Origin of the sequence: Streptomyces sp. NK08204, from assembly GCF_020400585.1 — a bacterium.
Classification (GTDB): domain Bacteria; phylum Actinomycetota; class Actinomycetes; order Streptomycetales; family Streptomycetaceae; genus Streptomyces.
This window is the reverse complement of record NZ_JAINVF010000035.1, coordinates 1-56767: the sequence shown is the minus strand read 5'-3', so window position 1 is coordinate 56767 and position 56767 is coordinate 1. Positions and strand designations below refer to the sequence as shown.

The window sequence follows — 56767 nt, the reverse complement described above, 5'->3', positions numbered from 1 at the left end:
CAGCGCCCGGCGCGAACGCCGTACCAACGCGCAGGGCACTGGGAAGGAGGTGCTCGGGGACGGGCGGAGGACGGTACGGCCGCGCCGAAGCACGGCTCGGTACCCGAGTTGCCTGTCTGCCTGGCCCGTTGCAGTCAGGGCAGGTCGTCCCGCGCCCTGCCCCGGCTCGCACCGCGGGGCAGGGTGGGCAGACTGCCGACGTCGGGCCGGCCGGCCCGGACCGCTGCTAGTAGACGCCTTCCGGCGACGAGCGCACTGTCTGCAGCGGGCGCGCGTTGGCCACGCCGTCGCAGGGCCACTCGCTGCCGGTGTCGAAGCGCATCGCGAGGTCGCGCTCCAGGATGTTCGGCAGGAACAGGTCGTCGTGCATGACGGTCAGCTTGACCTGCCCGTACTCGCCGAACCCGACGACGCTCGTCCAGTCGTTCCGGTCCACCACGGCCATCGTCACCTGCGGGTAGTTCGGCACGCACGGCAGCACGTCGTCGTCCGTCACCGGGAGCGCGACGGAATTGCCGAAGGTGTTGTTGTAGGTGACGACGAGCAGGCCGCCGTTCAGCGCTTCCAGGAAGGAGCGGCGCATGGCGGGCGTGGCGTGGGTGCCGCTGAGGCGGGCGCCCTTGAGCTTGGCGACCAGCTCGGGCCGGCTCTTGATCAGGGCCTGGAGCAGCGCGGGCGTGGTGACCAGGTAGTCGATGGGCTGGGTCTCCAGCAGGTCGGTCATCTGGCCGACCAGGTGTCCGGTGTACTCCTGCGCCTCGGCGAGCCGGCCGCCGCGCAGCATCCGCTTGACCCAGCGCGGGTCGAAGTCGATGGCGTAGACCCGTGCGTCGTACAGGTCCACCAGGTCCCAGGCGCCGTGGCCCATCAGGTGCGGGCCGGTGGGGCTGGCCTGGAGCCAGTTGCGGCCGGGCTCGAAGCCTTCCTTCTCCATCACCCAGCGCCGCCAGGCCGCGCGCTGTTCGAGCATCGGCTCGGTGTAGAAGACCCGGCAGGGGTTGCCGGTCGTGCCGCCGGACTCCCAGACCCGGCCGACCAGCGGCCGGGGGACGGCGAGCGGCACGAGCTCGGCGGGATCCATCGTGCGCAGCTCGCCCAACGGCATGGGACCGAACGCGGACAGCTCCTCGTAGCGGGTGATGTCCCGCGGGTCGAAGGAGAGTTCGGTGGCGCGCTTGAGCCAGTACGGGCTGCCGTGCTCGGCATCGAAGTGGCGCCGCACCACACGGCGTGTCCACTCGTCGATGTCCTGGGCGAGCCACTCTTCGATCAGCGGAGTCACGTTCTTCATCGTCTTACCGATCCACCGATTCAGTTCGAAGAGAGCTCGATGCCGAGCTCGTAGATGGCGGTCATGGCTTCGAACACATGGTCCGGCGACTCCACATGGACCACCGAGAAGGAGGAGCGGAGGAAGGTGCCGAACGAGCAGGGGCCGAGGACGAGACCGAGTTCCACACCGCCGCGTTCCAGGCCGCTCATCATGTACGGCACGCTCACCGGGTCGGTCGGGTTGCGGCGGAACAGGTCGCGGATCTCCTCGCCGGTGGTGAGGGCCTTCGGCTCCAGGCAGGAGTAGACGGGCACCCGCGGGTCGCGGAAGTCCATCTCCTTGAGCATGGGCTCCAGGAATTCCGCGATGTCCTGCTGGAGCGGCGAGTGGAAGGCGATGCCGTGCTCCGGCGACACCTGCAGGGAGCCGGGCGGCAGTTGGGTGCCGAACTCCTCGAGGTCGGACCGGTAGCCCGCCAGCAGCACCATGCGCTCGTCCCCGGAGCCGACCCGCCCGAGGTCCGCCGACAGGTAGACCGCGTGGCCGTCGAGCCGCTCCTCGAGGTCGAGGTCGTAGGGCACCCGGATCGCGGCGACACCCTGGCGGCGGGCGCCGTCCGCGCCTGCCGGGACGGGCAGTTCACGCATGCGCATGAGCAGCTCGAACAGTTCGCGGCGCTCGACGGCCCCGGCCAGGCTCGCGCCGACCAGGGCGCCGAAACTCAGCCCGGAGACCGCCCTCGGGGCGATGCCGTACTCCTCGGCGAGGACGTCGGCGATGCCCAGGACCGCGGCGGCCTGCCGGATCGGACCGATGCCCTGCCGGTGTTCCTTGCCGGCTTCGCGCCCCTCGGTGAGAATGCGCTGGGCGTCGAGCCCCGTCCACTCCTCGATCTGCTCGTAGCAGCGCCGGACGACGGGGAACAGTTCGTAGAGTTCCGAGCCGGCACCCGGCTCGTCATTCATCCCGCCATCCAGCACATAGGCAAGCGTCACAGCCAAAACCCCCGTTTTGTACTTGGTTGCGCTTCGAGGCAGTCAGGAGGCACGCGTCATGAACTCTGAGCGGGTCTCCCCTGCCCGCTGAATGGAGGCGCGTCAATGACTCGAAACCAACTACCCTCTGAGCGTCATCAAACCTTCCGGCAGTCCACGATGTCAACTCTGCCAAAATAATGGGGATGTGACTGCCCGTCACTGTTTGCTTTCACCATTTCAGCAGGTCAGCGCAAGTGTGACAGGTGCTCGACAACATTGTTGAGTACCTGTCACAGCTCGCCGTCGTGCACGCCTCAGTGCGACTGCGCCGGAGTCGTGGCGAAGTGCTCGCGCAGGGCCTCTATAACCTCCGTCGCCCGGCTGGTCAAGAAGAAATGGCCGCCTTCGAACACCCGCAGCTCGAATCCGGCCGTGGTGTGCGCCGCCCAGGCGCGGGCATCCTCGATCGACGTGCGCGGATCGGCGTCGCCCGTGAGCGCGGTCACCGGGCAGGAGAGCACGGCACCGGGCTCGCAGCGGTAGCGCTCGACGGCCTTGTAGTCGGCGCGGATCGAGGGCAGCACCATGCGCACCAGTTCCTCGTCCGCCAGCAGCCGCGCGTCGGTGCCGCCGAGCGAGACCATCTCGGCGAGGATCTCGTCATCGCCGCGCTGGTGGACGTTCTCGTCCCGGTGTACGGACGGTGCCCGGCGCCCCGAGGCGAACAGGTGCACCGGGGCGTCCATGCCCTCCCGGGCGAAGCGGCGGGCCACCTCAAAGGCCATGATGGCGCCCATGCTGTGACCGAAGAACGTCAGTGGCCGGTCCGCCCACGCCACCAGGGCCCGGAACGCCTCGTCCGCCAGCGTGCCGATGTCCTCGATGCACGGCTCGGCGCGCCGGTCCTGCCGCCCCGGGTACTGCACCGCAAGCACGTCCACAGCCGGGGAGAGCGCGGCAGACACCGGGAGGAAGTAGCTGGCCGACCCGCCCGCGTGCGGGAAGCAGACCAGCCGGGCGGGCGCGTCGTCCGCCGGATGGAACCGCCGGCACCACAGGCTGTCGGTCGTCGAGGAATCCGTCATGCGTCACCCCATCTGTGTCAACGGCGCTCGGGCCCACCGCGCTCACGCGGAATCGGCCGACACGGTGAACCGCCCCTCGCCCCCCGGCGCCACGGCGACCGTCCGCCGCCGTCGTTCATGATCCGGATTCTGCCCACCCGCCCCGGCCAGTCGCAACCCGCCCCGCCCCTCGAAGGGCGACCCTGCAGGAGACTCTGAATGTCATCGCCACAGCTCAAGTGGCGTACCGGTACGGGATGGTGTCCGGACCACAGCGCATGCCGGCCCAGCACAGCCGACGCGCCCAGCCGCCGGGCACAGGCGGCCGTGTGCGAGAGGGACTTCCCCTGCCCGCCCGGGGACGGCGCGCGAAGGGGCACCCTCGACGGGTGCCCCTTCACCGCTCTGAACTGCAAAAACCCCGCTAGGGAAGGTTCCTTGCCATCACGATCCGCTGGACCTGGTTCGTGCCCTCGTAAATCTGCGTGATCTTGGCGTCGCGCATCATGCGCTCCACCGGGTAGTCGCGGGTGTAGCCGTAGCCGCCGAGGAGCTGGACGGCGTCCGTGGTGACCTCCATCGCCACGTCCGAGGCGAAGCACTTGGCGGCGGCGCCCTGGAAGGTGAGGTCGCTGTCGCCGCGCTCGGATGCGGCGGCGGCCTGGTAGGTCAGGGCGCGGGCTGCGGCGATCTTCATGGCCATGTCGGCGAGCATGAACTGGATGCCCTGGAAATCGCCGATCGGCTTGCCGAACTGCTTGCGCTCCTGGACGTAGCCCTTGGCGTAGTCGAGGGCGCCCTGCGCGACACCGAGGGCCTGGGCCGCGATGGTGATGCGGGTGTGGTCCAGGGTCTTCATGGCGGTCGCGAAGCCCGTGCCCTCCTCGCCGATCATGCGGTCGGCGGGAATGCGCACGTTGTCGAAGTAGACCTCGCGGGTCGGGGAGCCCTTGATGCCGAGCTTCTTCTCCGGGGCGCCGAAGGAGACGCCCGGGTCCGACTTCTCGACGACGAAGGCGGAGATGCCCTTGGAACGCTTCTCCGGGTCGGTCACGGCCATGACCGTGTAGTACTCGGAGACACCGGCGTTGGTGATCCAGCGCTTGACGCCGTTGAGGATCCAGTGGTCCCCGTCGCGGACCGCCTTGGTCTTCATGCCGGCCGCGTCCGAGCCCGCCTCCGGCTCGGAGAGGCAGTACGAGAACATCGCGTCGCCCTTGGCCAGCGGGGCCAGGTACTTCTTCTTCAGCTCCTCGGAGCCGGAGAGGATCACCGGGAGCGAGCCCAGCTTGTTCACCGCGGGGATGAGGGAGGAGGACACGCAGGCGCGGGCCACCTCCTCGATCACTATGACCGTGGCGAGCGCGTCGGCGCCGGCGCCGCCGTACTCCTCGGGGACGTGGACGGCGTGCAGGTCATTGGCCACCAGGGCGTCGAGCGCCTCCTGGGGGAAACGTGCTTCCTCGTCCACCGCGGCGGCGAAGGGGGCGATCTTCGCCTCGACCAGCGAGCGGACGGCGTCGCGGAGCATGTCGTGCTCTTCGGACGGGCGGTACAGGTCGAAGTCAGCCGATCCGGCCAAGTCTCTCACGCTCCAGACGCGATGTACTGACGCTAATTACCGTTAAGTAACACAAATTTTAGGGGGTTGACCGCGGGACGCATACGTGAGCTAGACGACAGCGGGGAAATTGCCCGGCACACGGCCCGACTATGCTCGGGCTCCGCATGCCCGAGTACCCGAGCTGGAGCACCCGTATGAGCCTGAAGATCACCGTGATCGGAACCGGCTACCTCGGCGCCACGCACGCCGCGGCCATGGCCGAGCTGGGCTTCGAGGTGCTGGGCCTGGACGTCGTACCCGAGAAGATCGCGATGCTGGAGCGCGGCGAGACCCCGATGTACGAGCCGGGGCTCGAGGAGCTGCTGCGCCGGCATGTCGCGGGTATCGACGGATCGACGGGGCGGCTGCGGTTCACCACCGACTGGGCCGAGGTCGGGGCCTTCGGTGACGTGCACTTCGTCTGCGTGAACACCCCGCAGAGGCACGGCGACTACGCCTGCGACATGTCGTACGTCGACTCCGCGATCGCCTCCCTCGCCCCGCACCTGCGCGGTCCGGCCCTGGTCGTCGGCAAGTCGACCGTGCCCGTCGGCTCGGCCGACCGGCTCGCCGCCTACCTCGCCGAGCACGCGCCGGCCGGTGCCGACGCCGAGCTGGCCTGGAACCCGGAGTTCCTGCGCGAGGGCTTCGCCGTGCAGGACACCCTGCACCCGGACCGGATCGTGGCCGGTGTGCGCGGCGAGCGGGCCGAGAAGCTGCTGCGCGAGGTGTACGCCACGCCGATCGGCGAGGGCACGCCGTTCGTGGTGACGGACTTCCCGACCGCCGAGCTGGTGAAGACCGCGGCGAACTCCTTCCTCGCGACCAAGATCTCCTTCATCAACGCGATGGCGGAGGTGTGCGAGGCCGGCGGCGGTGACGTGGCGAAGCTGGCGGAGGCCATCGGGTACGACGACCGGATCGGCCGCAAGTTCCTGCGCGCCGGGATCGGCTTCGGCGGCGGCTGCCTGCCCAAGGACATCCGGGCGTTCATGGCCCGGGCCGGTGAGCTGGGCGCGGACCAGGCGCTGACCTTCCTGCGGGAGATCGACTCCGTCAACATGCGCCGGCGCGGCCAGATGGTCGAGATGACCCGTGAGGCGCTCGGTGGCGGCTCGTTCCTCGGCAGGCGCGTCGCGGTGCTCGGCGCCACCTTCAAGCCCGACTCGGACGACGTCCGCGACTCGCCCGCGCTGAACGTGGCCGGGCAGATCCACCTCCAGGGCGGCCAGGTGACCGTCTACGACCCCAAGGGCATGGACAACGCCCGACGGGTCTTCCCGACGCTCGGCTACGCGGACTCGGCGTCGGCGGCGGTGCGCGGCGCCGACGTCGTCCTGCACCTGACCGAGTGGCGGGAGTTCCGCGAGCTGGACCCGGCCGCGCTGGGCGAGATCGCGGCGGCCCGGGTGATCCTGGACGGCCGCAACGCGCTCGACCCGGAGCTGTGGCGGCGGGCCGGGTGGACGTACCGGGCGATGGGCCGCCCGACCGCGTAAGAGCCCGCCGGCCAACCGCGTAAGGGCCCGCCGGCCATGGACTCCGCCGCATGAGGACTCCGCCGCGTGAGGACTCCGCCGCGTGAGGACTCCGCCGCGTGAGGACTCCGCGGCGTAAGGGCCCGTTGCGCAAGGGCCCGGCCGGCGCACAAGGCCGTGCGTGGCGACGCCGGTTCGGCCGAGGCTCAGTCGGCCGGACCGGCGTCTTCGCGCATGTCGCACCACGCGCCGTCGGTCATGGACCCTTCGCCCGGTACCGGCGCATCTTCGCGCGCGCCCCGCACACCTGCATCGAGCACCAGCGTCCGCGTCCGGCGGGGCTGCGGTCGTAGTACGCCCAGTGGCACGTCGTGGACTCGCAGGCCTTCAGCCGCGTCCAGGTGCCCGCGACCAGCGCCTCGGCGACGGCGGCGGCGACCCGGGAGAGCAGGGGGCCGGTGTCGGCGGGGGCGAGCCGCGCGGAGCCGTCCCGGTCGTCGACGGCCACGTGCAGGGAGGCGCGGGCCAGCAGCTCGCCCAGCGGGGTGACCGTCCGGTGCGGTGGGTGCCCGGCGTGCGCGAGCAGCACGGCGCGCAACGACTCCCGCAGCTCCCGTGCCGCTTCCGCCTCCCCCTCGGCGAGTCCGAACCGGCCGCGGCCCTCCACGGTGTCCAGCGAGTCGGCGCCCGTCTCGATGTTCAGCGTGTTCACCAGCGACTCGACCAGGGCCAGGCCCCCGGGAGCGGCCGATCTCTCATTCATGCTTGCGACGTTACCGCTTGTGCGGGAGCATGCAGTAACCGTTACCGGTTACTGCTATCTATAGGTAACTCACCGAGGAGGAAGTCATGGCTCTCGCCAAGCTGGGTGTGGTCGTCCTGGACTGTCCCGATCCCCGCGCACTGGCCGGGTTCTACGCCGGCGTACTGGGCGGCACGGTGGAGGGCGACGGGGAGTGGGTGGACCTCAAGATGCCCGGCGGACAGGCACTCGCCTTCCAGCGGGCGGACGGGTACACCGCGCCGAAGTGGCCCGCGCCCGACGACTCGCAGCAGTTCCACCTCGACCTGGTGGTGGAGGACCTGGACGCGGCCGAGGAGGGCGTGCTGAAGCTCGGCGCACGTCCGCTGGACACGGCCGACCGCTCACGCACCTGGCGGGTGTACGCCGACCCGGCCGGGCACCCGTTCTGCCTCTGCGCCTGCTGACCAGGCGCTGACCGAGGAGGACTCCACGGCGTCCGTCACCCGTTTCCGTTCCGTCGCGCTGCCCCGACCCGCGGGGACGGGCAGTCACCGGGCAGTGGGGCGTTCGGGGGCCGCGCCTCAGCCCCGGCCCGCCGCCTCGATCACCTCGTTCAGCGTCTCCCGGGAGCGCACCAGGTCGGTGATCATGCTGTTGATGCGGTCCCGTTCGGCGGTGAGGTCGGCGACCAGCTTCGGGGTGGCGATCGCGGAGGGCCCGCCGTCCTGGTCACGCATGCAGGGCAGCAGCTGCCGGATCTTCTCGCTGTGCAGCCCGGCCGCGTACAGTTCCTGGATCCGGATGACCCGGTCGACGGCCGCCTGCGGATAGTCACGGTGTCCGCCGGGCGTGCGCTCGCTGGCGAGCAGCCCCTGGGTCTCGTAATAGCGCAGCGACCGCGCGCTCACACCGGTGCGCCGGGCCAGTTCACCGATCCGCATACCTGCCCCCTGACGGACTTGAACCTGACATCAGTGTCACGTTCTACCGTGCCGGCATGACGCAGACAACGGACTTCCTGGCCCCGGCCCGGCTCGGCCGGCTCGAACTCCCCCACCACCTCGTGATGGCCCCGCTCACGCGCAACCGCGCGGAAGCCGACGGCACCCCGGCCGATCTGATGGTCACCCACTACGCCCAGCGCTCCTCCGCAGGACTGATCATCGCCGAGGGCTCGACGCCGAACGCGGTCGGGCAGACGTACCCGAACATCACCGCGCTCCACACCGACCGGCACCAGGAGGGGTGGCGGCAGGTCACCGAGGCGGTGCGGGCGGGCGGCGGACGGATGTTCCTGCAGCTCCAGCACGGCGGCCGCGTCAGCCATCCGGCGACCACCGGTCTGACGCCCGTCGCGCCCTCCGCTCTCCCGCTGCCGGAGACGATCTTCACCCCGGGCGGGCACCGGCCGGCCGCGGTCCCCCGGGAGATGACCCTCGACGACATCCGTGCCACCGCCGCCGACTTCGCCGCCGCCGCGCGCCGGGCCGTCGACGCGGGCTTCGAGGGGGTGGAGGTGCACTCGGCCAACGGGATGCTGCTGCACCAGTTCCTCGCGGACAACACCAACCGCAGGACGGACGGGTACGGCGGCTCCGTCGAGCGCCGGGTGCGCTTCGCGGCGGAGGTCACCGAGGCGGTGGCCGACGCGATCGGCGCCGACCGGGTCGGCATACGCGTCTCCCCGGCAAACACCGTCAACGGCATCCGGGAGGACGGCACCGAGGACCTCTACGCCGCGCTCGTCGCCCGGCTGAAGGACCTGGGCCTGGCCTATCTGCACCTGGTGCGGGCCGACCCCGAAGCCGCGTGGTACCGCAGGATCCGCGCCGACTGGCCCGGCACCCTGATCGGCAACCCTGTGCTGACCGACCTCACCACCGAGGCCGTCACCCTGGCCTCCCGGGCCATGCTGGCCGCGGGCGCCGACCTGGTCGCGCTCGGCCGCCCGTTCCTCGCCAACCCCGACCTGGTCGAGCGGCTGCGCCGGGGCGCCCCGCTCAACCCGGTGCGGGACCGGTACTTCATGTACGTGGGCGGGGCCGACGGCTACAACGACTACCCCGCCCTCGGCGCCGTCCAGGGTCAGCCGTCGAGTGCCTCGATGGTCGCCACGGACGCCGCCCTGGTCGCCTGAAGGTCCCGGGCCACGTCCTCGGCCGCGCCCAGCACCCGTATGGCGTTCTGCCAGGTCAGCTTGGCCAGGTCGGCCTTGGACCAGCCGCGCTCCAGCAGTTCGGCGAGCAGGTTCGGGTAGCCGGAGACGTCGTTCAGGCCGTCCGGGGTGAACGCGGTGCCGTCGTAGTCGCCGCCGATGCCGAGGTGGTCGATGCCCGCGGCCTCGCGCATGTGGTCGAGGTGGTCGGCGACCGTCGAGACGGTGGCGACCGGGCGCGGGTTGCGTTCCTCGAAGGCGCGGTGCAGCTTCATCGCCTCCGGCGAGGTGTCCAGGTGGTGCAGGCCGTGCGCGCGCAGGTTGTCGTCGGCCGCAGCCGTCCAGTCCACGGCCGCCTGGAGGACGAACTTCGGCACGAACGTCACCATCGCCATGCCGCCGTTGGCGGGCAGCCGCTCCAGGACGTCGTCCGGGATGTTGCGCGGGTGGTCACAGACGGCGCGGGCGGAGGAGTGGGAGAAGATCACCGGCGCGGCGGAGGTGTCCAGCGCGTCCCGCATCGTCGTCGCCGCCACGTGGGAGAGATCGACGAGCATGCCGAGCCGGTTCATCTCCCGCACGACCTCGCGGCCGAAGGCGGACAGACCGCCGACGCCCGGCTCGTCGGTCGCCGAGTCCGCCCAGTCCACGTTGTCGTTGTGGGTGAGGGTCATGTAGCGCACGCCGAGCGCGTACAGGCCGCGGAGCGTACCCAGGGAGTTGGCGATCGAGTGACCGCCCTCGGCGCCCATGAGGGAGGCGATACGGCCTTCCCCGCGCGCGGTCTCCATGTCGGCGGCGGTCAGCGCCGGGGCCAGCTCGCCCGGGTAGCGGGCTGTCAGCCGCCGGACGCAGTCGATCTGTTCCAGCGTCGCCGACACCGGGTCCGGCTGGTCGCAGGGGACGTACACCGACCAGTACTGGGCGCCGACACCGCCCTCACGCAGCCGCGGCAGGTCGGTGTGCAGGCGCTCGCCCTGGTGGGCGGCGACGTCGAGCGTGTCGAGGTCGTAGCCGGCCTGCTCGCGCAGCGCCCAGGGCAGGTCGTTGTGGCCGTCGACGACGGGGAACTCACGCAGCAGCTCGCGGGCTTCGTCCAGCGAGGTCGGTGAGGTCACGGGCGTCACTTCCCGAAGCCGAAGGCGCCGGCACCCTCGACCTTCGAGCGCAGGCGCTTGCCCTTCTCGGTGGCCTGGTCGTTGAGGTCCTGCTGGAAGTCGCGCATCTTGTGCAGCAGGTCCTCGTCGAACGCGGCGAGCATGCGGGCCGCGAGCAGACCGGCGTTGCGGGCACCGGCGACGGAGACGGTGGCGACCGGGACCCCGGCCGGCATCTGCACGATGGACAGCAGGGAGTCCATGCCGTCGAGGTACTTCAGCGGGACCGGCACGCCGATCACCGGCAGCGGGGTGACCGAGGCGAGCATGCCCGGCAGGTGGGCGGCGCCCCCGGCGCCGGCGATGATCACCTTCAGGCCGCGGTCGGCGGCCTGCTCGCCGTACGTGATCATCTCGCGGGGCATCCGGTGCGCGGAGACGACGTCGACCTCGTACGCGATCTCGAACTCGTCCAGCGCCTTGGCGGCGGCCTCCATGACGGGCCAGTCGGAGTCCGACCCCATGACGATGCCAACAACGGGGCTCATTCGCTGATCGTGCCTCTCAGGTAGCCGGCTGCGTGACGGGCGCGCTCCAGCACGTCGTCCAGATCGTCGCCGTAGGTGTTGACGTGTCCGACCTTGCGGCCGGGCTTCACGTCCTTGCCGTACATGTGGATCTTGATCTTGGGGTCGCGGGCCATGCAGTGCAAGTACGCGGAGTACATGTCCGGGTAGTCGCCGCCGAGGACGTTGACCATCACCGTCCACCTGGCACGCGGGCGGGGGTCGCCGAGGGGCAGGTCGAGGACCGCGCGGACGTGGTTGGCGAACTGGGACGTTATCGCGCCGTCCTGGGTCCAGTGGCCCGAGTTGTGCGGGCGCATCGCCAGTTCGTTGACGAGGATGCGGCCGTCGCGGGTCTGGAAGAGTTCGACGGCGAGGTGACCGACGACGCCCAGTTCCTTGGCGATCGTCAGGGCCATCTCCTCGGCCTCGAGCGCGAGGGTCTCGTCCAGGTCGGGGGCGGGCGCGATCACGGTGTCGCAGACGCCGTCGACCTGACGGGACTCGACCACCGGGTAGGCGACGGCCTGGCCGTGCGGGGAGCGTACGACGTTGGCGGCCAGCTCGCGGACGTAGTCGACCTTCTCCTCGGCGAGGACGGGAACGCCGGCGCGGAACGGGTCGGCCGCCTCCTCGGCGGACTCCACGACCCACACGCCCTTGCCGTCGTAGCCGCCGCGCACGGTCTTCAGGACGACCGGGAAGCCGTCCCCCTCAGCGGCGAAGCGGACGACGTCCGCGGGATCGCTCACGATCCGGTGCCGCGGGCAGGGCACGCCGATCGCGTCGAGCTTCGCCCGCATCACGCCCTTGTCCTGGGCGTGCACCAGCGCGTCGAGCCCGGGGCGGACGACGACACCGTCCGCCTCCAGGGCTCTGAGGTGCTCTGCGGGCACATGCTCGTGATCGAAGGTGATCACGTCGCAGCCGCGCGCGAACTCACGCAGCGTGTCGAGGTCGCGATAGTCGCCGATGACGACATCGCTGACGACCTGCGCCGCGGAATCCTGAGGTGTGTCACTGAGGAGCTTGAACCTGATGCCCAACGGGATGCCCGCCTCGTGTGTCATACGCGCGAGCTGGCCACCGCCGACCATACCGACTACCGGGAACGTCACACCCCTAGGGTATCGGCCAGGCCGACCTGGCCGGATCGCATCCCTCCCGCCTTCTGTCATCCGCGCTCTTACTCGGCACTTTCCGGGCTCTTTCCGACCTGTTTCCGAGCTGTGGCCCCGTCCCCGGGCAGCCGGCAGGCGCGCTGGTTAGCATGGCGGGGTTGACGAAGCCTACGGACGGGAGCTGCACAGCCATGGAACAACGTTCCTCGGGGCTGCAACGGCTCGCGGGCGAGGTCGCCAAGTTCGGCGCCGTCGGCGGCGCCGGGGTCCTCGTCAACCTCGGTGTGTTCAACCTGGTCCGGCACGTCTCGGACCTGCCGGTGGTGCGCGCCGGCATCATCGCGACCGTCGTCGCGATCGTCTTCAACTACGTGGGCTTCCGTTACTGGACGTACCGGGACCGCGACAAGGGCGGTCGCACCCGGGAACTCACGCTGTTCCTGCTGTTCAGCGCGATCGGCCTGGTGATCGAGAACGGCGTCCTGTTCGTGGCGACGTACGGCTTCGGCTGGGACAGCCAGCTGCAGAGCAACGTCTTCAAGTTCGTGGGCATCGGCGTCGCGACGCTGTTCCGGTTCTGGTCGTACCGCACGTGGGTGTTCCGCGCCCTGCCGGCCCGGGAGGCCGTCGCGAGCGCGGAGTCGGTCCTGGCGGCCGGGTCCGGCAAGCCGCGCCCCGCCCAGCGCGTGCGCTGAGGCCCCGCGGGCGGACGGCGCGGCCGAGGGGGGCGCCTAGCGGACCGTCGGGTGGCTGTCGTCCGGTTTGCGGACCGGGGGTGTGCGGGACAGGAACAGGCCGAACACCGGCGGCTGGGACTGCAGCAGTTCCAGCCGGCCGCCGTCGGCCTCCGCGAGGTCGCGGGCCACGGCCAGCCCGATCCCCGTCGAGTTCCGGCCGCTGATCGTGCGCTCGAAGATCCGCGCGCCCAGGTCCGGCGGGACGCCGGGCCCCTCGTCGGTGACCTCCACCACCGCCTGGTTGCCGGTGACCCGGGTGCGCAGGGCGACGGTCCCGCCACCGTGCATCAGCGAGTTCTCGATCAGCGCGGCCAGCACCTGCGCGACGGCGCCCGGGGTGCCGACGGCCTGCAGATGCCGCTTGCCGGAGCTGACGACGGCCCGGCCCGCGCTGCGGTAGGCGGGCCGCCACTCGGCGAGCTGCTGCTGGATGACCTCGTCCAGGTCGAAGGGGACGGCGGAGCCGGTGCGCGGGTCGCGGGAGTTCGTCAGCAGCCGCTCCACCACGTCGGTCAGCCGTTCGACCTGGGTGAGCGCGACGTTCGCCTCCTCCTTCACCGTCTCCGGGTCGTCGGTGAGGGTGATCTCCTCCAGCCGCATGGACAGCGCGGTCAGGGGCGTACGCAGCTGGTGGGAGGCGTCGGCGGCAAGACGTCGCTCGGCTGTCAGCATGCGCCCGATGCGCTCGGCGGACGAGTCCAGGACATCGGCGACCCGGTCCAGCTCGGGGACGCCGTAGCGCTTGTGCCGGGGGCGCGGGTCGCCCGAACCGAGGCGCTCGGCGGTCTCGGCGAGGTCGGTGAGCGGGGAGGCGAGGCGGTTGGCCTGGCGCACGGCGAGCAGCACGGCGGCGACCACCGCGAGCAGCGCCACCAGCCCGATGATCAGCAGGGTGCGGCCGACCTCGCGGGTCACCGCGGAGCGCGGTTCCTGCACGGTGACCGTCTCGCCCTCCTCGCCCCGCTGCGTGGCGTGGATGACGTCGCCCTTCGGCCTGGTGCCGATCTCGATCGGCGCCCGGCCCGGCATCCGGATCAGCACGAACTGGTCCCTGCTGACCGGGTTGCGCAGCGCGTCCGCGTTGACGTTCTCCGCGGCGAGGATCCGGCTGTCCACGATGCTGGCCAGCCGGACCGCCTCGGAGTCCACCCGTTCCTGGGCGCTGTTGGTGATGGTCCGGGTCTCCACGATCACCAGGGAGACGCCGAAGACGGCGATCACCACGAGGACGACGGCGAGCGTGGACTGGATGAGACGGCGGCGCATGGTCCGTTACCTACAGAGGTGCCCCGCTGAACCCGGGCGCGGGTTCAGCTCTTCTCGAAGCGGAAACCGACTCCCCGTACCGTCGCGATGTAGCGAGGGTTCGCGGCGTCGTCGCCGAGCTTCTTGCGGAGCCAGGAGATGTGCATGTCCAGGGTCTTGGTCGACGACCACCACGTGGTGTCCCAGACCTCGCGCATCAGCTGGTCCCGGGTCACCACGCGGCCGGCGTCGCGGACCAGCACCCGCAGCAGGTCGAACTCCTTCGCGGTGAGCTGCAGTTCCTCGTCGCCCATCCATGCGCGGTGCGACTCGACGTCGATCCGCACACCGTGGGTGGCCGGCGGCTGCTGTGGCTCGGCCGCGCCGCGCCGCAGCAGCGCCCGGACCCGGGCGAGCAGTTCGGCGAGCCGGAAGGGCTTGGTGACGTAGTCGTCGGCGCCCGCGTCCAGACCGACGACGGTGTCCACCTCGTCGGCCCGCGCGGTCAGGATGAGGATCGGCACGGTGTGGCCGTCGGCGCGCAACCGGCGGGCGACCTCCAGGCCGTCCATACCGGGCAGGCCCAGGTCCAGCACGACCAGATCGACGCCGCCCTGCATTCCGGCGTCGAGTGCGGTGGGGCCGTCCTCGCGCACCTCGACGTCGTAGCCCTCGCGGCGCAGCGCGCGGGCCAGCGGCTCCGAGATGGACGCGTCGTCCTCGGCGAGCAGTACACGGGTCATGAGGTGATGGTAGACCGCCCGCGTGCAGTGCCGGGGTGTGACCGCGGCCGGGGATTCTTACCTTCACAACCCGGTGGTACGGACCATTGCTCGTGGGATGCGATCGTAGATAACACCTTCGAAACAGGTCGCGCGGTTCCCTGGACACCTGTGATCCGCGTCTCAAGTCCTTCCATATCCGGCACTGTCCTGCCGTATGGTGACGTGGAACGCCTGTAGTGCACCGGGGACCTTTGGCGAGCAGATGACGCTGAAGGTCTCTTTTGTGTACGGGTCGGTGAACATCAGCGACTGAACCTCAGCGCTGAACACCGGCCTTGAAAGGAATGACCTCTGGCCGGGCCCCGGACGCGGAAACGCGTGGGGCGTGGATCCCGGTGGTCGCCGTCCGCCGCTCCGCGACCCGGAGCGGAAACCCCCTGGGCGTGGGGGTGGACGACCGACCTTGCCGGTGCCGGCCGCACCCCCACCCGGGCGCGCAGCGCTCCAACGCGCGTCCCGACCAGCAAGGAACGACCATGGCGTCCAGCCTGACGAAGGACTCGGTCCGACCGGGCACCCCCGGCTCCGAGAAGACCTTCTTCGGCCACCCCCGCGGCCTGGCCACCCTCTTCATGACCGAGATGTGGGAGCGTTTCTCCTACTACGGCATGAGGGCCCTGCTCCCGCTGTACCTGGTGGCCCCGGGCGGCCTGCACCTGAACGCGGGCACCGCGACCGCGATCTACTCGGTGTACGTGTCGCTCGTGTACCTGCTCGCCCTGCCCGGCGGCTGGTTCGCCGACCGCGTGCTCGGCCCCCGCAAGACGGTCGCCGTCTCGGGTCTGATCATCATGCTCGGCCACCTGTGCCTCGCCCTGCCGGTCACGGCGAGCTTCTTCGTCGGCCTCGGTCTCGTCGCCATCGGCTCGGGCCTGCTGAAGGCCAACATCTCCACGATGGTGGGTCACCTCTACAAGGGCCCGGACGACCCGCGCCGTGACGGTGGCTTCACCCTCTTCTACATCGGCATCAACCTGGGTGCCTTCGCCGCGCCGCTGGTCATCGGCACCATCGGTGAGAACGTCAACTGGCACTTCGGCTTCGCGCTGGCCGCGCTCGGCATGGCGCTGGGCCTGGCCCAGTACCTGCTCGGCAGCCGTCATCTGAGCGAGAAGAGCAGCGTCGTCCCCACGCCGCTGTCCGCCGAGGAGAAGGCCGCCACCCTGCGCAAGGGCCTGGTCTGGCTGGCGATCGCCGCAGTCTTCTACGGCATCGTCGGTTTCTCCGGCCACTTCACGCTGAACTGGGCGCTGATCCCGCTCACCGTCATCGGCCTCATCGTGCCGATCGTGGTCATCACCCGGATCCTGAAGGACAAGGACCTCGACTCCGCCGAGCGTTCGCGGGTGTCGGCGTACGTCTGGTTCTTCGTCGCCGCCGCGGTCTTCTGGATGATCTACGACCAGGGCGGCTCGACCCTGTCGATCTTCGCCGACGGCAAGGCCGAGAACTCGGTCCTCGGCTGGGAGTTCCCGGTCTCCTGGTACCAGTCGGTCAACCCGGTCATGATCATGGCTCTGGCGCCCGTCTTCGCCTGGCTGTGGCTGTGGCTGAACCGGCGCGGCAAGGAGCCGAGCACGATCGTGAAGTTCGCCTCCGGTCTGGTGATGATCGGCGCGTCCTTCTTCCTCTTCCTCGCCCCGCTGTCGATCGCCGACGGCGGTCACAAGGCCGCGGCGATGTGGCTGGTCGGGATCTACTTCGTCCAGACGATCGGCGAGCTGACGCTGTCGCCGGTGGGTCTGTCCGTGACGACGAAGATGGCGCCGAAGAAGTACGCCTCGCAGATGATGGGCGTCTGGTTCCTCGCGGTCACCGCGGGCGACTCGATCACCGCGCTGCTGTCCAACCCGGCCGTCGGCGGGGTCAACCTCGACAGGACCGGCTTCGTCGCCCTGGAGGCCGTGCTCGCCGTGGTCGCCGGTGTCGCGGTGTGGATGTACCGGAACAAGGTCAACAAGCTGATGGGCGACGTGCGCTGACGTAGCCCGAAGCTCTGATGAGGGCCATCGCATCCCTGCGGGTGCGGTGGCCCTCTTCGTCTCCTCGCGTCACCTTCCGGGCGCCGTGGTCCTCGGCTCCGGTCCGGGCGAGTCCGCCGGAGCCACCGCCACTGCCACTGCCACTGCCGCTGCCGGGGCCGGGGCCGGGGAACCCCGTACGACGACGTGCCGCCCGTGGCGCCGCCCGGCTGCTGGACGTGTCCAGGGTGAGCGAGACCGCCGTCCTCGTGGGTGTGCAGGCCGTGGTTCCTCCGTCGAGGGCTTCACGGAGTCCTTCGGGATGTCGGCGGGGCTGTTCGTCACCGGCTTCTTGAACTGCGCCAAGAGGTCGTAACTCCCGCCGTCCTGCCGGCGTCGGTGCCGCCGCCGACGCCCGTCACCCGGAGGGTCGCCGCCTTCCGCACCGTCCCCTTCGGCGTGCACTCACGTCGGTCCTCCCGATCCGTTTCTGACGGCACACCACATGCCGTCGAGGTACGCCCGGGATCGTGCGGAAGGAAGACACACACGCCGGAGTTGTGCCGGTCGGCGCGCGTGAGGGACGTGGGAGGAAGCGGTGTCCGGGGCGACCCGCGTCAGGACGGCGCGCCCAGTTCCGCCCACACGGTCTTGCCCGAGCGGCCCGGGGTGCGGACGACACCCCAGTCCAGGCACAGCCGCTGCACGATGAACATGCCGTGTCCGCCGGGGCGGCCCGCACGGTGCGGGGTGCGCGGAGCGGGCTGGCCGGCGCCGCGGTCGGAGACCTCCAGCCGGATCACCTTGTTGTCACAGGCGATGTACAGCTCCTCGGGCCCCTCGGCGTGCAGGCAGGCGTTGGTGACCAGTTCCGAGACGACGAGCAGCACGTCCTCGGCGGCGGCCCGCTGGTCGGCGGTGGCGGCGGGCAGCCAGCCCCACGCGTACAGCGCCTGGCGGGCGAAGTCGCGGGCGAGCGGGACGACCCCGCTCGCACCGTCCAGGCGCAGCCTGCGGGCCTGCCGCGCCGGGGCCGCCGGGGCGCCCCCGGACGTCACCGAAGCGCCGCTGGGCTCCGGGGCGCGGTCGCCCGGCGAGCAGGGCCGGGGGGTGCTCATCAGCGCTTCACCTCACCGATTCACCAGTTCACGATGGAAGAATTCCGGCACCGGTCGGTGCCGGCCGGTCCGTACACCGGCCGCCCGTCGTTCGCATCCCCCCGTCTCCTGCCCGGCCGCTGCGGCGGAACACCCCCGCGTTGGGGGTGACCGGTGCAACACCCGGCGCAACCGTGTGCGGGAACGGCGCGGGGACGGCGGAAACGCGGACTCAGTCGGCCCTGTCGTCGCTGTCGCCGCTGTCGTCGGTGTCGGCGGTGTCGCCGCTGTCGGCGGTGTCGGCGGTGTCGGCGGTGTCGGCCAGGGCCTCCTCGACGCGGTCGTGGACGGTGAAGACCGCCCCGGCCCCCGTGATCTCAAACACGCGCGCGACGACGGGGAGCATGCCCGCGAGATGGACCCCACCGCCTGCGGCCTCGGCCTTCAGCCGGGTGCCGAGCAGGACGTTCAGGCCCGTGGAGTCGCAGAACTCCAGCCGTGAGCAGTCCACGACCAACCGCGAGAAGCCCTTGCCCAGGAGGTCGTCGATGGGCTCGCGCAGCAGATCGGCGGTGTGGTGATCCAGCTCCCCCGCCGGTGTCACAACGGCACTGGAGCCCTCTTCCCGCACCTCCACCAGAAGCCGGCCCGACTGTGCGCTGCCGACCGTCCCGTGGTCCATGCCGTCTCTCTCCCGAGGTCGTGGCTGCTGATGCCCTCGAACACTACGCCTTCCCTGCGCACTCCGACACCTGAACAACCGCGCATATTAGGGCATATCGCCACGGGGCGCAGTTGCGGTCGCCCCGGCGAAGCGGGTAGGCCTAGTAGGGACACGTACACCTACACGCCGGCTTTGGAGGCGCCGCACACTGCAGTGCACGCAGGCTTCGGCAGCCTTATGCCGAGAACGATGGAGGGCACCATGTCACCCCGGCTCGACGCATCGCACACCCCGACCGCGACGTCGACACCCCCACCGGAACAGCTGGAACATCGTCCCACCGAACCCCTCGACCCCTTCGAGGGACTCCCGGAGATCCCCCCTTACGACGAGGTCGACCCGGTCGACGCCCGGGCCCTGTCCAAGACCCTTTTCGAGCGGCTCCAGTCGCTGGAGGAAGGGACGCACGCGTACTCGTACGTCCGCAACACCCTGGTCGAGCTGAACCTCGCACTCGTCAAGTTCGCCGCCTCCCGCTTCCGCTCCCGCAGCGAGCCGATGGAGGACATCATCCAGGTCGGCACGATAGGGCTGATCAAGGCGATCGACCGCTTCGAGCTCTCGCGCGGCGTCGAGTTCCCCACCTTCGCGATGCCGACCATCATCGGCGAGATCAAGCGTTTCTTCCGTGACACCTCGTGGTCCGTGCGCGTCCCGCGCCGGCTGCAGGAGCTGCGGCTGGACCTGGCCAAGGCCGGGGACGAGCTGGCCCAGCAGCTGGACCGCGCGCCCACGGTCGCGGAACTGGCCGAGCGCCTCGGCCTGTCCGACGAGGAGGTCGTGGAGGGCATGGCCGCCTCGAACGCGTACACCGCCTCCTCGCTGGACGCCCAGCCGGAGGAGGACGAGTCCGAGGGCGCGCTCGCCGACCGTATCGGGTACGAGGACCACGGGCTCGAGGGCATCGAGTACATCGAGTCGCTCAAGCCGCTGATCGCCGAACTCCCGTCCCGGGACCGGAAGATCCTGTCCCTGCGCTTCGTGGCGGGCATGACCCAGTCGGAGATCGGCGACGAACTCGGCATCTCCCAGATGCACGTGTCCCGGCTGCTGTCCCGCACGCTGGTACGCCTGCGCAAGGGGCTGACACTGGAGGAGTGACCCGCGGGGTGCACGTCCGTCCGCGCTCGGGGAGCGGCCCGGCCGTCAACGCCGGGCCGCTCCGCCGTTCTCGGGGCGGTTGAGCGCGTGCGGCTCTTACGACCGCTGCTCCGGTCAGACGACCCGTACGCCCCCGCGCCACACTCCGCTCACCAGCGGCACCCCCGGGCGGTAGGCCAGGTGGACGTGGCTGGGGGCGTCCAGAAGCGTCAGGTCGGCTCGGGCACCCGGGGTGAGCCGGCCGATGTCGGTGCGGCGGAGGGCTGCCGCGCCGCCCGCCGTGGCCGACCAGACCGCCTCGTCGGGGGTCATCCGCATGTCCCGGACGGCCAGGGCGATGCAGAAGGGCACGGACGAGGTGAAGGACGAGCCCGGGTTGCAGTCCGTGGACAGGGCGACCGTGACGCCGGCGTCCAGGAGGCGGCGGGCGTCCGGCCATTCGGCGCGGGTGGAGAACTCCGCGCCGGGCAGGAGGGTGGCGACGGTGCGGCTGTTCGCCAGGGCGTCGACGTCCTCGTCCGTGAGGTGGGTGCAGTGGTCCGCGCTGGCCGCGTCCAGTTCCACGGCCAGCTGGACGCCGGGGCCGTAGGAGAGCTGGTTGGCGTGGACGCGCGGGTGCAGGCCCCTGGCCCTGCCCGCGGTGAGGATCGCGCGGGCCTGGTCGCCGTCGAAGGCGCCCTTCTCGCAGAACACGTCGATCCAGCGGGCGTGCGGCGCGCAGGCGTCCAGCATCTCGCCGGTGACCAGGGCCACGTAGGCGGCCGGGTCGTCGGCGTAGTCCGGGGACACGATGTGGGCGCCGAGGTAGGTGACCTCGTCGGTGTGCTTCGCCGCGATGCGCAGGGCGCGGGACTCGTCCTCGACCGTCAGACCGTAGCCCGACTTGGTCTCGAACGTGGTCGTGCCCTGGCGGAGGGCCTCGGACAGGTAACGGGTGAGGTTCGCCTCGAGTTCCTCGTCCGTCGCGGCGCGGGTGGCCGCGACCGTGGTGCGGATGCCGCCCGCCGTGTAGGAGCGGCCGGACATGCGGGCGTTGAACTCCTGTGTGCGGTCACCGGCGAAGACCAGGTGGGAGTGGGAGTCCACGAAGCCCGGCAGCACCGCCCGGCCGCCCGCGTCGACCCGGTTGTCAGTGGCGGGTGCTTTGCTGGATTCACCGGTCCACGCGACGCGGTCGCCGTCGATGACGACGGCCGCGTCCTGGATCAGACCGAGGGCGGACCTGTCACCGAGGGAGGTGTCGTTGGTGACCAGCGTGGCGATGTTGGTGATGACGGTGCTGCTCATGGTGTCCTCAGAGGTGACGAAGGAGTTCGGCCGGTTCAGCCGCGAAGGGCTTCGATCGCGGCGGACAGCGCCTGCGGCACGTCCGGTACGAGCGTGTGCACCCCGTCGCGTACGACCTGCCGGCCGCCCACGACCGTGTGCCGTACGTCCGCCGCGGAGGCGGCGAATACGGCCGTCTCGGCGCCGAGCCGCGGCACCGGCCCTGCCGTCCTGACCGAGTCCAGCGCGATCGTCGTGAAGTCGGCGAGCGCCCCCGGCGTCAGGCTGCCCGCGTTCTCCCAGCCCAGGGCGGCGTGACCGTCCGCCGAGGCGGCGCGCAGCAGTGCCGCCGCCGTCCAGTGGCCCCGGGTACGGGTGCGCAGCCGCTCGTTCAGCTCCATCGCACGCGCCTCTTCGAGCAGGTCGATGACGGCGTGGCTGTCGGAGCCGAGGGAGAGCGGGGAGCCCGCCCGCTGCAGGGCGACGGCCGGGCCGATACCGTCCGCCAGGTCGCGTTCGGTGGTCGGGCACATGCAGGTGCCGGTACCGGAGCCGCCGAGCAGCGCGATGTCCTCGTCGGTGAGGTGGGTGCTGTGCACGCCGGTGGTGCGCGGCCCGAGGACACCGTGGTCGGCGAGCAGCCGGGTGGGGGTGCAGCCGTGCGCGGCGAGGCAGGCGTCGTTCTCGGCGGTCTGCTCCGACAGGTGCACATGCAGCGGGGCCCGCCGCTCCTCGGCCCAGCCGGCCACGGTCGCCAACTGGTCCGCCGGCACGGCCCGTACGGAGTGGATCGCCGCTCCGATCCGTGCGTGATCCCGCTCCTTGAGAACTGCACAGCGTTCGGCCCAGGCCTCCGCGCTGCCGTCGGAGAAGCGCAGCTGGTGGTCGTTGGGCGGCTCCCCGAAGCCGGAGGAGAGGTAGGCGGTGTCCAGCAGGGTGATGCGGACACCGGCGTCGGCGGCAGCCGCGATCAGCGCCTCGCCCATCGCGTTGGGGTCGGCGTAGGGGGTTCCTCCGGGTGCGTGGTGCACGTAGTGGAACTCGCCGACGCAGGTGATGCCGGCCAGCGCCATCTCGGCGTACACCGCGCGGGCGAGCGCGTGGTACGTCTGCGGGGTTAGCCGGTCGGCGACGGAGTACATCACCTCCCGCCACGTCCAGAAGGTTCCGGACCCGACCTGGACGGTGCCGCGCAGGGCGCGGTGGAAGGCATGGCTGTGGGCGTTGGCCAGCCCCGGAAGCGTCAGCCCGCGCAGCACCTCGGCGCCGGGCGGCGCCGAGGGCACGCCGGTGCGGACGGCGGTGAGGCGCCCGTCCGCGACCTCCACCAGCACACCCGGCTCGGTGTTCGTGCCGAGCCAGGCGTGCTCCAGCCAGTAGGTTCCCCTGGTCACGTGCAGGCCAGTCCTTCCAGTACGTCGGCGAGCGCGCGCACCCCGGCCACACAGTCGTCCTCGGCCGCGAACTCGGCCGGGGAGTGCGAGACACCGGTGGGGTTGCGCACGAACAGCATGGCGGTCGGAATGCTGCCGGAGAGGATTCCGGCGTCGTGTCCGGCACCGGTCCCGAGGACGGGCACCGTCAGGCGGGTGTCCCGGCCGAGGATGCGGCCGAGTTCGTCCCGCAGGGCGTGGTCGAACTCCACGACCGGCGTGAAGGACTCACGGACCACGTCGAGGTCGATGCCGTGGGCGTCCGCGTACTCCCGGGCCGCCTTCTCGATGCCCCCGACGACGGTGTCGAGGGTCTCCTGGTCGGCCGCGCGGGAGTCGAGCCAGCCGCGCACCAGGGAGGGGATGGCGTTGACGCCGTTCGGCTCGACGGAGATCTTGCCGAAGGTGGCGACCGCACCGGCGAGTTCGGCCTCGCGGCGGGCGGCGAGCACGGTCTCGGCGTAGGACAGCATCGGGTCGCGCCGGTCGGCCAGCCGGGTGGTGCCGGCGTGGTTGGCCTCGCCGCGGAAGTCGAACCGCCAGCGGCCGTGCGGCCAGATGGCGCTGGCGATGCCCACCCGGTCGCCGGACAGGTCCAGCGCGCGGCCCTGTTCCACGTGCAGCTCGACGAAGGCGCCGATGCGGGCGAGCCGCTGCGGATCGGGCCCGATGGCGTCGGGGTCGTACCCGGCGGCCTCCATGGCCTTCGGCAGGCTGACCCCGTTCCCGTCCGTGAGCCGGTGGGCCTGCTCGACGGTCAGCTGCCCGGCGGTGAGCCGGGAACCGACGCAGGCGAGCCCGAACCGGGCGCCCTCCTCGTCACCGAAGTTGACGATGGCGAGGGGTCTGCCGAACCGGACGTTCCTGCCGCGCAGTTCGTCGAGGGCCGCGAAGGAGGACACCACACCGAGGGGCCCGTCGAAGGCACCCCCGTCCGGCACGGAGTCCAGGTGCGACCCGGTGACGACGGCGTCCCCGGCGGCCGGGTCACCGAGCCAGGCCCACTGATTCCCGTTCCGGTCGACCTCGTACGCCAGCCCGCGCGCCTCGGCCTGCTCCCTGAACCATTCCCGGCACTCGCCGTCGGCCCCCGTCCAGGCGTAGCGCCGGTAGCCACCGGAGTCGGCGTGCCGCCCGACGGGCAGCAGCTCGCGCCACATCTCATGGAAGGAGGACGCGTTGCGGCCGGGAGGCACGGCCGGACCCACACCCGGCGACGAGCTCTCGCCCGTCGCCGGAGGGCGGCCGTGCCCCACCTGATCCTGGGTCACGCCTCGTCACCCTCGCGCATCGGCACCCGCACCCCGCGCTCCTGGGCGACGGACTCCGCGATGTCGTACCCGGCGTCCACGTGGCGGATGACACCCATACCGGGGTCGTTGGTCAGCACGCGCCGGATCTTCTCGCCGCCCAGCTTCGTGCCGTCGGCCACCGTCACCTGCCCGGCGTGGATGGAGCGGCCCATGCCGACGCCGCCGCCGTGGTGGATGGAGACCCACGACGCACCCGACGCCACGTTCACCATGGCGTTCAGCAGCGGCCAGTCGGCGATCGCGTCGGAGCCGTCGAGCATGGCCTCGGTCTCGCGGTAGGGGGAGGCGACGGAGCCGCAGTCGAGGTGGTCGCGGCCGATGGCCAGCGGGGCCGCCAGCTCGCCGGAGGCGACCATGTCGTTGAAGCGCTCACCGGCCTTGTCGCGCTCGCCGTAGCCGAGCCAGCAGATGCGCGCGGGCAGGCCCTGGAAGTGGACTCGCTCGCCGGCCATCTTGATCCAGCGGGCCAGGGACTCGTTCTCGGGGAACAGCTCCAGGATCGCCTTGTCGGTCTTGGCGATGTCGGCCGGGTCGCCGGACAGGGCCGCCCAGCGGAACGGGCCCTTGCCCTCGCAGAAGAGGGGGCGGATGTAGGCGGGGACGAAGCCGGGGAAGGCGAAGGCCCGGTCGTAGCCGGCCAGCTGGGCCTCGCCGCGGATGGAGTTGCCGTAGTCGAAGACCTCGGCTCCGGCGTCCATGAAGCCGACCATGGCCTCGACGTGCTTCGCCATCGACTCACGGGCACGCGTGGTGAAGCCGGCCGGGTCCTTGGCGGCGGCGTCGGCCATGTCCTCGAAGGCCACGCCCACCGGCAGGTACGCCAGGGGGTCGTGCGCGGAGGTCTGGTCGGTGACGATGTCGATCGGCGCGTTCATCGCGAGCAGCTGCGGGACCAGCTCGGCGGCGTTGCCGAGGACGCCGATGGACAGCGGCTTGCGCTGGTCACGCGCCTCGACGGCCAGCTGGAGCGCGTGGTCCAGGCTGTCGGCCCTGACGTCCAGGTAGCGGTGCTCGATGCGGCGCTCGATGGCGCGCGGGTCGCAGTCGATGCAGATGGCGACGCCGTCGTTCATCGTCACGGCCAGGGGCTGGGCGCCGCCCATGCCGCCGAGGCCGGCGGTGAGGGTGATGGTGCCGGCGAGGGTGCCGCCGAACTTCTTCGCGGCGACGGCGGCGAAGGTCTCGTAGGTGCCCTGGAGGATGCCCTGGGTGCCGATGTAGATCCACGAGCCGGCGGTCATCTGGCCGTACATGGTCAGGCCGAGGGCCTCCAGGCGGCGGAACTCCTCCCAGTTGGCCCAGTCGCCGACCAGGTTGGAGTTGGCGATCAGGACGCGCGGGGCCCACTCGTGGGTCTGCATCACACCGACCGGGCGGCCGGACTGGACCAGCATGGTCTCGTCCTGCTTGAGGGTCCGCAGCGTGCGCACCATGGCGTCGAAGGAGCGCCAGTCACGAGCGGCCTTGCCGGTGCCGCCGTAGACGACGAGCTTGTCGGGGTGCTCGGCGACCTCGGGGTCGAGGTTGTTCTGCAGCATCCGCAGCGCGGCTTCCTGCTGCCATCCCAGGGCGCTCAGTTCCGTGCCGCGCGGTGCTCGTACGGGGCGGGGTCCCGACATCGTCTGCCTCCTCCTGTTACTACGCTTATTCACATCCTGACTTCCTGAATAGAACTAGTCAATACGCCGGACCGGGCACGTTCGCACGCCGCGGGTGTTTGGCTGGAAGCACAGCGAGCCGTCAAGCACAGGGAACCCGACAGGACGGGGGAGATCCGTGGAGCACGACGCCGTGGAGCACGAGAGCGTGGAGCACGACAGCCGGAACGCCGCCCGGGAGCGCGCGGCCCGGCGGGACAGGGCGGTGCGCGGGGCGGTGGCGCAGGGGCTGCTGGGACCGGACGCCGCCGTGGTGGGGCTGCTGGACGTCACCGGCATCCGGGAGGCCACGGCGGCCCTGAAAGCGGCGTTCGAGGCGGTGGCGGCCCCGGGCACGCCGGTGCTGCACGCCTTCGCGGTGAAGGCGACCCCGCTGGTTCCGGTGCTGCGGCTGCTGGACGCGGAGGGCATCGGCGCGGAGGTGGCCAGCCCCGGCGAACTGGCGCTGGCACGGGCGGCCGGGGTGGAACCGTCCCGGACGGTGCTCGACTCGCCCGCGAAGACCCCGGCGGAACTGCGCGAGGCGCTGGCGCTGGGCATCGCCGTCAACGCCGACAACCCGCAGGAGCTGGACCGGCTGGACGGTCTCGTACGGGCCGCACCGACCCGTTCGCCGCTCGGCATCCGGGTCAACCCGCAGGTCGGCGGCGGGACCATCGGTGCGACCTCCACCGCGACGCAGACCTCCAAGTTCGGCGTGGCACTGCGCGACGAGGGGGCCCGGGAGTGGGTCGTACGGGCGTATCTGGAACGGCCGTGGCTGTCCCGGCTGCACACGCACACCGGCTCGCAGGGCGTCCCGCTGCCGCTGATGGCACGGGGCGTGGCGGAGGCGTACGCGCTCGCGGAGGAGATCAACGCGCGCGTCGGTCGGCGGCAGATCGACACGCTCGACATCGGCGGGGGGCTGCCGGTCAACTTCGCCTCGGAGGCGACGACCCCGACGTACGCGCAGTACGCGCGCGTGCTGGCCGAGGAGGTGCCGGGGCTGTTCGACGGGCGGTACGGGCTGGTGACCGAGTTCGGCCGCTCACTGCTGGCCGAGCAGGGCACGGTGGTGGCGCGGGTGGAGTACGCCAAGGCCGCGGGCGGGCGGCGGATCGCGGTCACGCACGCGGGGGTGCAGGTGGCGACGCGGACGGTGTACGCACCGGGGAACTGGCCGCTCAGGATCGCCGCGTACGACAGGACGGGGCGGCCGAAGGAAGGCCCCCTCGTGGTGCAGGACGTGGCCGGTCCCGCGTGCTTCTCGGGCGACATGCTGGCGCAGGCGCGTGCACTGCCGCTGCTGGAGCAGGGGGATTACGCGGCGGCGCTGGACACGGGCGCGTACTACTTCGCCCATCACTACGCCTACAACTCCCTGGTCCGGCCGGGGATCTACGGTTTCGTGCCGGACGGAACGGCAGGCGTGGCCTTCGCGACGGTACGGGAGCCGCAGAGGCTGACCGAGGTGGTGGAGGAGTCCGGAGGGGCGCACGCATCCGCGCTGACCACCTTGCGTACACCCGGGAGCGGTTGACGCGCCCCGGCCGCACCTCGAACGAATGGATCAACTGCCAGGTGGCAGTGGTCAGTTGACCAACACTAGTACGCCGGACGCATGTTCCAACGGAAAATGCCAAAGACCTCGCCGCCCACGCCCACGTTGCGTAGTGTCACGTCACTCAACCGGAGTCACACGCGGGAGGGAAGCCACGGTGCCCGGAATCGACGAGTGCCTACTGGAAGCGATGCTGCTGCCCGGCGCCCGGGGAGCAGCGCTGGTGGACTGGACGAGCGGACTGGCTCTGGGCAGCGTCGGGGAAGCCCCCGGCGGCGACCACGAGACCACCGCCGCCGAGGCCGCCGAACTGGCCCGCATGGCCGCCGAACACGGCGCCTTCGCGGCCAAGGGGGGCACGGACGGGCGCCCGCCGGTCGAGGACGTGATCATCAGCAACAGCGACAGCTATCACCTGCTGCGGTTCCTGGACACGTCCTTCGACAGCAGCGTCTTCCTGCATCTGTGGCTCGACCGCGAGGAGGGCAACCTCGCCCTCGCCCGGATCCGGCTCGGCGAGATGGCAACCCGGCTGGTGCTCGGATGACGGCGGTCGGAACGCCGCCGCCGCTGCAGATACGGGACAAGGCCACGGCACGCGACCGTACGGCGGGCGCGCTGTCACCGATGCTCCGGCGGCTCTCCGAGGAGCAGGCCACCGGCGTCCTCGTCCGCGAGCACGGCACCCTGCACCTCGCCCTGGGCCGGGTGGTGCACGCCGAGAGCCCCCACGCCCCCGGTCTCGACGTGCTCCTCACGGCCCACGGCACCCTGGCCACGGCCGCCTGGCAGCGGGCGGCCGGGCAGGCCGGCACACCGGCCGACGCCGCCCGGCTGCTGCTGGACGCGGGGCTGCTGCCCGAGGGCGCCCTGGAGCTGTGCCACCTGGACGCGCTGTACGACGCCGGGTACTTCGCCCTGTCGCCGAGCAGCACCCCGGGTCACTTCCACTACAGCAGCACGCCTCGCCTCGGCCCGCTGCCCTCGGTCCCGGTCATCGCGCTGGAACGCGAGACGCTGCGCCGCCGTCTGCTGCTGCACCGCCTCTGGCCGGACCCGGCGGCCGACAGCGCGCCGCTGATCCGCGCCGACCCGGTCTCCACGGCGCCGGTCGCGCTGCGCCGACGCGCGGTCCTGGAGCGGGTCGACGGCGTCCGCACGGCCCCGGAGATCGCCCGCGACCTGGGCAGACAGGCGTTCCACACGCTGGTGGACGTACGACGGCTCGCGGCAGCCGGACTCGTCCGGCCGGCCGCCCCCGCCCCCGCTCCGCCACCGGCCCACCCCGCTTCCCCGCTCATGGTCACCAATCCCCCCGACATCGCGCTGCTGAAGAGGCTCAGGGATGCGCTGGAGGCGCTTTGAACGACACCGCCCCGCCGAGAGGAGAGAGCTGATGGTGTCACCACAGGATCTCGGTGCCGTCCAGGACGAGCTGCACCGGCTGCGGACCCGCGTGCCGCAGCTCACCGGCGCCCTCGCGGCCGGCGTCGACGGTCTCGTCGTCGCCCACGACACTCCCGGTCTCGACCCGGAGGGTCTGGCGGCCCTCACCGCCGCCGCACTCGGCGTGTCCGTACGGGTGGCCGACGCCACCGGACACGGCGGCTTCCGGGAGCTGCTGGTGCGTGGCGAGCAGGGCTATGTCGCCACCTACGCGGCCGGCCGCACCGCCGTACTGACACTGCTCACCCAGGACCGGGTCAACGTCGGCCGGCTGCACCTGGAGGGCCGCCGGGCCGGCGCCCGGATCGGGGAGCTGCTCGACGCCGCCGAGGTCGCCGCCCGGGCCGCAGCCCAGGCCGCCGCAGAAGCCGCACGCCCGGCCGCCACGACGGCATCCACACGTACCCGCACCACGCGCGCGCCCCGGGGCACGGCCACCGAGGCGCGCACCGCAACCGACAGTTGAAAGGACCACCATGGCGAACACCGAGACCGCGCTGAAAGAGGCACTGACCTCCATCGAGGGCGCCACCGGGGTCGCTCTCGTCGACTACACCAGCGGGATGGCGCTGGGCACGATGGGCGGCAGCAAGAGTTTCGACCTGAACGTGGCCGCCGCCGGCAACACGGACGTCATCCGCGCCAAGATGCGCACGATGGACCATCTCGGTCTCAAGGCCGAGATCGAGGACATCCTGATCACGCTGACGGACCAGTACCACCTGATCCGCCTGCTCAAGGGACGCGGCGGCAACGGCCTGTTCCTCTACCTGGTCCTGGACTCCAGCCGGGCCAACCTGGCGATGGCCCGGCACCAGTTGCGGAAGATCGAGGAGGATCTGGAGGTCTAGTCACACGAGGGCGGCGGTACGGCGGCGGACCCCGCCCGGGGCGGCGTCGCCGGCCGCGACGCCCGTACCGCGCAGGCCCTTGACGGCCTGCCCGCCGGGCTTCCGCCCCGCGTGTCCAGCCAGTCGACACGCACCCACAACAGCATGTCCCCGGCCTGCTCGCGCCGTCCGAGCCACACGGCCTTCACTCTCAGCCCGGTGCCGGCCCCGGCGAGCAGCATGCCGCCGGCGGCGGGCACCAGCGGTGTCCCCGGGCCCAGTTGCGGACGGTCACCGCGCGGTCCTGGAGCACGTCGCCCCTGCCCGCACGGACGACCCCGCGGGCGAGGGCGGTGTACCGGCCCCGGCGCGCCAGCACCACGACGGCCGTGGTGACGACGAACAGCGCGGCCCCCGCCAGGAATCCGATCCGGCGCCCGGTCACTCCTGGCGGCAGAGCCACGATCCTGGCGGTGAACACCCCGAGCCACCACAGCAGGGCGGCCCCCGCCCTCACGACGACGGCCACCCGGGCCAGCCCCTGTCCCCCGCCTGCCACGTCGGCCTCCCGTGTCACGTGCCCTCACAGATCACCGGAGAAGCCGGCGGGCGAAGGTGAGACGAGTGTGAGAGCGCGGGCGTCAGTCCACGAACAGGCCCCGCGCCGCCGCGTTGGCGTCGAACTGCTCCAAGCGGGCCTGCGCGTCGGGCAGGTCGTCGCAGATCGCCTCCAGCAGCACCCGGCCGAGCAGCATCGGCGCGCAGGCGGTGTCGAAGGCGAGGCCGGTGCCGACGGCGGCGGGCAGCAGCAGGTCGGAGTACTTGGCGACCGGCGCGAACGCGGAGTCGGCGACCGTGACGACGGCCAGGCCGGCGTCCTTGGCGTAGGCGAGGGTGTCGACGACCTCGCGCGGGTGCCGGGGCAGGGCGAAGCACAGCAGCGCGGAGGCGCCCGCGCGGACGGCCGCGTCGATGCGGTCCTGGATCATCGTGCCGCCCTCGTCGAGCAGCCGGACGTCCGGGTGGACCTTGGCGGCGAAGTACGCGAAGCCGTACGCCTGCGAGGCGGCGGCGCGCAGCCCGAGGACGGGCAGCGGGCGGGAGGCGGCCAGCACACGGCCCGCCTGCTGCACCGGGCGCGGGTCGGCGAGCAGCTCGGCGAGGTGCTTCAGGTTCTCGATCTCCACCTCGACGGCCTGCTGGTACTCGTTGTGCGAGCCCGCCTCGGCGGCCGGTTCGACGGGCACGACCTCGCGCAGGTGCTTGCGCAGCGCGGGGTAGCCGTCGAAGCCGAGGGCGACGGCGAACCGGGTCACCGAGGGCTGGCTGACCCCGGCCAGTTCGGCCAGCTCGACGCTGGACAGGAACGGCACGTCGGCGGCCCGGCGCACCATGCTGTGCGCGATGCGCCGCTGGGTCGGCGTGAGCCGGTGCCCCTCGAAGAGCGCCTGCAACCGGTTCGCAGGGCTGTCGTTCGCGCTCATGATGACGTGGTCCCCCTCGCCTATTCAGTAGCTGAGGATTCTGCATGAGCATATGCAGAGCGGCAAGCGGTCGGCACGGACAGGGGGGTTGTCCCCAGTGCGGTGGGCAGGACGGCTTCTTACGGTGGAGCGCATGAGCGCACTGGACCCGAAGGAACTCGACGCCACTGTGCGGGCCCGCACGGAACTGGGCGCGGAGTACGACTCCGTGCTGATCGACTCGTTCCTGGAAAAGGTCGAGCAGCAGATCGACGAGACGGTGGACCGCCGGGTGCGGCGGCATCTGGCCGAGCGGCAGACGGCGACCGCACGTGAGAGCCGGCGGCCGAAGCCGGCCGACACCTGGGCCGAGCGCTACGGCTTCGCGCTGCTCACGCTGGTGCTGGCCATCCCGCTGTCCGCGATCGCCGGCGCCCTGACGGGGCTGCCCGGGCTGGTGGCCGCCTGGAGCGGCATCGTCGGCGTCAACGCGGCCCAGGCCGTACGCCTCCACCCGGAGATCCTCCCCGGGCGCCGCGACCGGTGCGGCCACCAGGACTGAAGCTTGCTGACGGCATGGTGAAAGCGACGAACACCGCAAACCGTCGAAAATGAGCGGGGACCGCCGCACCCCCGTTTCCGGGGGGCGGGACGACGGCGGTCCCCGCGCGGGACGCGGGCCGGGTCAGGGCCGGGCTGCGCGTCCGTGGCGTCCATGGAGGTCCGGGAGCCGCTCCGGAGGTCCGTGACGCCGTTCGGCGTCGGTCTGGGCGGGGAGCCGCACCGGTGCTGACAGCCCGGGAGTTCCGCTCGCCCTTCCGACACCTCCAATCTGCCGGACCCGTGTTAAGCGAGTGCTGCGTGCACGTGACGCGTTCGTACCACTTCCGAAACGGCTCGAACGGCCACGGTCACCGCATGTTCGCCCCGGACACGGGCGGTTCACCGGAGGTTCGCTACTTGTTCCCGCCCTTGGCGAGGAAGGCCAGCAGGTCCTGCCGGCTGACCACACCGGTCGGCTTGCCCTCGACGAGGACGATCGCCGCGTCGGCCGAGCCGAGCACCGACATCAGGTCGGCGACGGGCTCGCCGGAGCCGACCTGGGGCAGCGGCGAGCACATGTGCTTCTCCAGCGGGTCGTCCAGGGAGGCGCGCTTGGAGAACAGGGCGTCCAGCAGCTCCCGTTCCACGACCGAGCCGACGACCTCGGCGGCCATCACGTCCGGGTGACCGGCGCCGGGCTTGACGACCGGCATCTGCGAGACGCCGTACTCCCGCAGCACCTCGATGGCCTGGCCGACCGTCTCGTCCGGGTGCATGTGCACCAGGGACGGCATGGCGCCGTGCGCCTTGTCGGACAGGACGTCCCCGACGCGGGCGCTGGGGCCCTCGTCCGCCAGGAAGCCGTAGTCGGCCATCCACTCGTCGTTGAAGATCTTGCTGAGGTAGCCCCGCCCGCTGTCCGGGAGCAGCACCACCACGACGTCGTCGGGACCGAGCCGCTCGGCGACGCGCAGCGCGGCGACGACGGCCATGCCGCAGGAGCCGCCGACGAGCAGGCCCTCCTCCTTGGCCAGCCGGCGGGTCATCTGGAAGGAGTCCTTGTCGGACACGGCGACGATCTCGTCCGCGACGGTGCGGTCGTAGGCGGTCGGCCAGAAGTCCTCACCGACTCCCTCGACCAGGTACGGGCGCCCGGAGCCGCCGGAGTACACGGACCCCTCGGGGTCGGCGCCGATGACCTTGACCTTGCCACCGCTGGCGTCCTTCAGGTAGCGGCCGGTGCCGGAGATGGTGCCGCCGGTGCCCACGCCCGCCACGAAGTGGGTGATCTTCCCCTCGGTCTGCTCCCACAGCTCGGGGCCGGTCGAGTGATAGTGCGAGAGCGGGTTGTTGGGGTTGGAGTACTGGTCGGGCTTCCATGCCCCGGGGGTCTCGCGGACGAGGCGGTCGGAGACGTTGTAGTAGGAGTCCGGGTGCTCAGGGGCGACGGCCGTCGGGCAGACGACGACCTCGGCGCCGTACGCGCGCAGCACGTTGATCTTGTCGGTGCTCACCTTGTCGGGGCACACGAAGATGCACTTGTAGCCCTTCTGCTGGGCCACGATGGCCAGGCCCACACCGGTGTTGCCGCTGGTCGGCTCGACGATCGTGCCGCCGGGCTTCAGCTCACCGCTCTGCTCGGCCGCCTCGATCATGCGCAGGGCGATGCGGTCCTTCACGGAGCCGCCCGGGTTGAAGTACTCCACCTTGGCCAGGACGGTCGCCTGGATTCCCTGGGTCACGCTGTTGAGCCGCACCAGCGGGGTGTTGCCGACGAGGCTGATCATCGAGTCGTGGAATTGCACCGTTGTCTCCGGTTGCTTGCAAAAAGAGTGGTCGTAGTGGTCAAGCCAGCGTACGGCCCCAGGGTGACGCGCGGAGGGCGTTCACTCCCTGTCGAGATTGGCGCACCGGGGGTGCGGGGCAAGGAGTGGTTGTACGGCTACGAGGAGGTGGCGGCGACGCATGACGAACCTGTCGAGGGCGAGAGTGGCCCGGCGCATCGCGGCCGGAGCGGCGTACGGCGGCGGCGGGGTCGGGCTCGTGGGCGCGGCGGCCGTCGGACTCCTGCTGGCCGAGATGCAGATGGCGCGGCGCCATGTGGGCAACGGCGGCGCCGGGCGGGTGCCGGTGGCCGACGGCCTGTACGGCCGGGTGTACGACGTCCCCGGCGAACCTCCCCTCAGACTGACCCTGCTCGGTGACTCCACCGCCGCTGGACAGGGGGTGCACCGCTCGGGGCAGACACCGGGGGCGTTGCTGGCGTCGGGACTGGCGGCGGTGGCGGAACGTCCGGTGGTGCTGCGCAATGTGGCCCTCCCCGGCGCCCAGTCCGACGACCTGGACCGCCAGGTGGCGCTGGTGCTGTCGTCGCCCTTTCCCGTCCCGGACGTGTGCGTGATCATGATCGGCGCGAACGACGTGACGCATCGGATGCCGCCGACGCGCTCGGTACGGCATCTGTCGGCGGCGGTGCGGCGGCTGCGCACGGCCGGCGCGGAGGTGGTGGTGGGGACCTGCCCCGACCTCGGCACCATCGAGCCGGTGCAGCAGCCGTTGCGCTGGCTGGCCCGGCGGGCCTCGCGGCAGCTGGCGGCGGCGCAGACGATCGGGGTGATCGAGCAGGGCGGGCGGACGGTGTCGCTGGGTGACCTGCTGGGGCCGGAGTTCGAGGCGAACCCGCGCGAGCTGTTCGGGCCGGACAACTACCACCCCTCCGCCGAGGGGTACGCCACGGCGGCGATGGCGGTCCTGCCGACGGTGTGCGCGACGCTGGGCCTGTGGCCGGCGGAGGAGGAACGGCCGGACGTCTCCCGCCGCGAGGGCTTCCTGCCGGTTGCCCGCGCTGCGGCCGAGGCGGCGTCGGAGGCGGGTACGGAGGTCACGGCGGCGATGCCGACAGGTCCCCGGGGGCCTTGGGCCCTGCTCAAGCGCAGGCGCCGCCGCCGGGTGCCGGAGGCGGAACCGGCGGCCCCGTCCCCCTGACCCCTGGGGGCTCGCCACCTGCTGGGGGGCTCGCCCTCATCAGGGCCCCGCTTCCCCTCCGGCCCGCCGAGCCGGGTGGGCAGGCGGCAGGCGGCAGGCGGCAGGCGGCAGGCGGCAGGCGGCAGGCGGCAGGCGGCAGGCCCGAGGGTAAGCCAAGCAAGCGCTTAGACAATTGCGGCCAGGGTCACACCGCCACACGCGTGACCTGGCCCATACGTGCGGGTAACTTCCCACTCGACCCGCCCATCCGCCCGTCCTGTTCGTCAATGGAGCCGTGATGCCCGAAGCCGTCATCGTCTCGACCGCCCGTTCCCCGATCGGCCGCGCTTTCAAGGGCTCCCTCAAGGACCTGCGCCCGGACGACCTCACCGCCACGATCATCCAGGCCGCCCTCGCCAAGATCCCCGAGCTGGACCCGCGCGACATCGACGACCTGATGCTCGGCTGCGGTCTGCCCGGCGGCGAGCAGGGCAACAACCTCGGCCGGATCGTCGCCGTACAGATGGGCATGGACCACCTGCCGGGCTGCACGATCACCCGGTACTGCTCCTCCTCGCTGCAGACCTCCCGCATGGCCCTGCACGCCATCAAGGCCGGCGAGGGCGACGTCTTCATCTCGGCCGGTGTCGAGATGGTCTCCCGGTTCGTCAAGGGCAACTCGGACAGCCTGCCGGACACGCACAACCCGTTCTTCGCCGAGGCGGAGGCCCGTACGGCAGCCGTCGCCGAGCAGGAGGGCACGACCTGGCACGACCCGCGCGAGGACGGCCTCGTCCCGGACGCCTACATCGCGATGGGCCAGACCGCCGAGAACCTCGCCCGCTGGAAGGGCGTGACCCGCCAGGACATGGACGAGTTCGGCGTCCGCTCGCAGAACCTCGCCGAGCAGGCCATCAAGAACGGCTTCTGGGAGCGCGAGATCACCCCGGTGACCCTCCCCGACGGCACGGTCGTCAGCAAGGACGACGGCCCGCGCGCCGGCGTCACGCTGGAGGGTGTCTCCGGCCTGAAGCCGGTCTTCCGCCCGGACGGGCTCGTCACCGCCGGCAACTGCTGCCCGCTCAACGACGGTGCCGCCGCGGTCGTCATCATGAGCGACACCAAGGCCCGCGAGCTGGGCCTCACCCCGCTCGCCCGCATCGTGTCCACCGGCGTCTCCGGCCTGTCCCCGGAGATCATGGGCCTCGGCCCGGTCGAGGCCTCCCAGCAGGCCCTGCGCCGCGCCGGTCTCACCATCGACGACATCGACCTGGTCGAGATCAACGAGGCCTTCGCCGCCCAGGTGATCCCGTCGTACCGCGACCTGGGCATCGACATCGACAAGCTGAACGTGAACGGCGGCGCCATCGCCGTCGGCCACCCCTTCGGCATGACCGGCGCCCGCATCACCGGCACGCTCATCAACTCCCTCCAGTTCCACGACAAGCAGTTCGGCCTGGAGACGATGTGCGTCGGCGGCGGCCAGGGCATGGCGATGGTCATCGAGCGCCTCAGCTGATCGACGTTCGGTAGCGAACCGGACACCGTACGTCGGTCAAGGGTCCGGAACCCGGCAGGCCCCGAGGTTCCGGACCTTTTCGTGATCCAATCTCCCCCAGGATGTGACCTATATCCCTCGCCCGGGGTATCCGCGCAGGTCAACGGCGCTCCCCCGGAAACCCCGCAGCGAATGCCCTGTCCGTTTCGTGACATTACGCACTGACAGGTGGTTAGTCCGCCCTTCAAGCTGATGTAGGAAGTCGGGGGTCGACTTTGAACCTGGGAGTAAGTCAGTGAGCGCCATGCCGATCGCCCTGCTGCTCACCACGGCTGCCACCGGCGCCGTGGGCGTCGCCGTCCTGCGTACCGTGCTGAAGCTGCGCCGCCAGCTCTCGGAGCTGCAGCGGCAGCTCGCCGAGAACGAGGCGGCCACCACGCGCGCCCTGCTGCCGAGCGCCCGCAGCCACGCCGACGCCGAACAGATACGTGTCGCGGTGGCCGAGGCGCTGGCCGAGGAGCGGGAGAGGGAGCTGGCCGAGGCCCGTGCCTTCTGGGCGGCCCAGGAGGCACGTGACGCCTCCGACATGCCCTCCCTGCTCGGCCTGTCCGACAGCGACCTGTTCCTGCCCCGGCAGGCCGACTTCACGGGCCTGGAGCCGGTGTCCGAGCCGGCCGCCGACGCCGACGAGTTCTCCCCCAAGGACTTCGTCCAGGGCGGCACCTCCGCGGAATCCCCGGAGCTGGCCGCGGCCCGTCGCCGCCACCCCTCGCACCCGGACTTCGTCCCGGTGCAGTCGCCCATCGTGAACGACCACGAGCGAACCGTGAGCACGCTGGAGCAGCTGGCCGCCGAGCGCACGGAACTGTGCGACGTCCGCCCCGGCCCGCTCGGCACCCTCGACGTGTACGTCTTCACCGACGGCACCACCCTGTGCATGACGCCGGGCCACCGCGAGACGGCGGAGCACCTGGCGGCGGCCCTGCGGTCCGGCGAGTCCCCCTATCTCCTGGGCGGCTCAGGTGTCTCCGGCGCCTACACGCTGACCTTCGCGTGCGGCAAGGACGGCAAGGACACGGTGTACGTCCTGGCGGACCGGGTCATCGCGTCCCTGTGACACTCAGACCCCCGCCCGCTTGCGCGCCTCCTCCACCGCCAGCACGGCCCGTTCGACCTCGTCCTCGCTCCTGAGCACGAGGGCCAAGTCGTGCGCGGCGACGAGGATCTGGTCGGCCGCCGCGAACATGCCCGCGTCGGGCATCTCCCGGGGCTCGGCGTCCGGCGTCTCCAGGCGCTGCGCCCAGCACGCCAACTCCCGGGCCAGCGCCAGCGCCTCCGCGGCGGCGCCCCGCTGGAGCCGGCTCTGCGGCGCCGCCCGCAACCGGTCGGCGAAGTGATCCACGGCTTGGGTCAGGGGCGTCGTATCAACCACGAGCCAGAGCGTAACGTGCCCGGACTGTTGCCAAGACGCCAACGCTCGGGCACGGTGACGTGAAGGACCGGCTTCATCGATCGCGTCCGGAGGCGCCGATGTCCCAAGTCTTCTCCGAAGAGACCCACCGCAATCTGCTCGCCCGCATCCCCCACTGCACCGGTCGTGAAGTCTCCGACTGGCTGCGCGCCGTCGAAGAAGGCCCGGCACTCTTCCGCTTCGAGGAAAAGGTCAGCTGGCTCCGGCACGAGTACGACCTCGCGTACGGCCACGCCAAGGCCATCGTCCATGAGTACGACTTGAGGAGGGCGGCCCGAAAGCTGCTCTGAGACGCCGAGAGGGCCCCGGGTGGAACCCGGGGCCCTCTCGCATCACTCGGCTCCCGCTCGGCCGGAGCTCTCGCCCAGCCGATCCGGTCAGTCGTTGTTGGTGAAGATCGCCACCAGTCGCAGCATCTCCACGTAGATCCACACCAGGGTCATGGTGAGGCCGAAGGCGGCGAGCCAGGACTCGTTCCGCGGGGCGCCGTAGGCGATGCCGTCCTCGATCTGCTTGAAGTCGAGGGTCAGGAAGAACGCGCCGAGCACGATGGCGACGATGCCCACGAGCGCGCCGAGCGGGCCGAAGCTGCGCAGTCCGCCGTCCTCCGCGACGCCGAACGCGACCAGCAGCAGGTTGATCGCCATGACCACCATGAAGGCGAGGGCGATGGACAGGCCGACGCGGGCGTAGCGCGCGGTGACGCGGACCCAGCCGGCCTTGTAGACCAGCAGGGTCGCGGCCGAGACGGCCATGGTGCCGAGCACCGCCTGGAAGGGGGCGCCGCTCCAGCGGCTGTTGTACATCTCGCTGACGACACCGAGGAAGACGCCCTCGAAGGCGGCGTATCCGAGGATCAGCGCGGGCACCGGGGTGCGCTTGAAGCTCTGGACCATCGCCAGGACCATCGCCACGAGCGCGGCCCCGATGGCCAGGCCGTAGCTGGTGGCCGAGACCGGCAGCAGAGCCCAGGCGAGGACGGCACCCACGGCGACCGTGCCGAGCGTGATGGCCGAGCGGACGACGACGTCGTCCATCGTCATCCGGTCGGTGGTGACCGGTGCCTGGGGCATGGCGCCGTACGGCGCACCCTGCTGGGCGTACGGGTTCTGGGCGTAGGGGTTCTGCGCGTACGGGTTGCCCTGTGCGTACCCGGCCTGCGGTGCGGTGTTGAAGCCGGCGTAGCCGTTGTCGCGGCTGAACCCCCGTCGCGAGAAGACCGGGTTGCTGCTCCTCATTTCACTCCTCCATGGCCAGCCTGTGCGGCCTTGGCGTCAAGGGTAATAGCTTGGCAAAGGATCATCCGTAATACCTGGGGAGGATCTTTCCCTTACCGTGCTGCGCCACACGCTACGCGGACAGCCTGCTCCCGGCTACGTCGGCCCCTCGCGCACCGGCAGGAGAACGGCGGGGTGAGGGAGGGAGGAGGGAGGAGGGAAGCGAGGCGGGAGGGAGAGGGCCGGGGGCCGGGGGAAGGGGGCAGGGAGGAGGGGAAGCGGAAGGAGAGAGTGCCCGGAGCCGGACTCGAACCGGCACGCCCGCGAAGGGGCAGCGAGGTTTAAGCTCGCCGTGTCTACATTCCACCATCCGGGCAGTACACGGGCTCCGCTTCGAGGCTCGAGACTATCGGCAGCCCCCTGTCGAACAACGGGCGCACGGAGCGATGTTGTCTTATTTTATTGATGCCTGAGTGTGCATCAGACCATGGAAGTCACCACGCGTACTTGTCAGTTAGCCTGGTGTGACCCCGGTCTGCCCGCACACGGAATGACGGAATTTCACCGTCAGAACAAGGGCGTGCCACCTGTTTCGCGCCAACCGCTCCGTCAGTCGACGAGCGCTGCTCCAGGCCCCCTCCAGCCCACCCCGAGGCCGGACGTCGTCCGGTCCGCCGTACTCCCCAGGTATGACACCGGCCCGCCGCGTGCGACCCGAGTCGCCCCCCGGAACCGGAACAGCGACTGACTTCAGGGGCGCGGCCCGCCGGGACGATGGAGGAGTCCCCACGAACCCACGTCGTCCCGACAGGAGCGCTGCCCCGTGACCACCACCCCCACCGCCGGCCGGACCACCGCCGTGGCCGCACGCGCCACGGAGCTGTCGAAGATCTACGGGCAGGGCGAGACCCGGGTGGTCGCCCTGGACCGGGTCTCCGTCGACTTCCGGCAGGCCGAGTTCACCGCGATCATGGGACCGTCCGGTTCCGGCAAGTCCACACTGATGCACTGCGTGGCCGGCCTCGACACCTTCTCCTCCGGGTCCGTGCGGATCGGCGACACCGAGCTGGGGTCCTTGAAGGACAAGCAGCTCACCAAGTTGCGCCGGGACAAGATCGGCTTCATCTTCCAGGCGTTCAACCTGCTGCCGACGCTGACCGCCCTGGAGAACATCACCCTTCCGATGGACATCGCGGGCCGTAAGGCCGACAAGGTCTGGCTGGACCAGGTCATCCAGATGGTGGGCCTGTCGGGGCGGCTCGGCCACCGGCCCTCCCAGCTCTCCGGCGGCCAGCAGCAGCGTGTCGCCGTCGCCCGCGCGCTCGCCTCCAAGCCCGAGATCATCTTCGGTGACGAGCCCACCGGGAACCTCGACTCGCGCTCCGGCGCCGAGGTGCTGGGCTTCCTGCGCAACTCCGTACGGGAACTGGGCCAGACGGTGGTCATGGTGACCCACGACCCGGTGGCCGCCGCCTACGCCGACCGCGTCGTCTTCCTGGCCGACGGGCAGATCGTCGACGAGATGCACGGCCCCACGGCCGACTCCGTCCTCGACACGATGAAGCAGTTCGACGCGAAGGGCCGGACCAGCTGATGTTCCGCACCGCCCTGCGCAACGTCCTCGCACACAAGACCCGGCTCCTGATGACCGTGCTCGCCGTCCTGCTCGGCGTGGCCTTCGTCTCCGGGACCCTGGTCTTCACCAACACCGTCTCCGACGCCTACCAGAACAGTTCCGCCAAGGGCTTCGACCAGGTCGACGTCGCCGTCCAGGCCAGGCACCAGGACTCCGAGGGCAACCGGGTCGGCCGGACGCCCGACCTGACCCAGGCGCTGCTCGACCGGGCCGCCAGGGTCCCGGGCGCCGCCTCCGCCACCGGTGTCGTCAGCGGCTTCACCGCGATCGCCGGCAAGGACGGCAAGCTGGTCGGCGGCGGCTGGCAGTCCGAGGGCGGCAACTACTGGGGCACCAAGGACGCCCGGTACCCGCTGACCGCCGGGCACGCCCCGCACGGCAGGGGCGAGGTGCTGATCGACTCGAGGACCGCGGAGCGCACCGGCTACCGGGTCGGCGACACCGTGCGCCTCTCCGTCGACGGCCCCGTGCTCGCCCCGACCGTCAGCGGCATCTTCACCACCGACGACGGCAACGTGGCCGCGGGCGGCTCCCTCGCCCTGTTCGACACGCCGACCGCGCAGCGGCTCTTCGGGAAGACGGGCACCTACGACGAGATCGACGTACGGGCCGGGGCCGGCACGAGCCAGGCCGCGCTCAAGGCCCGGCTCGACCGGGCGCTGCCCTCGCACCTGGTGAAGACCACCACCGGCAAGCGGCTCGCCGACGACCAGGCGCAGGCCATCGCCGACGGGATGAGCGGGCTGCGCAAGGCCCTGCTGGTGTTCGCGGGCATCGCCCTGTTCGTGGGGACCTTCATCATCGCCAACACCTTCACCATGCTGGTCGCCCAGCGCACCAGGGAGCTGGCCCTGCTGCGGGCGGTCGGCGCCTCCCGCCGGCAGGTGACACGGTCCGTGCTGATCGAGGCGTTCGTCGTCGGTACGGTCGCCGGGGCGGCCGGTCTCGCCGCCGGTGTCGGCATCGGCGCGGGACTGCGCTCACTGCTGGGCTCCTTCGGCGCGACCGTGCCCGACGGGCCGCTGGTGATCACACCGGGCACCGTGGTGGCCGCCCTCGCGGTCGGCGTCGTCGTCACCGTGCTGGCCGCATGGCTGCCGGGCCGCCGGGCCGCGAAGATTCCGCCGGTGGCGGCGATGAGCAGCGTGCATGCCAGGGCCACCACCAAGTCGCTGGTACTGCGCAACACCATCGGCGCGCTGTTCGCGGCGGCCGGAGTCGCGGTCGTCGTCGCGGGCACGACGATGGACGGCACCGACGGCCAGGGTCCGATGGGCCTGGGCGCGGTCCTGCTGATCATCGGCGTGTTCGTCCTGACCCCGCTGCTGTCCCGCCCGCTGATCGCGGCGGCGGCTCCGGTGCTGCGCGTGTTCGGCGTCTCGGGCAGGCTGGCCCGCCAGAACTCGGTGCGCAACCCGCGCCGTACGGCGGCCACCGCGTCGGCGCTGATGATCGGCCTGACCCTGATCACCGGGATGACGGTGATGGCGGGCAGCCTGCAGAAGTCGATCGACAGGATGGCGAGTTCGGCGATCCGCGCCGACTACGTCGTGTCGATGGCCAACGCTTCCCCCCTCTCCCCCGACGTGGCCGAGAAGCTCGCCACCGCCGACGGCGTCACCGCCAGCAGCCCGCTGCGGGGCGGTGTGTCCCGCGTCGACGGCGAGACGGAGGATCTGACCGGCGTCGACGGCTCCACGATCGGCGAGCTGACGGACCTGAAGGTGACCGACGGCTCGTTCACCGTGGGCGGTTCGCGGGTCGTCGTCGACGAGGACAGGGCCGAGGAGCACGGCTGGCGGGCCGGTTCACGCTTCACCGCGCACTTCGAGGACGGAAGTGCCCGCACGCTGACGGTCGCGGGTGTCTACCAGGGCAACCGCCTGATCAACGGGATCATGCTCGACAGCAAGGTCCTCACCCCGCACCTGAAGGACCCCGCCGACATCCGGGTCATGGTCAGGATGGCGCACGGCGCGTCGGGCGCGGCCAAGGACGGGCTGGAGAGGACCCTCGGCTCCAACCCGGCGATCAAGGTCCAGGACAAGAAGGACGTCTCCCACGACATCGCCAAGATGTTCACGATGATGCTGAACATGGTCTACGGCCTACTCGGCATGGCGGTGATCGTCGCGGTCCTCGGCGTCATCAACACCCTGGCCATGTCGGTGGTCGAACGCTCGCAGGAGATCGGCATGCTCCGTGCGATCGGCCTGGACCGCGCCTCGGTCAAGCGGATGGTCCGTCTGGAGTCCCTGGTGATCTCCCTGTTCGGCGGGGTGCTGGGCATCGGGCTCGGCGTGTTCTTCGGCTGGGCGGCCGGTGAGCTGCTGGGGACGAGGATGCCGACGTACGAACTGGTCCTGCCCTGGGCCCGTATCGCGGTCTTCCTGCTGCTGGCGGGCGGGGTCGGCGTCCTGGCCGCCCTGTGGCCGGCCCGCCGGGCGTCCCGTCTCAACATGCTCGCGGCGATCAAGGCCGAGTAGCGTGCGGCGCACGAGGGGCCCGGCCGGCGCGGGGCCCCTCGTCGTTCCTTCAGCCGTTCCAGGTGCGCGGGCGCAGCGGCAGCCCGGAGGCGCCCGAGGCGGGGGCGCGGACGGCCAGCACCTGGTTGACGCCGAGCCGGTTGCGTTCGAAGGCGAGCGCGCAGGCCGCCATGTACACGCGCCAGACACGGGCCCGGCCGGGGCTGGTGAGGCGGACCACGCGGTCCCAGTCGCCCTCCAGGTTGGCGACCCACTGGCGCAGGGTGCGGGCGTAGTGCTCGCGCAGGGACTCCACGTCCCGCACCTCGAACCCGGCGCGCTCGAGTTGGGTGACGGTGGTGCCGAGGGGGGCGAGTTCGCCGTCGGGGAAGACGTAGGCGTCGATGAACTCGTCCACCCGGTAGGACGACTCGTCGCGCTGCGGCCGGCGGGCGATCTGGTGGTTGAGCAGCCGTCCGCCCGGTCCCAGCAGGGCGTGGAGGTCGCTCGCGTACGCCAGGTAGCGCTCGGCGCCGACGTGTTCGGCCATGCCGACGGAGGCGATCGCGTCGTAGGGGCCGTCCGCGACGTCCCGGTAGTCCTGCACCCTGATCTCCACCCGGTCGGTCAGCCCCTCGTCGGCGACCCGCTTGCGGGCGTAGCCGGCCTGCTCCTGCGACAGGGTGACGCCGACGACGGTGGCGCCGTGCTCACGGGCGGCGTGGATGGCCAGGGAGCCCCAGCCGCAGCCGACGTCCAGCAGTCGCTGACCGGGGGTCAGTCCGAGCTTGCGGCAGATCAGTTCGAGCTTGTCACGCTGGGCGGACTCCAGGGTGTCGCCGTTTTCGACGGCCCCCCAGTATGCGCACGAGTAGACCATCGACGGGCCGAGGACGATCTCGTAGAAGTCGTTGCCGACGTCGTAGTGGTGGCTGATGGCCCGCTTGTCGCTGTGCCGGGTGTGCAGATGCCGGCGCCGGCGCACCTCCTCGCGGGGCGGGGCGGGCGGGACGGGCGGCCCGGTGAGCTTCAGCAGCTCGGGCACGGCGGACCGGACGTCCGGGTCGCGCAGCGCCTGCACGAGGCCACGGGTGTCCTCCCCGCGCTCCCACACCAGTCCTGAGATGGCGTCGAGCAAGGTGTACAGGTCCCCCTCGATGTCCAGATCGCCGGAGACCCAGGCGCGGGCGAGGCCCAGTTCACCCGGCTTGAACATCATGCGGCGCAGGGCGCGCCGGTTGCGCAGGACGAGCACCGGCGCGTCCGGCGGCCCGGCCTGCGAGCCGTCCCACGCCCGCACGCGCACCGGAAGCGGCACTCCCAGCAGTTGCTCGGCAAGCCTGCACAGCCGCGACGCGGCGTCGGTCATGGCGCACACCTCCAAGACGGCGATCCGGGATGTCCGTTCCTACGTAAACACCCACGACCGCCCGGCACAGTCCCGCAAAGGAGTCACGGCCGTGCGAACACCCGTGCCGGGAAACGCCGAGGACCCCCCGCACCACGGATAGCGGGGGGTCCTTCGGGTGGATCGGTGACCGTCAGGTCAGGAGGCCTTGGCCTTCTCCTCGGTCTTGGGCGCGGCGGCGACCGGCGCCGGCTTGGCGGCCTCGTAGAACTCCTCGCGGGGGTTCTCCATGGCGCCCAGCGACACGACCTCGCGCTTGAGGAACATACCGAGCGTCCAGTCCGCGAAGATGCGGATCTTGCGGTTCCAGGTCGGCATCGCCAGACCGTGGTAGCCACGGTGCATGTACCAGGCGAGACGGCCCTTGAGCTTGATCTTCATCTTGCCGACGACGATCATCGCGACGCCCTTGTGCAGGCCGAGACCGGCCACCGCACCCTTGTTGGCGTGCTCGTACTCCTTCTGCGGGAAGCCCCGCATGCCGGAGATCACGTTGTCGCCGAGGACCTTGGCCTGGCGCAGCGCGTGCTGGGCGTTCGGCGGGCACCAGGCGTTCTCGTTGCCCGCCTTGCGGCCGACGAGGTCCGGGATCTGGGCGTTGTCACCGGCGGCCCAGATGTAGTCCGTGCCCTGCACCTGGAGGGTGGGCGCGGTGTCCACGTGGCCGCGCGGGCCGAGCGGGAGACCGAAGCGGGCGAGCGCCGGGTTCGGCTTGACGCCGGCGGTCCACACGATCGTGTTGGAGTCGACCTCCAGGCCGTTCTTCAGCACGACGTGGCCGTCGACGCAGGAGTCCATGGAGGTGGAGAGGTAGATCTCCACGCCCCGGCTCTCCAGGTGCTCCTTGCCGTACTGGCCGAGCTTGGGGCCGACCTCGGGCAGGATCTTGTCTGCGGCGTCGACGAGGATGAAGCGCATGTCCTCACGGGACACGTTCTTGTAGTACTTGGCCGCGTCCCGGGCCATGTCCTCGACCTCACCGATGGTCTCCGCGCCCGCGAAGCCGCCGCCGATGAAGACGAAGGTGAGCGCCTTGCGGCGGATCTCCTCGTCGGTCGTGGAGTCGGCCTTGTCCAGCTGCTCCAGGACGTGGTTGCGCAGGCCGATGGACTCCTCGATGCCCTTCATGCCGATGCCCTGCTCGGCGAGGCCGGGGATCGGGAAGGTGCGGGAGACCGCGCCCAGCGCGATGACCAGGTAGTCGAAGGGCAGCTCGTAGGCCTCGCCCACCAGCGGGGCGATCGTGGCGACCTTGCGGTCCTGGTCGATGGTGGTGACCCGGCCGGTGAGGACCTCCGCCTTCGGCAGCACGCGCCGCAGCGGGACGACGACGTGGCGAGGGGAGATGTTGCCGGCGGCGGCTTCGGGGAGGAAGGGCTGGTAGGTCATGTACGACCGGGGGTCGACGACCGTGACGGTCGCCTCTCCGTAGCGCATCTTCTTCAGGATGCGCCGAGCTGCGTACAGGCCTACGTACCCACCGCCTACTACGAGGATCCTGGGACGCTCCGTGGTGCTCATGCCATCGAGTATCCACCCGCTCAGGGAGGGGTGCTCGTGCGCCCCTTCACAAGCTCCTACAGGGCCTGTGTTAACATCCGCGGCCCACGTGACGCGGATCATGCGCGCGGGCGGGAATCCGCGGGTGGTCTGACCCGATGTCAAGGCCGCGTGAGCTGCCTCTCTGGGGGTTCGGGGACGTTGTGAGCGCCCCGCAACACGCCTGGAGCAGTCGCGTTCACGTCTCTTTTTCGGCCATCATCTGAACATGTTCAAACGAGTCTGGAGGCCCCGGAAGGGCCAACCGGCCCGCTTTCGGGGCCCTACTTGACCCCAATCCTTGTGAAGAACTTCACGAAGGTTTCCGACCGACCGTCACCGAGGGGCCCCTGAAGGGCCCCTCAGCCCGCTCAGACGTTATCCGACCTGCTCAGTCGGCTGCTACTGGCGAGTAACAAAAGAGAGCTACGCCACCAGCCCCGTGTCGGCTAGGCCACCGACCACGCGATGCCGTCGAGGATGTCGTGCTCGCTGACGACGACCTCCTCGGCCCCGGTCCGCTCCATGATCGCGAGCAGGACGAGGGCGCCGGCGCCGATGACGTCGACGCGGCCCGGGTGCATGGACGGGACGGTCGCGCGCTCGGCGTGCGTGGAGCGCAGCAGCCACTCGGTGATCTCGCGGACGCGTTCCCGGGAGATGCGGGAGTGGTGGATGCGCGCGGAGTCGTACTCGGGCAGGTCCTGGGCGATCGCGGACACCGTGGTGACCGAGCCGGCCAGGCCCACCAGGGTGCGCGCCTCGCGCAGCGGGACCGTGTCCCCGGCCAGGTCCAGGGCGGCCTCGATGTCGGCCCGCATCGCGGCGATCTCCTCCGCGGTGGGCGGGTCGCTCACCTTGCCGTCCCGCACCAGGTGCCGTTCGGTCATGCGCACGCAGCCGACGTCCACGGAGCGGGCGGCCCGCACCTGGTCGTCGCCGACGACGAACTCGGTCGAGCCGCCACCGATGTCCACGACGAGGTAGGGCCTGGTGAGGTCCTCACGGCCGGCGAGCTCCCTGGTCGCTCCCGTGAAGGAGAACTCGGCCTCCTGCTCACCGGAGATGACCTCCGGCTCGACACCGAGGATGTCCACGACACCGCGCACGAAGTCGTCCCGGTTCTCCGCGTCCCGGGAGGCGGAGGTGGCCACGAAACGCACCTTGGTGGCGCCGAGTTCGCGGATGACGTCCGCGTACTCGCGGCATGCCGCGAAGGTCCGCTCCAGCGCCTCGGGGGCCAGCCGGCCGGTGCGGTCCACGTCCTGGCCGAGCCGAACGATCGTCATGCGCCGGTCCAGCTCCAGCAGTTCACCGGTGGCCGGGTTCACGTCCGCGACGAGCAACCGGACGGAGTTGGTGCCGCAGTCGACGGCCGCGACCCGGGAGAACCCCTCGGGAACGAGCGGCCGCTGCGCGAAGAAGCCGCTGCGGACCTCGGCGGGGTCGAAGACGGCGCCCTCCTCGCCCGGGTGCTCGTCCCCCGGGTCGGGCGTCACGAGCGGCTGCACGCACGGGCCCTTGCTCCACCACTGCGGCAGCATCGCGATCGCCTCGTCGCCGAGCGGGTTGACACCCGGCCCGGCGGCCAGCGAGTGGGCCACGAGGACGTGCAGGCACTTCACGCGGTCCGGCATGCCGCCCGCGCTCGGGAAGCCCTGCAGGACCTCGATCTCGTCCCGGCGCCGGATGTAGTCCTCGTGCGCCGCGCGGTAGGCCGCCGCCAGCTCGGGGTCCGTCCGGAGCCGTTCGGTCATCTCCTTCATGACGCCGCTCGCCTCCAGCGTGCCGATCGCGGAGGCGGCGCGCGGGCACGTCAGGTAGTACGTCGTCGGGAACGGCGTGCCGTCGGGCAGCCGGGGTGCCGTCTCCACGACATCCGGCTGGCCGCAGGGGCAGCGGTGCGCGATGGCCCGCAGGCCCCTCGGCGGGCGGCCCAACTGCTGCTGGAAGGCCGCTACGTCGGCGTCGGTGGGCTCGGTGCGCGGGGTGGGCGGCGGAGGCGTTTCCATGGCTGCTTGTCGAAGGCTTTCTGTCGGTTCACTGATCGGAGGCGTCGGACTTGTCGACGCCGTCCCAGACGTTCGCGTACCAGGGCCGGCGGGCGGCCCCGAAGGCGGCGCGGGACTGCTTGGCCGCGCCGGGGTCGATGACCACGTACCCGGTCTCCCCGGGCATCACATAGTGCAGCCGGCGGCGGATCTGCTGCTCGGCGTAGGCGTCGTCCTGCCAGCGCGCCTTGAGGTCGCGCAGCTGCTCCACGCGTCGGCGGGCCTGCTCCTGCTGCCGCTGGAGGTCGGCGATCTCGGCACGCTGGGAGACGTACTGGCGCATCGGGTAGGCCAGGGCGACGATCAGCGAGCACAGCACCAGGGCGAGCAGGGCCGCCCGGCCGGTGAGCCGGGAGCGGCGGGCCTGCCGCCTGGTCTGGGAGCGGTAGACCCGGGCCGCGGTCTGCTCGCCGAGCAGGCGCAGCCTGGTCGCGGTGGAGAAACGGTCCCGGTCCCGCACCGCCATGTCCCCGCCTCCCGTTCATCCGTTCACGCACGCACGTCTCACCCGCGCGTACGTCTCACACGCGCGTACGTCCCCGGACACGGTACGGGACCGAGTACGGGGACGTACGTACGACTGGCTAAGGCTCACCCCGGGTCGGGTCAGCCCTTGGAGATCTCCGCGCTCCCCTTGAAGCGCGGGAACGCGCTGCGGCCGGCGTACACCGCGGCGTCGTCGAGGATCTCCTCGATGCGCAGCAGCTGGTTGTACTTGGCGACGCGGTCGGAGCGGGCCGGGGCACCGGTCTTGATCTGGCCGCAGTTGGTGGCGACGGCCAGGTCGGCGATGGTGACGTCCTCGGTCTCGCCGGAGCGGTGGGACATCATGCACTTGTAGCCGTTGCGCTGGGCCAGCTCGACGGCGTCGAGCGTCTCGGTCAGCGAACCGATCTGGTTCACCTTGACCAGCAGGGCGTTGGCGGTGCCCTCCTCGATACCGCGGGCGAGGCGCTCGGGGTTGGTGACGAACAGGTCGTCGCCGACCAGCTGGACCTTGTCGCCGAGCTTGTCGGTGATGACCTTCCAGCCGGCCCAGTCGTCCTCGAACAGCGGGTCCTCGATGGAGACCAGCGGGTAGGCCGCCACCAGCTCCTCGTAGTACTCCGTCATCTCGGCGGCGGAGCGCTCCTTGCCCTCGAAGAGGTACTTGCCGTCCTTGTAGAACTCGGACGCGGCGACGTCGAGCGCGAGCGCGATCTGCTCACCGGGGATGTAGCCGGCCTGCTTGATGGCCTCCACGATGAGGTCGAGGGCCTCACGGTTGGAGGGCAGGTTCGGGGCGAAGCCGCCCTCGTCGCCGAGGCCGGTGGACAGGCCCTTGGTCTTCAGGACCTTCTTCAGCGTGTGGTAGACCTCGGCGCCCCAGCGCAGGGCCTCGGAGAAGGACTCCGCGCCGATCGGGGCGATCATGAACTCCTGGATGTCCACGTTGGAGTCGGCGTGCGAGCCGCCGTTCAGGATGTTCATCATCGGCACCGGCAGCAGGTGCGCGTTCGGGCCGCCCAGGTAGCGGAAGAGCGGCAGGTCGCTGGCCTCGGAGGCGGCGTGGGCCACGGCCAGGGAGACGCCGAGGATGGCGTTGGCGCCGAGGGAGCCCTTGTTGTCGGTGGCGTCCAGGTCGAACATGGCCTGGTCGATCAGGCGCTGCTCGGTGGCGTCGTAGCCGACCAGCTCCGGGCCGATCTGCTCGATGACGGCGAGGACGGCCTTCTCGACACCCTTGCCCTGGTAGCGGTTGGGGTCGCCGTCACGCAGCTCGACGGCCTCGAAGGCGCCGGTGGAGGCGCCGGACGGGACGGCGGCACGACCCGTGCTGCCGTCGTCGAGGCCGACCTCGACCTCGACCGTGGGGTTGCCTCGGGAGTCCAGGATTTCCCGGGCTACGACGACGTCGATGGACGGCACGAGCATCTCCTTCTTGGGATGTGACGCTGGAAGTGCGGGGCGTGTGCCTTGTGGCGGTGCCTTGCGACTAGAGCCTAACCGTCCAGGGAGCGTCGGCCACCGACCGACCGTCCCGTGGACAGGCAAACCGTACCCATTGTTCACGCCCGGAACAAAGGGGGTCCGGGATGATTCCCGAATGAAGAGCGGGGAAAGCGCCGGGGTGGCGGGACGGCCGGACAGACAAAAACCCCGCCCCGGCGCGTACGGGGGAACACGCACCGGGGCGGGGGGACTGCGGGCCGCGCTTTACTTGAGGTGCAGCTGCTGGCCCGGGTAGATCAGGTCGGCGTTCTTGACGATGTCCTTGTTCAGCTCGAACAGCTTCTTCCAGCCGCCCTTGACGCCGTGCTTCTCGGCGATGGTGCTGAGGGTGTCACCCTTGACGACCTTGTACTCGCCGTCACCCTTCTTGACCTTCTTGCCGGCCGGGGTGGTGACGGTGGCCTTGCTCGTGCTCTTGCTCGCGGCGGGGGCCTTGCGCTCGGCGGAGCGGGAGGCGGCCTGGCCGGTGGAGCGGGTGGCGGCGGCCTTCGACGAGGTGGTCGCCGGGGCGGAGCCGTTGTACGGGGTGTTCGACAGGCGCGTGCCACAGACCGGCCAGGCGCCCTTGCCCTGGGCGGCGAGGACCTTCTCGGCGATGGCGATCTGCTGCGCCTTGGTGGCCTGGTTGGCCTGCGCGGCGTAGGCGGTGCCGCCGTAGGCAGCCCAGGTGGAGGCGGAGAACTGCAGTCCACCGTAGAAGCCGTTGCCGGTGTTGATGGACCAGTTGCCACCGGACTCGCACTGGGCGACGGCGTCCCACTCGGCGGCGGTGGCGGCGGAGGCGTGGCCGGCCGCCATCAGCGGGGCGGCGACAGCGGCACCGGCGACTCCGGCGAGCGCGAGAGCGCGGGTGGCTTTGAACGGACGACGGTGCTTGCCCTTACCGGTGAACAGCATGGATCGTTCCCCTCACCGACGCCTGCGAGGTGAGCTGTCGGGTTCGGGCCGGTTGAGTTGCCCGGCCGTGCCCCTTTCCGGGACACGGCTTCACCCCGAGCCCACGACCGACTCGACTGACGGTCGGGGCGCTTACCTTGGGTCCCCCGCTCCTGCCTACGGCGCATGACGCGACGACTGTTCCCGGGCAACCGCTGGCAGGATTCGGCGTTGCGAGTGCCGGGGCTCGTGGTGACGAGCGGTCCTGACCGTAGACACGCGGTCGGCGGAATTTCAAAGACGATCAGGGCTTCTGAGACCCATCCCACACTTTCACCAAACCGGACATTAGGTTATCAAGTGGGGCGCCAACTCCCGTTACTTCTGCCCCGTTTCCGCACCGACTTGCAGGGTCTGACCGGCAGTGATGTGGTCCGGGTCGGCGCCGATGACCTTCTTGTTGTGGTCGTAGAGCGCGTGCCACCCGCCGTCGACGTCGAGGGAGTCGGCGATGGAGCTGAGGGAGTCACCCTTGCGGACCTCGTAGCTGCCCGCGGCGCGGGATGCGTGACGTCCTGACGCTGCGGCATTCTGACCGTTTGTCACGCTTTCGTCCGCGCCGACCCCGCGGTGACGCCCCCCACCGCCCAGTGAGCCGGTGTCGACGAGGTTCCAGACACCGCCGTTCTGCCGGGAATTGTCTGAGTCGTCGATTTCCGGGGCAGTCGTGGCCGAACTGTCGCCACTGCCGCTTTCGTGGGGGTTTTGGGCGTCAGATGATGCGGACTTGTCCGGCTTGGGGGTTTCCATCCCCTTGCCGGAACCCGTGGAGTCGGCATCCGTGCTCGCGCCGGGGGACGGCGTGGCGGCCGAACCCGAGGAGGAGTCGGACGAAGGCGACGAAGGTGACGGGGACGAGGGAGACGAAGGGGAGGAGGATGTCGAGGAAGAAGGCGATGAAGGTGACGAAGGCGATGAATCCGACAGGCCGGACGAGCCGGAAGTGCCGGTGGAGTCGGACGAGCCCTTGGATCCGGAGGAGGCACCGGAGCCGTGCGAGCCCGCGCCCGAACCCGAGGACGGGTTTCCGACGCCGGTGTCGACGTGCACGGAGCCGGATTCGGCGGTCAGCCCGGAGAGCCTCGCGCAGGTGGCCCAGGGGGTGGTGCCCTGGTCGGCGAGGATCTTCTCGGCGACGGCGATCTGCTGCGAGCGGCTGGCCTGGTCGGCGCTGGAGGCGTACTGCTTGCCGCCGTACTTCTCCCAGTCGTCCTGGGAGATCTGCAGGCCGCCGTAGTACCCGCTGCCGGGGTCCGCACTCCAGGAGCCGCCGCTCTCGCACTCGGCCACCTTGTCCCACGTGGTGCCGTCGGCCGCGTTGGCGCTCGCCGCGCCGAGGAGGGGGATGGCGATGGCGGAGCCGGTCACTCCGGCCGCGACGAGGAGGGCCGGAGCTTGACGGGGGCGTCGGTGACGACCGTTCCCGGAGAGCATGCGGAAGCCTTTCGTGCGACAGCAGGACCGGCGTGGCAGGTGTTGCTGGGCGCCACACTGAGGGGTGAACGTATCCGCATACGATCACTCATCACAAGTTCATGCCGCGCAGATCACGCGCAGATCACATAGTTGATGATCCGTCAGATTGCTTGTCGTACCGGTTCGTTCACACGGTGCTGTCATGGGCTCTGTCAGGGACGGGGCTGAACTGGACCGGCAGGGTGCGCAGTCCGCGCATGATGAGCCCGCCGCGCCAGCGCAGCTCAGCCGGATCCACGGCGAGCCGCAGGTCGGCAAGGCGGGTGAACAGGGTGGCGAGCGCGGTCTGGCCCTCCAGGCGGGCGAGCGGTGCGCCGAGGCAGTAGTGGATGCCGTGGCCGTATCCGAGGTGCTGGTTGTCCCGGCGGGACAGGTCCAGCCGGTCGGGGTCGGCGAACCGCTCCGGGTCCCGGTCGGCGGCGGCGAGCACGACGAGCACCGGGTCCCCGGCGGCGATGTCCTGTCCGCCGATGGTGAGCGGCCGGGTGGCGAACCGCCAGGTGGCCAGTTCCACCGGGCCGTCGTAGCGGAGCAGTTCCTCCACGCCCGTCTCCAGCAGGTCCCGTTCCCCGGCGGCGAGGGACTGCTGGAACCGCTGCCGCTGTCCTGGGTGGGTGAGCAGGGCGTAGGTGCCGTTGCCGATGAGGTTGACGGTCGTCTCGAAACCGGCGAAGAGCAGGATGAAGGCCATGGCGGCAGCCTCGTTCTCGGTGAGGTGCTCGCCATGGTCGGAGGCGCGGATCAGGCCCGAGATCAGGTCCTCGCCGGGGGTGGGCTCGGCGGGCAGCGCGGCCCGTTTCCGATGGATCAGCTCGGCGAGATAGCCCCGCATCTTCTTCACCGACCGGGCGACACCGCCCCGGGGCCCTCCCCCGTGCCGGATCATCATGCCCGCCCAGTCCCGGAAGTCGTCCTGGTCCTCTCGCGGGACGCCGAGCATGTCGCAGATGGCGTAGATGGGGAGCGGGAAGGCGAAGTCGTGGATGAGGTCGGCGCAGCCCTGCGCCGCGAACCGGTCGATGAGCTGGTCGGTGAGTTCCTGCACCCGGGGCGCGAACTCGGCGACCCGGCGCGGCGTGAACGCCTTGCTGACGAGCCGGCGCAGCCGGGTGTGGTCCGGCGGGTCGATGTTCAGCAGATGCGTCATCAGCTCGGCCTTGCGCTCACCGGGGATGCCGGTCTTGCCCTTGGCGTGCGCGGGCTCGTCGTGATGCGCCGGGTTCTTGCTCAGCCGCTGGTCGGCGAGCGCCTGCCGGGCATCGGCGTACCGGGTCACCAGCCATGCCTCCACCCCGCTGGGCAGCCTCGTCCGGTGCACGGGGGCATGCTCCCGCAGCCAGGCGTAGGCCGGGTACGGATCGGCGGCGAACTCCCAGGTGAAGAGTTCAGGGGCGGGGGTGGGAGCGCCGGGTTCGTGGCGTGGGTCGGGCTGGTCGGTCACTCCTTGACGGTATCCGGCTCGGGGGCGTGGGCGCGGCCGGGTGGCGGGGGGAAGGATTCGGGGATGCCTTGCGGGTCTACGGCAGCCGCCCTACGGAACCAGTCCGCGGCCTCCTCGTTCTTGCCCTCTTTCATCAGCAGCTCGGCTATGCGCAGCTCGGCGTACGCGGCACCTCGCTCATGACCCTTGCGGTACCAGGTCAGCGCCTCCTCCTCCCGGCCCAGATCCTCCAGTTCCAGGCCGAGGTTGACCGCCGCGGACGGGTTGCCGCCCTCCGCCGCCTGGCGGAAGACGGGCTCGGTCTCGGCCTCGTCGTCGTGCTTCACGTTGCTGAGGAAGACGCCGAGACTGTTGGCGGCGCGCACGTCACCCCATTCCATCCCGTAGCGAAGCCACTTCTCCGCCTCCGGTACGGCCCAGTTGCTCAGCAGGACGCCGAGGCTCCCCGCGACCTGGTGGTGCCCCGCAGCCACGGCCTTCAGGTACCAGTGGAACGCCTCGTCCTCGCGTCCCGACCCCACCACCATGTCGCCCAGCTCATGCGCCGCCGCCCCGTTTCCCGCCTCCGCGGCCGCCCGCAGCCAGCGCTCGGCCTGGCTGCGGTGCATCCGCGCGAGGTGCAGTACGGCCCAGGAGTCCCCGCTCTCGGCGGCGATCTCCAGATAAGGGAGCGCCTCCTGCTCCTTGCCTTCCTCCAGCAGGATCTCCGCCACGTCCGCCGCCGCCGGGCCGTGTCCCGCGTCGGCCGCTCGGCGCAGCAAGGACACGCCTTCGTCGCCCTCGGTGCGGACCGCGAGGCTGAATGTCGCCTCCACGTCCCCGGCCTCGATCCGCGAACGCAGCGCCGCGTGGGCCGCGCCGAGAACCGCCTCGCGGTCCAGCGGCTCCCCCAGCGCTGCCGCGTCCAGCAGCGTCCACCACACCTCGTCCGGTACCGGCTCCAGGTCCCCCGATCCCAGCGCCTCGGCGACCAGTGCCCCGTACGCCCGCCAGGTGTCGCGCTCGTCGCCCGCCACGAGCAGTCCCGACACCCCGAACATCGGCGCCGTCGCCCAGGCGAACGCGTCCTCGAAGGACTCCCCCTTCTCCGTCTCCTCCCCTGTGTACCGCTCGTGGACACTCTTGATCAGATGGGCCGGCACCGCCCCCGTGACCCCGCACCGGGCGAGGTCGACCGCCGCCCGGACCAGCAGTTGCCCGCGCGGGTGAGCCTGCCGCGTACCCTCCCGCTGCCACTCGTCGAACAGCAGGTGCCCGACCGCGAAGTAGGAGGCCGCCCCCTCCCGGCCGCTCCACATGTACGCCGGGTACGCGCGCGGGTCGTCGTCCGCCGCCAGCCGTTGCAGCTCGGACTCGCTCCACTCCCGCTCCAGCACCACCGTGCGGGCCGCGGCGACGACCCGGTCGCCGGAGGCGGTCCCGGCGCGGCGCCGGTAGTACTCGCTGGGGGTCATCGTGGCGAGCACGACCGCCCCGAGTTCGTTGAGCCGCCCCAGCAGCCGCAGGTTCAGCCCGCCCGTCCCCAGGTGCTCGGCCAGCTCGTCCAGCCAGATGACGTAGATGCCGGGGTCGTCCCGCAGGGCGGCGACCAGGGGGCGCAGGTCTTCGCCCGGGTACGGCGTGTACAGCCGGTGGTCCTCCCGTAAGCGCACGCCGTGCCACGCGGTGTACGACTTGCCCGCGTACGGTTCGCCCAGGATCAGCACGAGGCCGGGACGGGCGAGCTGTGCGCACAGGTCCTCGTCGCGGTCACGCGTCACGTACGGCGGCACGTCGGGCAGCCCCGGCACCAGCCGGGTCGGGTGCACGCCGAACGCGAACGGCCCCACCTGGTCGATCGGCCTCCACTCCGCGGGTGCGGCGACGCCGCCGTAGTGGTTGTGCTGCACTCCCACGACCGGGGCCTGGAAGGTGCCGGCGCGGAAGTCGACGTGGTCACTCGTGCGGGCAAGGTGTTCGACCCTGCCGGCCGCGCCGGCGACGTTCTGCGGCTGTGGCGTCGACGGGGGGAGGGACATGGTCGCGATGGCCACCAGTTCGATGAACGCCTCCCGGTCGCCGGTGCGCAGCTTCTCCAGGAGAGCGATCCTCGCCTCTGGCCCCAGCTTGTGCCAGCGGGCTGCGGCGTCGACGTCGCCGGACCTCATCAGCAGTTCCCTGACCCGCACCGATGTGGTCGCCGAGTAGCCGGCCACGCGCAGGAGCGCATTGCTCAGGTCCAGCAAGTCCGTCGCCACACCGGCCCCCACACCTCGCACCCGCCCGTTGGAGCAACGGTATCAAGCAGGCAGGCCCTCAGCAGCCCGTATCGCGTCCCGGTACACGCGGGCCGCCGCCCGCAGCGCAGCCTCCGGATCGACGCCGTCCGCCTCGGCGCGGACCGCGAGTTCCAGCAGTTCGTAGCCGATGCCCGCACCGCTCGGCAGGGGCACGTCCAGGCCCGCCGTGCGGACGCGGGAGGCGAGCTTGGCGGCGAGGGCGAGGCCGGGCTGGCCGAGGGGGACGCCCTCGGTCACGGAGGAGCGGCGCTTCTCCTCGGCCTTGGTGCGCAGCCAGTGCTCCTTGACGTCCTCCGGTGTCTCCGCCTTCTCGTCGCCGAAGACGTGCGGGTGGCGGTGGATCAGCTTGGCGACGATGCCGCCGGCCACGTCGTCGACGGAGAACGGCGCGTCCGGGTCCTCCTCGGCGATGCGGGAATGGAAGACGACCTGGAGCAGGACGTCACCCAGCTCCTCCCGCAGTTCGTCGCGGTCGCCGGCCTCGATGGCCTCGACCAGTTCGTACGCCTCCTCGATGCCGTACTTCGCCAGGCCCTCGTGGGTCTGCCGAGACGACCAGGGGCACTCGGCGCGGATGCGGTCCATGACCTGCACGAGGTCGAGGAGGCGGGCGCCGGGCAGGTCGTAGGAGGCAGGCAGGAGCTCCAGCTCCGGCATCCGGACACGGCCGGAGCCGGCGAGGCGGGCGAGGCCGTCGGTGAGGGCCGGCTCGCCCTCACCGGTGGCCACGACCACCGCGGTCCGCCCGCCGGCGCAGGCGTCGACCAGCTCCTGCGCGGTCGGGGACGCCTCCGCCACGTCTATCCCGGCCTCGCGCAGATACGGCAGCTGCGGATGCGCGCCGTCCGCGCACAGCACGGTGTCCGCGGCGCGCAGCGCCTGCCAGGCGGGCCACGACAGCAGGCCGGGTGCGACACGGTGGCTGGTGGTGAGCAGGACGACTCGGCCGGGGGCGGCGTCGGGGCCGGGGGCTTCGGGGCTGATTGCGTTCACGGTCCGAACGTAACCCACGGCGCGGAGGGAGCGACTTGGTTGTCCACAGGGGCCACCGATTCCCGTGACCGTATGACCGGTGGCCTGTCCCTCTCCGTCCCCCCGTCCCTCTCCGTCCCCCTGTCCCTGTCCCTCTCCCGTCCCTCTCCCGTGCCTGTCCCGTCCCTGTACCTGTAC

Annotated in this window: 49 protein-coding genes, 1 tRNA gene, 2 pseudogenes and 1 riboswitch; of the genes and pseudogenes, 18 read left to right on the top strand and 34 right to left on the bottom strand. The window is 71.1% G+C overall.

Going from position 1 to position 56767, the window contains the following annotated elements; translation table 11 throughout:
* Positions 1-226: 226 nt before the first annotated feature.
* The 4 genes from K7G59_RS32075 to K7G59_RS32060 all read right to left on the bottom strand — a co-directional run bounded on the left by K7G59_RS32075 (position 227) and on the right by K7G59_RS32060 (position 4896).
* The gene (locus tag K7G59_RS32075; protein ID WP_225840200.1) at positions 227-1291 is read right to left on the bottom strand and encodes an arylcarboxylate reductase; all 1065 of its coding nucleotides are present in this window, start codon (positions 1289-1291) and stop codon (positions 227-229) included.
* A gap of 20 nt (positions 1292-1311) precedes the next feature.
* A complete protein-coding gene (locus K7G59_RS32070; protein ID WP_225840199.1) occupies positions 1312-2238 on the bottom strand; it encodes an ACP S-malonyltransferase in 927 nt (308 codons plus the stop codon).
* A 326-nt stretch (positions 2239-2564) separates the two neighbouring features.
* On the bottom strand, positions 2565-3335 hold the full coding sequence (locus tag K7G59_RS32065; protein WP_225840198.1) for a thioesterase II family protein: 771 nt from the start codon (positions 3333-3335) through the stop codon (positions 2565-2567).
* A 403-nt stretch (positions 3336-3738) separates the two neighbouring features.
* The gene (locus K7G59_RS32060; protein WP_263977023.1) at positions 3739-4896 is read right to left on the bottom strand and encodes an acyl-CoA dehydrogenase; all 1158 of its coding nucleotides are present in this window, start codon (positions 4894-4896) and stop codon (positions 3739-3741) included.
* A gap of 176 nt (positions 4897-5072) precedes the next feature.
* Between K7G59_RS32060 and K7G59_RS32055 the strand changes: the two genes are divergently transcribed.
* Entirely contained in the window at positions 5073-6416 is a 1344-nt protein-coding gene (locus K7G59_RS32055; RefSeq protein ID WP_225840204.1) for a UDP-glucose/GDP-mannose dehydrogenase family protein, read from the top strand.
* A 235-nt stretch (positions 6417-6651) separates the two neighbouring features.
* Here K7G59_RS32055 and K7G59_RS32050 read toward each other — a convergent pair whose 3' ends face one another.
* Positions 6652-7158: a CGNR zinc finger domain-containing protein gene (locus K7G59_RS32050; RefSeq protein ID WP_225840197.1), complete on the bottom strand. Its 507-nt coding sequence runs from the start codon at positions 7156-7158 to the stop codon at positions 6652-6654.
* An 86-nt stretch (positions 7159-7244) separates the two neighbouring features.
* Between K7G59_RS32050 and K7G59_RS32045 the strand changes: the two genes are divergently transcribed.
* Complete coding sequence (locus K7G59_RS32045) at positions 7245-7604, top strand: VOC family protein (RefSeq protein ID WP_225840196.1); 360 nt, start codon at positions 7245-7247, stop codon at positions 7602-7604.
* Between the two features lie 117 nt (positions 7605-7721).
* On the opposite strand, the gene K7G59_RS32040 is transcribed toward K7G59_RS32045, so the two are convergent.
* Entirely contained in the window at positions 7722-8081 is a 360-nt protein-coding gene (locus K7G59_RS32040; RefSeq protein WP_225840195.1) for a MerR family transcriptional regulator, read from the bottom strand.
* 56 nt (positions 8082-8137) lie between these two features.
* Here K7G59_RS32040 and K7G59_RS32035 point away from each other — a divergent pair, with 56 nt between their 5' ends.
* On the top strand, positions 8138-9277 hold the full coding sequence (locus K7G59_RS32035; RefSeq protein ID WP_225840194.1) for an alkene reductase: 1140 nt from the start codon (positions 8138-8140) through the stop codon (positions 9275-9277).
* Here the strand turns inward: K7G59_RS32035 and K7G59_RS32030 are convergent.
* From K7G59_RS32030 to K7G59_RS32020, 3 genes are read right to left on the bottom strand one after another with little or no spacing between them, the layout of a single operon-like run.
* Complete coding sequence (locus K7G59_RS32030; RefSeq protein WP_225840193.1) at positions 9226-10413, bottom strand: dipeptidase; 1188 nt, start codon at positions 10411-10413, stop codon at positions 9226-9228. The two genes, K7G59_RS32035 and K7G59_RS32030, sit on opposite strands and share 52 nt — an antisense overlap.
* A gap of 5 nt (positions 10414-10418) precedes the next feature.
* Positions 10419-10940, bottom strand: a complete 522-nt coding sequence (gene purE / locus K7G59_RS32025; RefSeq protein ID WP_225840192.1) for a 5-(carboxyamino)imidazole ribonucleotide mutase — start codon at positions 10938-10940, stop codon at positions 10419-10421.
* Positions 10937-12076: a 5-(carboxyamino)imidazole ribonucleotide synthase gene (locus K7G59_RS32020; protein ID WP_308295109.1), complete on the bottom strand. Its 1140-nt coding sequence runs from the start codon at positions 12074-12076 to the stop codon at positions 10937-10939. The genes purE and K7G59_RS32020 overlap by 4 nt, the downstream gene beginning before the upstream one ends.
* A gap of 194 nt (positions 12077-12270) precedes the next feature.
* Here K7G59_RS32020 and K7G59_RS32015 point away from each other — a divergent pair, with 194 nt between their 5' ends.
* On the top strand, positions 12271-12774 hold the full coding sequence (locus tag K7G59_RS32015; RefSeq protein WP_225840190.1) for a GtrA family protein: 504 nt from the start codon (positions 12271-12273) through the stop codon (positions 12772-12774).
* A 36-nt stretch (positions 12775-12810) separates the two neighbouring features.
* Here the strand turns inward: K7G59_RS32015 and K7G59_RS32010 are convergent, their stop codons facing one another.
* Both K7G59_RS32010 and K7G59_RS32005 read right to left on the bottom strand, forming a co-directional pair.
* On the bottom strand, positions 12811-14082 hold the full coding sequence (locus tag K7G59_RS32010; RefSeq protein ID WP_225840189.1) for an ATP-binding protein: 1272 nt from the start codon (positions 14080-14082) through the stop codon (positions 12811-12813).
* 44 nt (positions 14083-14126) lie between these two features.
* A complete protein-coding gene (locus K7G59_RS32005; protein WP_225840188.1) occupies positions 14127-14804 on the bottom strand; it encodes a response regulator transcription factor in 678 nt (225 codons plus the stop codon).
* A gap of 518 nt (positions 14805-15322) precedes the next feature.
* Between K7G59_RS32005 and K7G59_RS32000 the strand changes: the two genes are divergently transcribed.
* On the top strand, positions 15323-16828 hold the full coding sequence (locus K7G59_RS32000; RefSeq protein ID WP_225840187.1) for an oligopeptide:H+ symporter: 1506 nt from the start codon (positions 15323-15325) through the stop codon (positions 16826-16828).
* A gap of 596 nt (positions 16829-17424) precedes the next feature.
* Here the strand turns inward: K7G59_RS32000 and K7G59_RS31990 are convergent.
* Together K7G59_RS31990 and K7G59_RS31985 are read right to left on the bottom strand one after the other, a co-directional pair.
* A complete protein-coding gene (locus tag K7G59_RS31990) occupies positions 17425-17925 on the bottom strand; it encodes an ATP-binding protein (RefSeq protein ID WP_225840186.1) in 501 nt (166 codons plus the stop codon).
* A gap of 211 nt (positions 17926-18136) precedes the next feature.
* Positions 18137-18586 carry an STAS domain-containing protein gene (locus K7G59_RS31985; RefSeq protein WP_225840185.1) on the bottom strand — a complete coding sequence of 150 codons (450 nt, stop codon included), beginning with the start codon at positions 18584-18586 and terminating at the stop codon, positions 18137-18139.
* 243 nt (positions 18587-18829) lie between these two features.
* Between K7G59_RS31985 and K7G59_RS31980 the strand changes: the two genes are divergently transcribed.
* Positions 18830-19729 carry an RNA polymerase sigma factor SigF gene (locus tag K7G59_RS31980; protein WP_225840184.1) on the top strand — a complete coding sequence of 300 codons (900 nt, stop codon included), beginning with the start codon at positions 18830-18832 and terminating at the stop codon, positions 19727-19729.
* Positions 19730-19843: 114 nt separating this feature from the next.
* Here K7G59_RS31980 and hutI read toward each other — a convergent pair whose 3' ends face one another.
* From hutI to hutU, 4 genes are all read right to left on the bottom strand, one after another.
* Positions 19844-21016, bottom strand: a complete 1173-nt coding sequence (gene hutI / locus K7G59_RS31975) for an imidazolonepropionase (protein ID WP_225840183.1) — start codon at positions 21014-21016, stop codon at positions 19844-19846.
* A gap of 35 nt (positions 21017-21051) precedes the next feature.
* Positions 21052-22389 (bottom strand): formimidoylglutamate deiminase, encoded by a 1338-nt coding sequence (locus tag K7G59_RS31970; RefSeq protein WP_225840182.1) that lies wholly within the window; start codon positions 22387-22389, stop codon positions 21052-21054.
* Positions 22386-23588 (bottom strand): allantoate amidohydrolase, encoded by a 1203-nt coding sequence (locus K7G59_RS31965; RefSeq protein WP_225840203.1) that lies wholly within the window; start codon positions 23586-23588, stop codon positions 22386-22388. Before K7G59_RS31965 ends, K7G59_RS31970 begins: the two co-directional genes overlap by 4 nt.
* 107 nt (positions 23589-23695) lie before the next feature.
* Complete coding sequence (gene hutU / locus K7G59_RS31960) at positions 23696-25360, bottom strand: urocanate hydratase (protein WP_225840181.1); 1665 nt, start codon at positions 25358-25360, stop codon at positions 23696-23698.
* Positions 25361-25532: 172 nt separating this feature from the next.
* Here hutU and K7G59_RS31955 point away from each other — a divergent pair, with 172 nt between their 5' ends.
* The 5 genes from K7G59_RS31955 (at position 25533) to K7G59_RS31935 (ending at position 29239) form a co-directional block, all read left to right on the top strand.
* Positions 25533-26921 (top strand): diaminopimelate decarboxylase, encoded by a 1389-nt coding sequence (locus K7G59_RS31955; protein ID WP_225840202.1) that lies wholly within the window; start codon positions 25533-25535, stop codon positions 26919-26921.
* 178 nt (positions 26922-27099) lie between these two features.
* A complete protein-coding gene (locus K7G59_RS31950) occupies positions 27100-27489 on the top strand; it encodes a hypothetical protein (RefSeq protein WP_225840180.1) in 390 nt (129 codons plus the stop codon).
* Positions 27486-28307, top strand: a complete 822-nt coding sequence (locus K7G59_RS31945) for a transcriptional regulator (RefSeq protein WP_225840179.1) — start codon at positions 27486-27488, stop codon at positions 28305-28307. Before K7G59_RS31950 ends, K7G59_RS31945 begins: the two co-directional genes overlap by 4 nt.
* A gap of 31 nt (positions 28308-28338) precedes the next feature.
* Positions 28339-28854: a roadblock/LC7 domain-containing protein gene (locus K7G59_RS31940; protein ID WP_225840178.1), complete on the top strand. Its 516-nt coding sequence runs from the start codon at positions 28339-28341 to the stop codon at positions 28852-28854.
* A gap of 10 nt (positions 28855-28864) precedes the next feature.
* Complete coding sequence (locus K7G59_RS31935; protein WP_225840177.1) at positions 28865-29239, top strand: hypothetical protein; 375 nt, start codon at positions 28865-28867, stop codon at positions 29237-29239.
* Here K7G59_RS31935 and K7G59_RS31930 read toward each other — a convergent pair.
* Both K7G59_RS31930 and K7G59_RS31925 read right to left on the bottom strand, forming a co-directional pair.
* Positions 29240-29747 (bottom strand): annotated as a pseudogene (locus K7G59_RS31930) (hypothetical protein).
* 112 nt (positions 29748-29859) lie between these two features.
* Entirely contained in the window at positions 29860-30702 is an 843-nt protein-coding gene (locus K7G59_RS31925) for a MurR/RpiR family transcriptional regulator (RefSeq protein WP_225840176.1), read from the bottom strand.
* 133 nt (positions 30703-30835) lie between these two features.
* Here K7G59_RS31925 and K7G59_RS31920 point away from each other — a divergent pair, with 133 nt between their 5' ends.
* Positions 30836-31243, top strand: coding sequence for a hypothetical protein (locus K7G59_RS31920; RefSeq protein ID WP_225840175.1), 408 nt, complete (start codon positions 30836-30838; stop codon positions 31241-31243).
* Between the two features lie 394 nt (positions 31244-31637).
* Here K7G59_RS31920 and K7G59_RS31915 read toward each other — a convergent pair whose 3' ends face one another.
* On the bottom strand, positions 31638-33029 hold the full coding sequence (locus tag K7G59_RS31915; RefSeq protein WP_225840174.1) for a cystathionine beta-synthase: 1392 nt from the start codon (positions 33027-33029) through the stop codon (positions 31638-31640).
* A 160-nt stretch (positions 33030-33189) separates the two neighbouring features.
* Here K7G59_RS31915 and K7G59_RS31910 point away from each other — a divergent pair, with 160 nt between their 5' ends.
* The 3 genes from K7G59_RS31910 (at position 33190) to K7G59_RS31900 (ending at position 36803) form a co-directional block, all read left to right on the top strand.
* The gene (locus K7G59_RS31910; RefSeq protein ID WP_225840173.1) at positions 33190-34209 is read left to right on the top strand and encodes an SGNH/GDSL hydrolase family protein; all 1020 of its coding nucleotides are present in this window, start codon (positions 33190-33192) and stop codon (positions 34207-34209) included.
* A 277-nt stretch (positions 34210-34486) separates the two neighbouring features.
* Positions 34487-35707 (top strand): acetyl-CoA C-acetyltransferase, encoded by a 1221-nt coding sequence (locus K7G59_RS31905; protein WP_225840172.1) that lies wholly within the window; start codon positions 34487-34489, stop codon positions 35705-35707.
* A 274-nt stretch (positions 35708-35981) separates the two neighbouring features.
* Positions 35982-36803 (top strand): LapA family protein, encoded by an 822-nt coding sequence (locus K7G59_RS31900; RefSeq protein WP_225840171.1) that lies wholly within the window; start codon positions 35982-35984, stop codon positions 36801-36803.
* 3 nt (positions 36804-36806) lie between these two features.
* Here the strand turns inward: K7G59_RS31900 and K7G59_RS31895 are convergent, their stop codons facing one another.
* Entirely contained in the window at positions 36807-37118 is a 312-nt protein-coding gene (locus K7G59_RS31895; protein WP_225840170.1) for a hypothetical protein, read from the bottom strand.
* A 98-nt stretch (positions 37119-37216) separates the two neighbouring features.
* On the opposite strand from K7G59_RS31895, the gene K7G59_RS31890 reads away from it, so the two are divergent.
* A complete protein-coding gene (locus tag K7G59_RS31890; RefSeq protein ID WP_225840169.1) occupies positions 37217-37447 on the top strand; it encodes a DUF4287 domain-containing protein in 231 nt (76 codons plus the stop codon).
* Positions 37448-37534: 87 nt separating this feature from the next.
* On the opposite strand, the gene K7G59_RS31885 is transcribed toward K7G59_RS31890, so the two are convergent.
* Entirely contained in the window at positions 37535-38395 is an 861-nt protein-coding gene (locus tag K7G59_RS31885; protein WP_225840168.1) for a Bax inhibitor-1/YccA family protein, read from the bottom strand.
* Between the two features lie 271 nt (positions 38396-38666).
* A tRNA-Leu gene (locus K7G59_RS31880) sits at positions 38667-38750 on the bottom strand.
* A gap of 447 nt (positions 38751-39197) precedes the next feature.
* Here K7G59_RS31880 and K7G59_RS31875 point away from each other — a divergent pair.
* Positions 39198-39968, top strand: a complete 771-nt coding sequence (locus K7G59_RS31875; RefSeq protein ID WP_225840167.1) for an ABC transporter ATP-binding protein — start codon at positions 39198-39200, stop codon at positions 39966-39968.
* Positions 39968-42496 carry an ABC transporter permease gene (locus K7G59_RS31870; protein ID WP_225840166.1) on the top strand — a complete coding sequence of 843 codons (2529 nt, stop codon included), beginning with the start codon at positions 39968-39970 and terminating at the stop codon, positions 42494-42496. Before K7G59_RS31875 ends, K7G59_RS31870 begins: the two co-directional genes overlap by 1 nt.
* 49 nt (positions 42497-42545) lie before the next feature.
* Here the strand turns inward: K7G59_RS31870 and K7G59_RS31865 are convergent, their stop codons facing one another.
* From K7G59_RS31865 to K7G59_RS31815, 11 genes and pseudogenes are all read right to left on the bottom strand, one after another.
* Complete coding sequence (locus K7G59_RS31865; protein WP_225840165.1) at positions 42546-43844, bottom strand: cyclopropane-fatty-acyl-phospholipid synthase family protein; 1299 nt, start codon at positions 43842-43844, stop codon at positions 42546-42548.
* Positions 43845-44021: 177 nt separating this feature from the next.
* Entirely contained in the window at positions 44022-45404 is a 1383-nt protein-coding gene (locus K7G59_RS31860; RefSeq protein ID WP_225840164.1) for an NAD(P)/FAD-dependent oxidoreductase, read from the bottom strand.
* Between the two features lie 467 nt (positions 45405-45871).
* Positions 45872-46768, bottom strand: a complete 897-nt coding sequence (locus K7G59_RS31855; RefSeq protein WP_225840201.1) for a Ppx/GppA phosphatase family protein — start codon at positions 46766-46768, stop codon at positions 45872-45874.
* A gap of 264 nt (positions 46769-47032) precedes the next feature.
* A pseudogene (locus K7G59_RS31850) lies at positions 47033-47434 on the bottom strand (DUF501 domain-containing protein); the annotation flags it as partial.
* Positions 47435-47462: 28 nt separating this feature from the next.
* Complete coding sequence (locus tag K7G59_RS31845; RefSeq protein WP_225840163.1) at positions 47463-47939, bottom strand: septum formation initiator family protein; 477 nt, start codon at positions 47937-47939, stop codon at positions 47463-47465.
* A 140-nt stretch (positions 47940-48079) separates the two neighbouring features.
* Entirely contained in the window at positions 48080-49387 is a 1308-nt protein-coding gene (gene eno, locus K7G59_RS31840; protein WP_225840162.1) for a phosphopyruvate hydratase, read from the bottom strand.
* 282 nt (positions 49388-49669) lie between these two features.
* Positions 49670-50362 carry a transglycosylase family protein gene (locus K7G59_RS31835; protein ID WP_225840161.1) on the bottom strand — a complete coding sequence of 231 codons (693 nt, stop codon included), beginning with the start codon at positions 50360-50362 and terminating at the stop codon, positions 49670-49672.
* A 4-nt stretch (positions 50363-50366) separates the two neighbouring features.
* A riboswitch (cyclic di-AMP (ydaO/yuaA leader) is annotated at positions 50367-50536 on the bottom strand.
* A gap of 183 nt (positions 50537-50719) precedes the next feature.
* Complete coding sequence (locus K7G59_RS35465) at positions 50720-51835, bottom strand: transglycosylase family protein (RefSeq protein WP_225840160.1); 1116 nt, start codon at positions 51833-51835, stop codon at positions 50720-50722.
* A 169-nt stretch (positions 51836-52004) separates the two neighbouring features.
* Positions 52005-53318 (bottom strand): cytochrome P450, encoded by a 1314-nt coding sequence (locus tag K7G59_RS31825; protein ID WP_225840159.1) that lies wholly within the window; start codon positions 53316-53318, stop codon positions 52005-52007.
* On the bottom strand, positions 53315-55555 hold the full coding sequence (locus K7G59_RS31820; protein ID WP_225840158.1) for a tetratricopeptide repeat protein: 2241 nt from the start codon (positions 55553-55555) through the stop codon (positions 53315-53317). The genes K7G59_RS31825 and K7G59_RS31820 overlap by 4 nt, the downstream gene beginning before the upstream one ends.
* A gap of 42 nt (positions 55556-55597) precedes the next feature.
* Positions 55598-56590, bottom strand: coding sequence for a nucleoside triphosphate pyrophosphohydrolase (locus K7G59_RS31815; protein WP_225840157.1), 993 nt, complete (start codon positions 56588-56590; stop codon positions 55598-55600).
* Between the last annotated feature and the right edge of the window lie 177 nt (positions 56591-56767).

What these genes read in the sequence shown, in the direction of transcription:
- K7G59_RS31885 (WP_225840168.1), bottom strand. Translation starts at nt 38,395, where the DNA reads ATGAGGAGCAGCAACCCGGTCTTCTCGCGACGGGGGTTCAGCCGCGAC.
- K7G59_RS31870 (WP_225840166.1), top strand. Translation starts at nt 39,968, where the DNA reads ATGTTCCGCACCGCCCTGCGCAACGTCCTCGCACACAAGACCCGGCTC.
- K7G59_RS31940 (WP_225840178.1), top strand. Translation starts at nt 28,339, where the DNA reads ATGGTGTCACCACAGGATCTCGGTGCCGTCCAGGACGAGCTGCACCGG.
- hutU (WP_225840181.1), bottom strand. Translation starts at nt 25,360, where the DNA reads ATGTCGGGACCCCGCCCCGTACGAGCACCGCGCGGCACGGAACTGAGC.
- K7G59_RS32005 (WP_225840188.1), bottom strand. Translation starts at nt 14,804, where the DNA reads ATGACCCGTGTACTGCTCGCCGAGGACGACGCGTCCATCTCGGAGCCG.
- K7G59_RS32055 (WP_225840204.1), top strand. Translation starts at nt 5,073, where the DNA reads ATGAGCCTGAAGATCACCGTGATCGGAACCGGCTACCTCGGCGCCACG.
- K7G59_RS31965 (WP_225840203.1), bottom strand. Translation starts at nt 23,588, where the DNA reads ATGTGGCGCGAGCTGCTGCCCGTCGGGCGGCACGCCGACTCCGGTGGC.
- K7G59_RS32065 (WP_225840198.1), bottom strand. Translation starts at nt 3,335, where the DNA reads ATGACGGATTCCTCGACGACCGACAGCCTGTGGTGCCGGCGGTTCCAT.
- K7G59_RS31835 (WP_225840161.1), bottom strand. Translation starts at nt 50,362, where the DNA reads ATGCTGTTCACCGGTAAGGGCAAGCACCGTCGTCCGTTCAAAGCCACC.
- K7G59_RS32015 (WP_225840190.1), top strand. Translation starts at nt 12,271, where the DNA reads ATGGAACAACGTTCCTCGGGGCTGCAACGGCTCGCGGGCGAGGTCGCC.
- K7G59_RS31925 (WP_225840176.1), bottom strand. Translation starts at nt 30,702, where the DNA reads ATGAGCGCGAACGACAGCCCTGCGAACCGGTTGCAGGCGCTCTTCGAG.
- K7G59_RS32010 (WP_225840189.1), bottom strand. Translation starts at nt 14,082, where the DNA reads ATGCGCCGCCGTCTCATCCAGTCCACGCTCGCCGTCGTCCTCGTGGTG.
- eno (WP_225840162.1), bottom strand. Translation starts at nt 49,387, where the DNA reads ATGCTCGTGCCGTCCATCGACGTCGTCGTAGCCCGGGAAATCCTGGAC.
- K7G59_RS31865 (WP_225840165.1), bottom strand. Translation starts at nt 43,844, where the DNA reads ATGACCGACGCCGCGTCGCGGCTGTGCAGGCTTGCCGAGCAACTGCTG.
- K7G59_RS32075 (WP_225840200.1), bottom strand. Translation starts at nt 1,291, where the DNA reads ATGAAGAACGTGACTCCGCTGATCGAAGAGTGGCTCGCCCAGGACATC.
- hutI (WP_225840183.1), bottom strand. Translation starts at nt 21,016, where the DNA reads ATGAGCAGCACCGTCATCACCAACATCGCCACGCTGGTCACCAACGAC.
- purE (WP_225840192.1), bottom strand. Translation starts at nt 10,940, where the DNA reads ATGAGCCCCGTTGTTGGCATCGTCATGGGGTCGGACTCCGACTGGCCC.
- K7G59_RS32045 (WP_225840196.1), top strand. Translation starts at nt 7,245, where the DNA reads ATGGCTCTCGCCAAGCTGGGTGTGGTCGTCCTGGACTGTCCCGATCCC.
- K7G59_RS32000 (WP_225840187.1), top strand. Translation starts at nt 15,323, where the DNA reads ATGGCGTCCAGCCTGACGAAGGACTCGGTCCGACCGGGCACCCCCGGC.
- K7G59_RS35465 (WP_225840160.1), bottom strand. Translation starts at nt 51,835, where the DNA reads ATGCTCTCCGGGAACGGTCGTCACCGACGCCCCCGTCAAGCTCCGGCC.
- K7G59_RS31980 (WP_225840184.1), top strand. Translation starts at nt 18,830, where the DNA reads ATGTCACCCCGGCTCGACGCATCGCACACCCCGACCGCGACGTCGACA.
- K7G59_RS31985 (WP_225840185.1), bottom strand. Translation starts at nt 18,586, where the DNA reads ATGGACCACGGGACGGTCGGCAGCGCACAGTCGGGCCGGCTTCTGGTG.
- K7G59_RS32040 (WP_225840195.1), bottom strand. Translation starts at nt 8,081, where the DNA reads ATGCGGATCGGTGAACTGGCCCGGCGCACCGGTGTGAGCGCGCGGTCG.
- K7G59_RS31845 (WP_225840163.1), bottom strand. Translation starts at nt 47,939, where the DNA reads ATGGCGGTGCGGGACCGGGACCGTTTCTCCACCGCGACCAGGCTGCGC.
- K7G59_RS31910 (WP_225840173.1), top strand. Translation starts at nt 33,190, where the DNA reads ATGACGAACCTGTCGAGGGCGAGAGTGGCCCGGCGCATCGCGGCCGGA.
- K7G59_RS31890 (WP_225840169.1), top strand. Translation starts at nt 37,217, where the DNA reads ATGTCCCAAGTCTTCTCCGAAGAGACCCACCGCAATCTGCTCGCCCGC.
- K7G59_RS32035 (WP_225840194.1), top strand. Translation starts at nt 8,138, where the DNA reads ATGACGCAGACAACGGACTTCCTGGCCCCGGCCCGGCTCGGCCGGCTC.
- K7G59_RS32050 (WP_225840197.1), bottom strand. Translation starts at nt 7,158, where the DNA reads ATGAATGAGAGATCGGCCGCTCCCGGGGGCCTGGCCCTGGTCGAGTCG.
- K7G59_RS31990 (WP_225840186.1), bottom strand. Translation starts at nt 17,925, where the DNA reads ATGAGCACCCCCCGGCCCTGCTCGCCGGGCGACCGCGCCCCGGAGCCC.
- K7G59_RS31935 (WP_225840177.1), top strand. Translation starts at nt 28,865, where the DNA reads ATGGCGAACACCGAGACCGCGCTGAAAGAGGCACTGACCTCCATCGAG.
- K7G59_RS31945 (WP_225840179.1), top strand. Translation starts at nt 27,486, where the DNA reads ATGACGGCGGTCGGAACGCCGCCGCCGCTGCAGATACGGGACAAGGCC.
- K7G59_RS31860 (WP_225840164.1), bottom strand. Translation starts at nt 45,404, where the DNA reads ATGAGCACCACGGAGCGTCCCAGGATCCTCGTAGTAGGCGGTGGGTAC.
- K7G59_RS31920 (WP_225840175.1), top strand. Translation starts at nt 30,836, where the DNA reads ATGAGCGCACTGGACCCGAAGGAACTCGACGCCACTGTGCGGGCCCGC.
- K7G59_RS31905 (WP_225840172.1), top strand. Translation starts at nt 34,487, where the DNA reads ATGCCCGAAGCCGTCATCGTCTCGACCGCCCGTTCCCCGATCGGCCGC.
- K7G59_RS32070 (WP_225840199.1), bottom strand. Translation starts at nt 2,238, where the DNA reads ATGAATGACGAGCCGGGTGCCGGCTCGGAACTCTACGAACTGTTCCCC.